The organism is Moorena sp. SIO3B2 (genome assembly GCF_010692525.1).
In the GTDB taxonomy this organism is placed as follows: domain Bacteria; phylum Cyanobacteriota; class Cyanobacteriia; order Cyanobacteriales; family Coleofasciculaceae; genus Moorena; species Moorena producens.
Genome location: NZ_JAAHHE010000018.1, coordinates 1 through 41548, shown reverse-complemented (window position 1 = coordinate 41548; position 41548 = coordinate 1). Strand labels below are relative to the sequence as shown.

Below are 41548 nucleotides of genomic sequence, written 5' to 3'. Positions count from 1 at the left end.
CGTCAAGGTTTCAGGAGTTAAAATCACGAATTGTGTACCACTACCCTTGGCTTTTACCCATGAGGGGGCTATAGATCAGGTAAAAATATTAGGCTAATGTGACATGCTCCCCCTATTACCAATTACCTATTACCTATTACCCATTACCTATTACCCATTACCTATTACCCATTACCTATTACCCATTACCTATTACCTATTACCCATTACCTATTACCTATTACCTATTACCTATTACCCATTACCTATTACCCATTACCTATTACCCATTACCTATTACCAATTACCTATTACCCATTAGATTTAGTACAAATGTTCTGCATAAGTGACATGCTCCCGATTCCCTGTCTTGATGCAGCGCATCCCTATTACCTATTACCCATTACCCATTACTTATCACCTATTACCTATTACCTATTACCCATTACCTATTACCCATTACCTATTACCCATTACCTATCACCCATCACCCATTACCTATCACCCATCACCCATTACCTATTACCCATCACCCATTACCTATTACCTATTACCTATTACCCATTACCCATTACCTATTACCTATTACTTATCTTCAATCACAATTGACAAACTAGACGACTCTTGTAACTGAATCTCAGCGCGTTGTGCGATCGCAATCGGAATATCTTGCTGATAGGAGCTACCCTTGGCTGTGAGTTCTAGCCCATCAATCCTGTAGTTAGAATCTCCGAGAAAGCTTCGGAGTGCTTCCATAAACTTCTCCTGATTTTGCTCTGAAGCTTGGCTATCGGCAGGAATAAAACCCTTCAGGGTTTCCTGGGCCAGATTGCGTACCTTAGTCCTAATCTCTAGCAACAGGAAAGTTTTCAATTGGTTATAATCCAGATTTTCTCCCACTGCTAGTTTGGGTAACTGCTGCAACAGAGCAGCAGTCAAAATACTCTTAACTGCGGCTTCCATAGCACTCTCGAGTTTTGCTGGGTCAACAGTTTCGGGAACTGCAACCGCCGGAGTTAGCCTTAAGTTTAAAGTAGCGATCGCAACATCAACAACCTGGATATCGCTGGTAATGATAAACTTATTATCAGCATCAGCTAACTGAGTAGGTTGAAGGTTGAAGGTTGAAGGTTGAAGGTTGAAGGTTGAAGGTTGAAGGTTGAAGGTTGAAGGTTGAAGGTTGAAGGTTGAAGGTTGAAGGTTGAAGGTTGAAGGTTGAAGGTTGAAGGTTGAATAAAAAATATGCCAGTTAACTGTTGCTTGACTTATAGCATTTTTGGCGTTGCTAATTGATTTTTGATTTAGCGATCACTAACTTGAAGTTATACCTGAATTCAGCAACGCCCATCGCTTTTGCTATCAATTAAGTTTCACATCTCAAATTCGAATTATATATTATAGCTAGTCAACGGATAGCTAGTCAACGGGGTGCAACTTGTTTTCCTTCCTGAATTTGCTCAGTGGGATGCAAGATGACTATTTCTCCTTCTCGAAGTCCTTGTTGAATCACTGCTTCAAGATTACTGCGCTGACTAATTATAATCTGACGTTTCTTCGCTTGGTTGTTTTCCACCACAAACGTACACCAAGTCTGGAAGTTGGAGCGCTGGATACTCCCTTGATGATCTGAAAATTGGTTACTTCCCTGTGTTCCCCCTGTTGCAGACACGGACAAATCATCCCTATTTTGTGCAATCGGGTCCAAGGAGCTATTTTGTTGTGAGTCGCAGCGGAAAATGGCACTTAAGGGAACGACTAGCACATCTGAGCTTTCCCAAACTACAATCCGTGTTTCTACTCGGTAGCGATCACCTAAAGGAATTGGGGAATCTACAAAATTAGCGATCGCATTCACTCGCTGTTCTTCTACCCCAAGAGCTGAAATTTTGGTAAAACCTGAGGGTTCGACGTACTTCACCTGAGCGTTTAGGGTGCGCTCTCCCCCCCAATGTTCAATGAACATTTTTGCTCCTGGCTTGACTTTGACCGCATCAGTAGAAAGCAAATCAACGACAATCTCTAGGTCGGCAGGATTTCCTAGTTCCAACAGGGGAGTTCCGGCTTCTACATATCGAGCACTTTCTTCTAGGACTCGTAGGACATAACCATCAATTGGGGAATGAATTTCGGCACGGGCTGCTTCATCGGCTAGCTTGGCAAGTTCAGCTTGAACACTGGCAATGCGAGCATTGTAGACATCAAGTAAATAGTCAGGGTCTCTCTGTTCGGCTTGGAGAATGGCACGGGCTTCTTTGGCTGCTACTACTTCAGCGGCCACACTGTCCACTTCCCGTCGTGCTGCTTCTAATTCCCTCTGGCAGGTAGTTTCTAACAATTGAGCTGTTTCGAGGTCTTTACGAGAGATTGCGCCATCAATGTATAACTGTTGGGAGCGTTGGCGATCGCGTTTTGCTTGCTCTAGTGCTGCTAATGCTTGCTGGACCCGAGCTTGAGCTTCTTGCTGTTGGGCTGCTGCTGACCGGATCCGGGCTTGAGCCTGGAATAAAGCTTCTGGTTTTGGTCGCTTGGTTGCTACCCCATCACGCTCTGCTTGCCATTGCCTTAGCCGTGCTTGAGCTTCTCGGACGTCTGCATCTAGAGGAAGGCGGTCAATTTGGGCAATTATTGCCCCTTGTTTAATTTTATCTCCTTCATCTAGTTTAATCCTCGCCAGCCGACCGGCAACAGGAGCTGAAACTACGAAGCGGGAGCGGATACGGGTCTTTCCCTCTCCATCCACTGTTACTTGCAAACTACTGCGTTTAACTTCGGCTAGATCAACCCGAATCGGTGCAGGACGAAATGCTAGGACAACTACTGTGATGATGCCAACTCCAACCATAAGGTAAGTTAGCCGTTGAGGAAGGTGCTTCATGAAGTGTCTAAAATCGCGGAATTGATTTTGCGATCGCAACAGTATTTAATTACTACTATTTAATTACTACTATTTAATTACTGCTATTACTTTTTTACTGTTCCATAGCTTGTGTTAGTTACGGGTGCATCTCCTAAAAGCTGTTTGACCTGATGGTGCGTTACGGGGCGGGCTGTTTCAACCAGGAACGAAGAGGCGGAAAATCAGGGCTAGCCCGCCCCTAACGCACCCTACGCAACATTTCTAAAAGTGAGATGCACCCTTAGTTACAACATGCAAACTAAGCTGAATACAAAGGAATCAGCAGGCTCCGCACTGATGTAACTATCACCATGTTGATGCTTATTCCCTGGTTTTCAAAACAGCGATTAAGTCCAGACGATTCAGCTTTCTGCGGATAATTAACCCAGAACATAATGCTGCTACTATTACGATAACAAATGTAAAAGCATAGGTATCTTTAGTAATAATTAAGGGAAAACGGTAAAGTTCAGAATTATAGGCAACAGACATTAAAGCAGCTAAACCGTATCCGAGTCCAAAACCAATTGGAAGGGCGAGTAGGGTAAGAATAACTTGTTCACCTAGGAGAATAAAGGCAATTTCAGCACGAGTGAATCCCATAATCCTGAGACTGGCTAATTCTCGTCCTCTTTCTGATAGGGCAATCCGTGCTGAGTTATAGACTACGCTGAAGGTAATAATGCAGGCAAAAATTACTAGTACTGCTGTGAAGACTCGCAGAAGTTTAGCACTAATTTCCTCAAAGCTTTCTAGGTTGGCTTCACGGGTGGCAATACCGGTAATGGCCGGTAGACGTTTGAGGCGATAGTAAAGCTGACTAGCAAGGTGAGGATCAACGGAGAGGTAAGCACCAGAAATAGTTTGTCCTTCTCGCATCAGTCGGTTGAGGGCATGGATATCCATATATGCTGAGACACCGAAGAGTTCATCCACCAAGCCGACTACAGGAACTTGACGCACGGGACGGCTTCCTTCCAGGACTTCCACGGTTAGGGTATCTCCAGGAGTAACACCTAGGATTTCGGCTAGTTTGGTAGTCATGACAACTCCGTCTGGGGGTAGATGCACGGTGTACCAATTCTTGTCTAGCAGACGGCGGAATTCTCCGGCTGGGTCGATTCCAGTTAAAGCACTGCGATAGGTATGATGGTCAAAGCGTAAACGTACTGGTACGATGCGGAATGGTTCGGAACGAATCACTCCTGGTAAGTGAGTGATTTCGTAACGGGTACGTGCGGGACGGGGTTGATTAAAGATAATGGTGAGATCTTCCCGTTGTACTTGGCGGAATTGAAAATCCATCAGGTATGTCAGTGCATCTCCGATGTACAACCCAGTCAGGAGAATTGCTACAGCAACAGCTATTCCCATAATGGATAGGAAGGCTTGGATGGGCTTGCGTTCCAAATTACGGAGGATAATACCACCGGCAGGGGATAAAAACTGCTGTAGACCTAGCCGTTCAATAATGATAGGTTTGAATTGAGCTGGGGGTTCGGGACGCATGGCTTGGGCTGGAGGAAGGGAAATTGCCCGACGTACCGCCATTAGTCCACCAATTGCTGCTGCGGTAAAGCTGACTAAGATGGCGGTGGCGACTAAGTCTGAGCTGACGTCATAGCGTAGTAGGGGAAAGCGAAAAAATTCAGCATAAAGTTGGGTTAGTCCATTGCCGAGCCAAAGACCAACTAGGGTGCCAAGGATACCTCCTACACTGACAATGGCAAGGACAAATTTAAGATAATGGATACCGATGGTTAGGTTACTGTAACCAAAGGCTTTGAGCACAGCAATTTGCTCCCGTTGGGTTCCGATTAGGCGAGAGAGGACAACATGCAGTAGGAAAGATGCGATCGCTAAAAAAATCGAAGGCATAAAAGTAGCAGAGACTTCCAAACTGCTGAGTTCATCTGCTAGAATTTGATGGGATAGCTGATCTTCCCTTCCATAAGCACCTAACCCACCGTAGCGTTCCAGTAATCGATCCAAACGGCTAATAATTTCCCTTTCTTGAGCCCCTGGAATTAAGGAAAGGCTGACATCGTTAAAGGCACCATCAAGGTCGAAGGCTTTACCCAAGGCTTCCCGACCTATCCAAACCACTCCAAATCGCCGATTATCTGGGAAGATTTCTCCAGCACCTCGCACTTCATAAACGTATTCTGGTGATAGGGCAATTCCTACTATTCGCAATTTTTCCCAACGTCCATTAATAATGGCACCCATGGTATCACCCAAGTTGAGTTGATTGGCTTGGGCGAAGGCTTCACTGACAAGTACTTCATCTCCTCGTCCTGGTTCAATATAGCGACCTTGACGAATAAATAAGTCGTTGAGTTTGGACTTACGACGCTCAGGAATTGAGATTAGTCTTCCTGTGGCTGGTTCTGTTAAACCAGGCACATCAAGGGTGACATCAACCACAATCCGAGTTTGGGTTTGGGCAATACCGGGAATAGCACCAATTTGGGATTTGAGGCTTTCTGGGGCGCGTTTGAGGGAAGCGAAAACTTGGGCAAAATGGTAGCGGTTGTAATATGTGTCTTGGATTAGTCGCAAAGAGCTATAGGCACTCCTGGCTAGGACGAAGCTAGCAATGCCACAGGCTACTACTAATGCGATCGCAATCACCTGACCTCGTAATTGCCATAGGTCACGTAAGAGTTTACGGTCTAGGGAATTCATGGAAGTCTAAGACCAACCGAAAATGTCAGGAACAGGCAAGATGCCCATTCTACAGGTGCGACCCGTGGCGAATTTAATTCTTAATACGGAAAGCGCACCTAAAAACTCTTAAAATCATTCCATTATTAAGCAACGCTCGATTTTTTATAACTGCTCTTCTTCTGTATAAAACAAAGCTTCACAAACTAATGTCAAGCCGAACAGACAGCAAACTAAGAAAGTTGTTAATAATATTGCTATCATAGCTCAACTCCTTGGGAAGTCTTTTACTTTGTGACTCCCTCTAGTTCTTTTATACCTCCGGTTTTCTATCGAGCTAGGTAATTTGATTCAATTCTTAATATACTCAATCGTTGACTTACCACTCTAAATCCTCAGGAGCAATCTTAGTCTGATTACCATGTACACTAATAATCTCACCACTACGCATGGTAATCACCCGATCTGCCATAGCCGCAATTCCAGCATTGTGAGTAATTACAGCAGTAGTTGTTCCCAATTCCTGATTGACTCGCTCCAATACATTCAATACTAGCTTACCGGTCTGAAAGTCTAACGCTCCGGTTGGTTCATCACATAGGAGCACTTGAGGACGTTTGGCAATAGCACGAGCGATCGCAACCCGTTGTTGTTCACCCCCAGATAATTGAGCCGGAAAATGGTTAAGGCGATGGTCGAGTCCCACTAGTCCCAAAGCTTCCCGAGGACGCATCGGACGAGGAGCAATTTCCGTCACCAGAGCAACATTTTCCTGAGCCGTCAAGCTGGGAATCAAATTGTAGAATTGGAACACAAAACCCACGCACTCCCGACGGAAGCGGGTAAGAGCACGATCATCAGCACTTGATAAATCACGATTATAGAATTTGACTTGTCCGAAGGAGGGAACATCAAGTCCTCCGAGAATATTCAGCAGAGTGGACTTGCCACTTCCAGACGGACCAAGCAATACTACAAATTCTCCTCCATAGAGGTCAATAGTAACTGATTTTAGTGCCTGAACATTCACCTCCCCCATCTGATAGGTTTTAGTCACGTCACGCACTTTGAAAATAGGTTCATTGTTCATATAGCGGTTGGCGACTTTACTAAGTAAATATTTCTAAGTTTTTAGGGAACAGGGAACAGGGAACAGGGAACAGGGAACAGGGAATAGGGAACAGGGAACAGGGAACAGGGAACAGGGAAAAACTATTTAGCATTCAATATAAGTGATTTATTATTGCCAATTGAAAAATTTAATCAATATTTTTTGTTCAATTTTGATAATCAAAATATCTGCAAATTGCTATAATTCATGATTGATTATTTCAAGAGTAATGACTAGATATAAATCCTAAATAAATTGTGACAATTATTGTCTACTATTCCCGATTCCCGATTCCCGATTCCCGATTCCCGATTCCCGATTCCCGATTCCCGATTCCCGATTCCCGATTCCCGATTCCCGATTCCGCTGTTCCCTGTTCCCTTTACTAGAGCAATTAAATCAATTAAATTGCTGAGCATAAAACCGAGCATAACGACCACCTTTTTCTAACAGTACTTCATGGTTTCCCGATTCAACAATTCGTCCTTGTTCTACTACCAGAATCCGATCAGCACGGCGCACTGTTGCTAATCGGTGAGCAATAATAAAAACAGTGCGGTCTTTCATAATCCGTTCTAAGGCTTCTTGTACTAAGGCTTCTGATTCTGAGTCTAAAGCGGAGGTAGCTTCATCGAGAATCAAGATTCTAGGATCGAGCAGTACCGCTCGTGCGATCGCAATCCGTTGTCGTTGCCCTCCCGATAAATTAATTCCCCTCTCCCCTACCCAAGTGTGATATCCTTGGGATAGTTTAATAATGAATTGGTGAGCATTGGCAATCTTAGCCGCTTCCTGAACAGCTTTAAAGTCAGGTTTTAATTGACCAAAGGCAATATTCTGAGCAATAGTACCTGAAAAGAGAGTGGTATCCTGGGGAACAATGCCAATCTGACGCCGTAGACTATTGAGGGTAATATCTTGAATATTGATCCCATCAATCAGGATTTCCCCAGATTGTGGATCATAGAAGCGGGGCAGGAGATTAACCAAAGTAGTTTTACCAGCACCCGAAGCGCCGACTAATGCGATCGCATCTCCCGGAGCAATTTCTAAATTCAAATTTCTCAGTACAGGCTCACCAGGTTGATAAGCAAAGCTGACATTACAGTATTCCACCCTACCCGTCGCTGGGGGTAAAACTATAGCGCTTGGCTTTTCCATTACCGTTGGCTCAAGGGCAAATAGTTCAAAGATGCGGTCTATGGATGCTTCTCCCTGTTTGAACTCATTATAGTTTTGGGTTAAGATGTTGATCGGATCAATCAACATGGCAACACCGATACCGTAGCTTACAAACTTGGAAGCCGTGAGGTTACCCTCAGCAATTTGCCATGCTCCCAACAATAATAGTAATAAGAAGCACAACGCTTCTAGAAAACCAACTATGGGAAACTGAATTGCTCTGAGGCGTTCAGCAGCATACTTGGCTTTGCGGTTGTTTTCCGCTTCTTGGCTAAATTTTTCGAGGGTATGGTCTTCTGCGGCAAAAGCTTGGATTAATCGAATCCCGCTAAACACTTCCGTCAGCATTGCGGACAAATCCGATATCCGATTTTGGCTGCGATGGGAGAATTTCCGGATCTGTTCCCCAAACCAACCAATCAACAAGCCCATCAATGGTGCAATAATTACTATGGCTAAGGTCAGTTCTGGATTAATATAGATGACAGCAGTTAGTACTACAATCAGTTGCAAGACACAAGGAATAAAATCACGAACAATTTTGTAAATCACCTCCCCAATCCGATCGAGATCTTCGGTGAGTCGGTAGGTAAGGTCACCAGTTCTAGCAGCTTCAAAGTAACCAATACTGAGGCGCTGCAAATGGTTAAAAACGTTTTGGCGTAAATGGAGGGCAATCTGTAGTGAAGCTTTTGCTGATAGGGTATATAAACAGTACTGCGCTATTTTCTGGGTCAGAAATACAACAGCAGCTAACCCAGCTAGCTGAAGACTCCTGACCAGTTTTCCCTGTCCGACCACAGCAAAAAAGGGCTCAGATAGCCAAAGGAGTAGGGGCCAGCAGACGGTGAATACTAATGTACAAACCAATGTCTGAGCCAGAGTTAAGCGTTGGGAACGAAGGTAAGGTCGCAGTTGCCAGTAACTAGAGTGAGGTTTCAAGTGTCAATCGGGAGAATGATGGCTTCTGTTTTAACCTATCACTTACGGTTAGCTGATGGTGACAAGCACCCCATTGGCCTGAGATGGTTCAAACCATGGCTCAAACAGTTGGGAATGAAAAACCTTAGTTGGTGGGCATTGGTGGCTAGGCTTCGTTGGAAGTGGTTTGGGATTTGCCCAGCAATGCCCACCCTACAGACTTCCCAAAATGCGATTGACCGTTCGCGCAGCGTCGGGCAAAGCCCGTGCATGTCACGCTTCGCGATTGGCCGTAGGCCACGCTTCGCGAACGCACTACGTTCTCTGTGACCATGACCATTATTGTGATATGCTGATCATTGGTTGGTATTCAAAGTCAGAACTACTGTGGCCTTAAAAATAATAATTTTATCTGTCTTCGAGCTTCAAGCCCCAAAAAGCATTTCACTCTCAGGTAACTCAGGATGTGATTAAACCACTGCACAAGACCATAGAAGCATTTAACACCAGATAATATGGATTTCCCAGGTTTAATAAATTTGGGCGTTATCAATCATTTTTATTGCCCCAGTTCAAGACCAGTCCCATTCAAGGCAATCCGATTACGCAAAAGTTGATTGGGCTAGTTAACATAACTTGGAATAGCTCTATTCCCTTTGGTTTCAAAATAAAGCGATGCAGAGGTGCGACCCGTGGCGAATTTCATTCTTAATGCGGAAAACGCACCATTACGGTCTTGGGGGTTCCCCCCACTCGCTATTGCCGTGGTTTCCCCCACTCGCTATTGCATCAAGACAGGAAATCAGAGTTGTGTCTAGGTTCAGGGCACCAAAGAGGATATCAAATGCATGTGATCAGCTATCGACGTTTGCGGGAATTTAGTGAAAAACACGCTGATTGCCATGATGCTCTCGATAACTGGTATAAGATTGCCAATCAGGCTACTTGGTCTAACTTAGTTGAGGTACAATCAGTTTTTAGAAAAGCTGAAGCAGTAGGAAATTTTACAGTTTTTAATATTAAGGGGAATAAGTACCGCTTAATTGTAAGTATAGATTATGAAAAGCATTTAATTTACATCAAGTATATTCTGAATCACGCAGAATACGACTATAATAACTGGAAGAATGACCCTTACTTTTAATCAAAAGCCATACAAAAAACTGTTAATTAAATATCAACCTAAAATGATTAAAACAGAAGAAGAGAATGAAAAAGCTTTAGCTTTTGTAGAAGAGTTGATGCACCGACCTAAACGAACACCAGAAGAAGATGAAATTTATGAATTGCTGATTACATTAATTGAAAAATTTGAACAAGACTATTACTCACCAGGGATTAGATCTGAGCCTCAGTCTATGTTACTTTTTTTAATGGATCAAAAAGACATAAAACCAGCGGATTTAGTGGGAATTATTGGCTCTAAAAAAACCGTTGATGACATCGTTAATGGAAAGCGAGAAATTAGCAAATATCAAGCCAAAACCTTGGGAGTTTTTTTTCAAGTTGATTCCAGTTTGTTTATGTGAAAAGCGCTCACCAATTGCTAAAACTTCATTTCGATTCGATGTATAGAGTTTTCCATACTTATCAGGTACACAGGAGTTTTTAACTATTACCTATTCCCTGTTCCATAAAATCATAAAATTATCTAGCTCAGCCAATGGCTTTCCTTAAAAACCCATAGCTAGTAATGCTGGGCGGAAGTTAAAATTCAAAATTATTGCATACTTATTATATAAGTGTTTCGCTCTTTTTGAAAGGTATCTTTATTTCCGCCGTGCCTTACTAGGGGGTTGCTAAACTAAGGAATGATCTTAAGTAATGATATTAAGTATAGTTGGGTCAGTTACCGATTACTTATTACCCATTCCCCATTACCTATTACCTTAAGTCTCACTCAATACCCAATTCACTAAAGTACGAACTGGAAAGCCAGTCGCACCAGAATTATTACAACCATTTTCTTTATCAGTCCAAACTGTTCCAGCAATATCGATATGTACCCAAGGCGTTTCCTTAACAAATTGCTTCAAGAACAAGGCTGCCGTAATCGAACCAGCTGCACGGGGTCCAGTATTTTTGAAATCAGCAATTTGAGACTTTAATCCCTCAAAGTACTTCTCTTCCATGGGCATCTGCCATAATTTTTCACCAGCCGCTTCTGCCGCATCTTTAAACTGTTGCGCTATTGTTTCATCAGTGGTCCATAAACCAGCAATATCATTTCCCAATGCTACAACACAGGCACCAGTCAAGGTAGCTAAATCTGCGATCGCATCCACCTCTAATTTTTCCGCAAACACTAAAGCATCTGCTAGGGTTAGTCTTCCTTCGGCATCCGTATTATTGACCTCAATCGTCTTACCATTAGAAGCAGTAAGAATATCCCCTGGGTGCATGGCATGACCACTAATCATATTTTCCGTGGCCGCACTGATAAAGTGAACCTCGACATCCGGCTTCAACTGGCCAATTGCCTTAGCAGTCCCCAAGGTAGCCGCCGCCCCCCCCATATCCATTTTCATAGTCTCGATGCCACTACCAGCACCTTTAAGATTCAAGCCACCGGAGTCAAAGGTTAAGCCCTTACCCACAATCGCTAATTTGCGTTTTGGAGTACCATCAGGTTTATAGGTCATATGAATAAACTTGGGAGGCAGATCTGAGGCTTTGGCAACCCCAAGAAAAGCACCCATTCCCAGTTCTTCACAGGCTTCCCTGTCCAAGATTTCCAGGGAAAAACCATACTCTGAGGCCAGCTCCTCTGCTGTCTGAGCCAAACTAATTGGTGTCACCTCATTAGCTGGTGCTGCTACCAACTCTCGTGCCAAAATTACACCTTCACAGATTTTCTGAGCCTTATCAATCCCTGCTTCTTGCCCAGCCAATGCCAGTAAATCAATCTGTTCCAGCTTTGCGCCCTTATCCTCGGATTCCGACTTAAAGCGATTGTCTTGGTGTAGAGCCAGGATTATCCCCTCAGTGATCCCTTGTGCCGTTGCTATGGGGTCATCATTAACCACCGGTAAGCTAATTCCAAGAGTTGTAATCTTTTGCTGTTTCGCAGTCCGGGCAATTGTGGCACTTCCACGGCGCAGTGTATCTAAGCTCAGGTCATCAGCTTTACCCAATCCTACCAGGATAATTTTACGGATTGGGCTACCGGATCCGACACGGGTGACAGCAGAACTACTAGTGCTACCCTTAAATTCTGTTTCCTCGATCAATTCTGTAATCGTACCAGTCAGTTTCTGATCCAACTCGGCTAAATCACCAGTCAGGTCTACAGCATCCTCAAATAACCCAATGGCTAAAGCATCACCAGTCCAGTCTAACCTTAGTGTATCGGTTCCGCGAATTTCCATATTTTTTTCTGTCTAGGTAATTACAATGAATAGTTTTTGAACCAATACCATAACAAATATTGACTGGTAATGGGGTGAGGGGGTGTGGCGGTTAGTTAGTGTAAAGATTGTTGAAATTTTATCTGACGATTAACGAAAAAAACATTCTATCTGTGTTATATTTAGAATTGATAATCATAAACTATCAATAAACTTGTTCCGGATCGAGACGTTTATGGCTCAAAATATCGAGTCAGTTAACACACAAAAAGTAAATCCTCGACAACGCTATACGAAACTAAACATTTTTGTCGAGGTCTTACTGGCTTGACGAGGTAAGCCAAACTAGAAAGAAGTGTTCTATTGACTTAAGCGATGCTTGATTGTAGAGCCACTTGAGGAATATTTCCCCTTAATTGCTGATTTCTGGTTTCCATCCTATGCCTCTGCTCGACCCCAACCGTTCTTATAGCTTCAGTGAAATAGCCAAACTCAAAACTCCGACGGATGAAATCTTGGCAGAATATGGCTATTCACTAGAACGTACCTTATTGGATTTGCGGCAATATCAGGGTGAGTTAGATCGATTGCAGGAGCGCCAATCACGCCTCGAAGAAATCTTACCTTACCTGGATCTGAGCAACGAACAATCCCGGCGGGAGATGTTAATTGCACCTGTGATGGCAGATTTAATTCACTACACAAGGGCGCAATTGCGAATTGAGTATTCAATCAAGGTCAGCAATCAGCTTCAAGGCGCGTTGGACTATTTGCTGAGGACAACGACTAATCTGTTAGTAGTTGAGGCAAAGCAAGAGGATCTTACCAATGGTTTCACTCAGATGGCAGTCGAACTGATCGCTCTCGATCAGTGGGAGAAATGCGCATCGGTTGAGCAACAGCCACAACTATTTGGAGCCGTTTCAACTGGAACAATCTGGCAGTTTGGTATTCTGCACCGTCAAGATAAATTAATCACCCAACAATTGACTCTCTACCGGGTACCAACGGATTTAGAACCCTTAACCAGAATTCTGATCGCAGCGCTCTCTAGCAGTAATTGAGTAAGAGAGTCACTGCTCTATTGTTGAGCAACTTGAGGAATATTTCCCCTTAAACCAGTCATCAACTTCAAAGCATAAATCTTGACTGGACGAATCCGGCGCAGCATCCATAACCCGAGACGGCGTATCGCCACTATTGGTAACCAGTTGTTGGAAAACATCCGATCTAGGGTATCGGTAAACCCTAAGATGACAAGATTCTCTTGCTTGCGCCAGTTTTCATAGCGCTTAAGAACCTCTATGGCTCCAATATCTTCCCCTGCTTGGTGTGCTTCAGTCAAGACTTGGGCAAGGGCAGCAGCATCGCGAATCCCAAGGTTTAGTCCTTGACCACCGACAGGATGGCAGCAATGGGCAGCATCACCAATTAGTGCTAATCTTGACTGAATATAGCGATCGCTCTGCATCAACTGCACTGGAAACAAATAGCGATCGCATTCCAACTCCAAGCGACCCAACAGACCACCAGTGTAGTATTCCAGCTTAGCGAGAAACTGATCTTCGTCTAGTTCTTTTAAAGCTTTGGCTTCAGCATGGGGTGCTGTCCACACCACCTGGCAGCGATTCTCTGATAAGGGCAGCACCCCCATCGGACCACTAGGCCAGAAGCGTTCAAAAGCCGTATTATTATGGGGCTTTTCAGTTTTAATCCGGGCAGTCACACAAGATTGCCAGTATTTCCAGCCACGAGTCGTAATCCTAGCCCTAGTCCGAATTTGCGATCGCGCTCCATCAGCCGCCACCAAGAGCCTTGTCCTGATTCGATGCTGAGTATCACCCTCCTTGACAGTAATCTCCACCCCAGACTCCTGATAGTCTACATCCACTACTTCTGCTGGACACAGCCAGTCAACATTGGGGCAATCTGTCAAAAATTCTTGCAACGACGTTAGCACCGGACGGTGTTCTCCCACATACCCTAGGGCGTTGGTACCTAAATCTGAAGGGGAAAAATTTACCACACCGGAATGGTTAGCATCGGAAAGCTTGATCTGCCGAAATGTGCTAATCTGCGGCAGGATTTTATCCCAAACCCCAATACCTGCAAAAATACGCCCTGAGAGGATAGACAAAGCATAGGCTTGTATCCTGGCAGCTGCCACTGACTTCGGTTTTGCTTCTATGAGTAATACGCTCAACCCAGAATGTTTCAACGCACAGGCCAGGGTAGAACCAGTAATGCCACCACCCACAATGGCTAGGTCGTAATCAAAACTTTGATGGGTTGCTGAGGTAGTTTGAATCAGCAGTTCCAGCGCCATAACTATAGTAGTAAGTGTCTCGGTAAATAGTAATATATACTCTTTTTCATTGTGACGCTTTTAGATCAACCCATCAACTGATCCAATTTTGCTCAACCTGGAAACACACGACTTAACTCTAGGCACAAATCTCCAAGACCAGGAATGGTAACCGTTTCATTGGGCAACACCACCCGTTTGACCCGATAGCCGAAATTTCTTTGAGTATCTTGATAGGGCTGAGTATAGCACTCTAGTTGACCAGCCACCAGGTTAACAATCCAGTAATCCTGAACTTGGTTTTCTGAATATAAAGATAGCTTTACGGTCTGGTCATACTCCAGGGTTGAATCTGACACCTCAATAACCAGCAATATATCCTTTGGATAAGGGTGATTTGGCAAGTAGTCATCTGCCTGACCCCATGCGATCGCAACATCCGGTTCCGGTTCACTGTCGTTGGATAGGATGATTGGTTCCTGTCCCCTTACTACCCCACGGTCGCCTACTAGTCTGTCCAACTCTCGCCATAACTTAGTGTTGCAAACCGAGTGGGAGGTACCCTTCGCCACCATTTGTATTAACTCTCCCCGAATCAACTCCACCCGGTCATCTTCTGTTAGAAAACCATTATCAATCAAGCGATGATAGTCAGCTAGGCTAAAGCGCTTAGTTTTGATCAGGGTCATGATAACTTAACTTTAAAAACACAGCTTAATTGTATGAGGAGTTATTCTTTTCCAATTTATCAACCCATGCCTCTAGTGCCTTGATTTTTTCAGTCCAAGTTATGGTTTAACTCACCCCAATATCAATTAATTCAATATTCCCTATTTTATCATAAAATAGGCTTTAATTTTCAGCTTCTGGTAACCAATCCTGATCTAAGGCCAATCCAAGAGAATAGGGGCAAGCCTCTGGGAAAACCGAAACAGGCATTCCGGTTTGCTGGGCTGCCTTACGGCGAGCCCGCTGATAGCTTTGTTCCAGCTGCTGGGCTGGATAGCTCCTGAGACTGGGACTATCTTCAATAGCTAGCTCAATCTGAGTCCGAGCGTCAGTAATCGAATCCAGCCAGCTATCCGAGCGACGCTGATGCTGGTATTGCCACTTGAGCAAATGTAACAGCAGGCGAATCAATTGGCTAGTAATTCCCCGCCTTTCACTCTTGCCCAAGTCTTCAACCTCCTCAATCAGATTTTCTAAGTCAATCTCTTGCCAACGACCTTCTCGCAACAGCTGTGCTGTTTGTTGTGTCCAGGAATGAAAGTCTTTTGTGTATGATTTTTCCACAACTGTCTCTCCCTTTATATACCCAATTTATCTCTTAATTTATTAACTCTTGCCTCTTGCCTCTTGCCTCTTGCCTCTTGCCTCTTGCCTCTTACCTCTTGCCTCTTACCTCTTACCTCTTGCCTCTTGCCTCTTACCTCTTGCTAGCTTGCCTATTGCTAGCTTGCCTATTGCTAGCTTGCCTCTTGCCTCTTGCCTCTTGCCTCTTGCCTTTCCTTAATCCAATCTATTTTGATTTGGGTTTAATGCCATGACAAATAGTGCGATCGCTTTCATCGATTTCAGCATTGTGCTTGAGATAATCCCCTACCCAATTACAAGCCCGACCCAGAAGGTCATTGAAATCTAAACTTATATCCATATCCCACATAATCACATTGCCATTGGAGTCAGATGAAGCCAGGATTTTGCCATCGGGACTGAAACTGAGGCTAAAAACCCCATCATTATGTCCAATCAGAGTTTCAATTTCTTGCCCCTTCAAATTCCAGAGTTTAACCGTTTTGTCACCACTAGCCGAAGCAATCATCTTGCCATCTGGGCTGAAACTAACGCTAAACACCTTACCCTGATGCCCTTTGAGAGTTCGGATTTCTTTACCGTCTCTACTCCAAAGTTTAACCGTTTCGTCCTCACTACCAGAGACAAGCATCTGACTGTCGGGACTAAAACTGACACTCCAGATCACATCATCATGACCTTTGAGGATAGTAGGAGTTAAGCAAAAAGGCAAAAAATTTATGTTATGGTCTGATCCAACTGCTGGTTTTAAGTTTGCTGGTTTTAAGTTTGCTGGTTTTAATTCACCATTACATAAATTTTCGCGACTCCAAAGCTTAATAGTATTATCATCACTACCAGCAGCAATCATCAGACCATCGGGACTAAAATTAACACTTCTAATCGCAGCCCTAAGCTTTTTAAACCTTTGGGGTTCTGTTCCTTTAAAACTCCAAAGCTTAACAGCTTGATCCCAACTGCCAGATACAATCGTCTGACTGTCAGGGCTGAAACTAACGCTAAAGACTCCAGCCTTATGCCCCTGGAGTGTTTGGATTTTTTTACCATCCTTACTCCAAAGTCTAACCTTACTATCCCGGCTAGCCGTAGCAATAGTTTTGCCATCCGGGCTAAAACTCACACTAAACACTACATCTCTGTGGTTTTCTAGAACGTTTGGAGTCAAACAAAAATCCAGTAGATTGATAGTTTTACTAGACCTTATTTCCCCTAATCCTTGCTTGCTACAGGTATAATCTAAATGCCATAGTTTAGCAGTTTTATCTTCACTAGCACTAGCCAAAGTTTTGCCATCTGGGCTGAAACTAACACTCCAGACTAAACTCTTATGACCCTTGAAGGTGCGAGGTGTTTTGGCATCTAAGCGCCAGAGTTTAATGGTTTTATCTTCACTAGCACTAGCCAGAGTCTTGCCATCTGGACTAAAGCTAAGGTCATAAGCCCCAGCCTGATGCCCTCGGAAGGTTTGGAGTTCCGAGCCATCAAGGCTCCAGAGTTTAACGGTTTTATCCCGACTAGCAGAGGCGAGGGTTTTGCCATCCGGGCTGAACCTGACGCTTCTGACTCCAGCTAATTTCTTTGGAAAAGTCTTCAGTTTCCGACCATCAAGGCTCCAGAGTTTGATAGTCTTATCCTCACTAGCAGAAGCAATCATCTTGCCTTGGGGTGAGAAACTGACGCTATAAACCTCAGCCTTATGCCCCTTGAACGTTGCCATACTTCTGCCGTCCAGGTGCCAGAGTTTGATAGTATTGTTACTTCCAGCAGAAGCCAGAATTTTGCCATCCGGACTAAAGCTGATGCTGCGATATCCAGCCGCAATCCCCTCAAAAGTTTGGAGTTGCTTGCCATTGAGGCTCCACAGCTTGACAGTATTATCGTTACTAGCCGTAGCCAGCATCCTGCCGTCCGGACTAAAACTCACGCTCCGCACTCCACGCTGATGTCCTTTAAAGGTTTGGAGGTTTTTCCCGTCTAAGCTCCACAGTTTGACCGTCTTATCCTGACTAGCTGTAGCAATAGTCTTGCCATCTGGGCTGAAACTCACATTCCAAACGGTACCGTCATGTCCCTTCAAGGTTTGGAGTGCCTGACCGTTGCGGCTCCACAGTTTGACAGTATGGTCTTTACTAGCAGAAGCAATCAGATTACCGTCAGGGCTAAAACTAACACTAGTAACCCAACTGTTATGGCCTACCAAACGGTTGTATTCTCTAACCCAAGACACTGCTCCGTGCAATGCTGTCCTAACCAGACTCTCAGTTTCAGGTTTTACACTGCGTCTCTGTTTTTGCAGTTGCCGTGCAGCCCTGATTGCTTCGATCAGGGCATCAAATTCCTGATGTGATTTTCTCAGAGCCAGTGAATATCGACTCAGAGCATTAATGTGACCTTCGCTAACTGTTTCTGCTCGTTTCCATTGCATGAAAGCAACCAAGCCAAAGCCAACAGCTGCTGCAAATGCTGTACTCATCAAAGTAAGGGACAACCGTAAGATGACTAATCGACGCTTTTCCCGTTTTCTCAAAATCGATATGGCATCCCGACTTTTAGCAATATATTCCTTGTGTAAAGGTGTCGCAGTCGGCTGTTTATCATTGGTCTCGGCATCAAGCAACCATTGTTGGGCAATAGAAAATTCGCTGCCACGCAACAGCAAATCTGTATCTTGGTTAGACTGCTGCCATTCCCTAGCTCGCTGCAACCATTTGGTGTGACTGCGCACATGCTCTCGGTCAGTATCAAGGGTTCTGACCAATTCACTTAAATTGGGATAAAAATCTCCACCATGCCTGTTGAAATCAATCCACTGGATGCTAGCTAATCCAGGATGTAGCATTTTTGCTGGTACCTGTATAGAAAGCACAGTCACAAACCGTTTATTTAATGTCTGAGCATAGTCTACCTCCCCAGCACAGTAGGGTGAATTTACCGAAGCAGGGGAAATAATAAATAAGAAATTATCAGACTGTTCAATTCCACGATAGATTTCCTCCTGAAAATCACTGCTCGGAGGAATACTTTCTTGGTCAAACCAAGTCGTTTTACCCTGTAACTGCAATGCCTCATTTAACTTCCTAGCCAAATCTGAATCAGTACGAGAATAAGAAATAAAAACGTCTAGATAAGATTCCGTTGGTTGATTCGTGCTAGCAGCAAGGAATTCTTCATGTAACTCTAGGGGTGGATGTTCCAGGCGTTGCCAATTTACGTTCAGCCAGTTTTCGTAATAGTTTAAATTGTGACCCCGCAATAAAATGCTATAATTGCGGTTTTGGGTCAGCCATTTTAGCGCTTTGACTAACAAAAGCTTATGCTCTTCGTAATAGAGAGCATCTTGATTTAATTCTTTTAATAATTGAGCAGCCATGAAGCGGTAGTTTGCTTCATGGTTAGACTTAGTAAAATCCAGGAATTGTAATGAGCGAATTTTCGGTGGTATTTGGTCAATTTCCGTGTCTTCAATCAGTAGGGATATAATCCGTTTATTGTGAGCAAAGGCGTGTTCAAGCTCTTGCTGACAGTATTTTGATTGAATCGAATTGGGTGAAATTAAGTAAATGACATTATCAGCTTCCTCAATTCCTTGGTTGATTGCCGCTTGGAAGTCTATACCGGTTTTAATATCCGTTTCAGGTTTCCAGATTGTGATTCCTTCCCGCATCAGGGTTTTGCCAAGTTTATCCTTTATATCTTGATCTTTATCAGAATAAGATATAAACACTTGGGTCATTAAATTATTGGCATTTTTGATGCTTTCACAAATAAACTCACAATGTAAATCCGTTGGCACACAAGGAGCCTGATCTTTTTGAAACCGTACCTTTAACCAAGATTCAGCTTGAATCCGTTCTGACTGGATTAACAGGTGGTTAGTTTGTTGTTGATTTCTGTCCCACTCCAGAGCTTTAACTAAAAACCGAGTATGCTGTTCTACATAATCAGCATGCTTACGGATAGAATTCATTAATTGTTTAAAGGACGCTTCAAAATCGTTGATTTTATCTTGGAAATAGATCCAGTTCAGTTTACGGATAATCGTAGGAATTTTCTCCCGAGGGGATTTAACATGCACTAAAGGAATAATGCGTTTATTGTATTTAATAGCCAGTTCAATTTCTTTGAGGCAGTATTTTGAATTAACGGCATGGGGGGAAATGATAAAAATGAAGTTATGATTTCTCTCAATGCCATTATCAATCTGATGCTGCCAATCGACAGCAGGCGGAATGTCCTTCTGGTCAAACCAGACAGTTAAGCCCAATTGTGTTAGTCTAGCTTCAAGTTTAGTAGCAAAGGCTTTGCTGTCAGCACGTCCGTAGGAGATAAAGGCATCGAAAAATGTAGTCATTTGCCCAGGGGTCTAAGTGAGGAGATCTACTTAACACTACACTTGTAACACCCTGGATTTCGTAAATCGAGCAAGCTTGAAGAGTTGTGAGAAGGAAATAGGGGTGACGGATGGGTAACGGATGGGTAACGGATATAACGAATGGGGAGCAGGTGAACAATGGTCAGGATTTAGGTGTCACCTCTGGTGCTCTGCCCATAGGCTAAATGATTACCACAAGAAAGCCAGTCTGTCAAGCACGTATATGATATTATAAAAGATCTCATTTAGTATCCACTGTCTTAGACGGAGACGGGTTTTTTCCCTGATCCTCCGACTCCTGGGTTTCACCATAAAGTTCTGCTAGTGCATCATTCATCTCTTGCACCCAGCCTACATTTTCGCTTTGGATGGTTTTCTCTGTACTGATCACCAATAACTCAAATTTCTCCAATTTTTCCTCGTCTGACAGACCATGCCACCAAGTGCTTATATCGTACAAATCATCAGCTGCTTGGTTGTAGGCAATCAGCGTTGTCTCAACCCGTTTCAATTCCAGGAAACTGGAAAATGCCGCAGCAAAGGCTGTACTGACCGCCACCCAGATGTCTTCACCCAGCGCCACCAGAAATGAACCCACACCGCCCAAGATATATACTCCCCACTGGTAGCCATGCAATTGTATATCAAGTTTCCTAGTTCGCTTTCGGTACCACTTAAACTGGTCTTCCACTCGCCAGACTAGGTAGTTTTCAGGGGTTAGGTCAGAAAACTTATCATCTTGATTATGCTGTTGAGCTTCCTGACGTTTCTTGTCCTTGCTTAAGGATGAGCGTTTTCTCCGGGAAACTTCCCCTTCGTAGGGGCTAAAACTAGTGTGGTGAACTGTAGTTCCCTTTAGCCTTTGACTAATCACCTTGACCTTACGTGCCAGCTTAGCATCCCGGGACGTGTTATCACTGTATTCCCCAACTTGCGCACGGTAACAGTAAATTTCCCTTTTAATTGCCTCGGCACTACCCCGTAACAGAATCCAATTGCCACCTTTGTCGAACTTAACTGCACCTGCTAGTAGTACACTTAGAGCAATTGGCACTAGTAGAAGAACGTAGTGAATCACTTTGACCGTGTGGTGTGACTCAGTGAGGCGTTCTACCAACATTGAGTGGACCACAGCTAGCAAAGTAGCCAACACACTCAATACCAGAATTCCTATCCGCAGCAGAAAGAAACGTTTCTGAGCCGCTGTGGCATTTTTGCTATAGGTACGCTGACGTTCCCAAGCACGTTTGAGGGTTGGGCTTGGCCCAGGGGAGTATGTAGCTTCTACTTCTGAGGTCATGGCAGTCTAAGCTGTTGTGCATTTAAACTGTATAAGCGCGTGAAATCAAATAAAAAAGATAGATCTCAGTCCCCTTTTGCCTTTTGCCTTTTGCCAATAGCCATGCATGCCTAAAGCCATTGCTAAAACGGATTTAAAATGCGTTTTAGCTTATGTACTTTTGACTGTATACCTTGACTGTCTGGTCAGTCCCTCCATGATGATTTTAGTCAATTCACTGAATGGTTGTGAGAGGTCATAACAGGTCAAGTGATTTTGTTGTAAGTGATTTGGTTGTAATAGTTCCGTAACAGATTCTCGTGCTTCTTGTTCTGGATAGCTTACTGCCATAGTAATTTCATCTGCCAACCGACCACTGCCGCCAAGAACTACCAATGGTCGTCCAGCTTTCTTGTTTTCAAATAAGTCTAGCAAGGTAATCGCCCCACCGTTAGCCATTACTGTGACTGATGGCTTTCCGTCTGCCAGGGTAGTAGCTATACGAGCCAACCAGGGGGATTCATCACCCCAGGTAGACCCAGGAATCAGCACAAAATGAGTATGATGTGGCTCCAGTGATGTTTCACCAGAATACGAGGGGGGTGCATCAGGAAGCGCAATCTTGCCCACTGGGGCAATACCTACTAAGGGAAAGGTGCCAGCAATCTCAGCACGAGCTTGCCCCATCATCTGCATTACCCCAGTATCGGTACCACCATCCACCACACATGCTCCGAGGGTTTCAGCAATGGGAGCTAGTACATTGACAAACAACAAGCGCAAACGAGCCATACTCTGATCACTCATCTTACTTGCCCCCCCGACTACCACTAAAACCGGACGGGAGCCGTGAAGACCGATTTGGTTCAGGGCAGCAGACAAGTCCACAGGATGATCCACTTGAATCGCACAAGCCGTTTGCCCATTCTTGAACGTGAGTTTGAGAGGCTGGTTATTTAAGAACTGCTTGAAGATGAGATGGTTTGGCTTGTATCCATCCTGGGACAAAGCACCGGACTTAGCTAAAACCCTCCTCTTGCGCAATCGGGGGGGAGCGATGCCTGCGCATCTAGCCATTAAGACCTTTTGGTGATCTGTTCGCTTTTGCTTTGTCTTGGCAGATAGAAACATTTAAAATCACCTATAGTGGTTTATAATATTCTATCTGCTAGATCATGCTGAGGGACATCAGCTGATCAGACATCTCGAAATTGGCGGTAACATTTTGTACATCCTCCAAGTCTTCCAGAGCATCCATTAATTTTAAAAGCGTCCGCGCCAGATCTGGGTCAGTCACTTCCACCGTATTACTAGGAATCCAGCGCAACTGCGCCTCACTGACCTCAAAGCCCTGATTTTTCAAGATTTGACTCAGGTTTTCCAGGTTGCTAACTTCTGTAAATACCTCAGCCGTTACACCTTCAGAATCTTCGTTCAACTCATAAGTTTGAGCTCCCCCTTCAAGGGATGCTTCAAACAAATGGTCCTCTGTGATATCACCCGTAAGCGTAACGACACCCTTTTGCTCAAACATCCAGCTAACGCAGCCTGTTTCACCCAGATTACCACCATTCTTAGTGAATACTGAACGCAGGTCAGCTGCTGTCCGATTCCGATTATCAGTAAAAGCTTCTATCAAGATAGCAACGCCTCCTGGACCATAACCCTCATAGCGAATCTCTTCAAGATTGTCACTCTCATTGCCTAGGGTACCGGCTCCTTTTGCGATCGCTCTTTCAATGTTCTCATTGGGAATCCCTGCTGCCTTAGCCTTTTCCACCGCTTGCCGCAGCTGAAAATTACCCTCCGGATCCGGGATGCCATTGCGAGCAGCTACTATAATCTCCCGAGATATTTTAGCAAAGGTCTTACCTTTAACTGCGTCCACCCTCGCTTTCTGACGCTTAATATTTGCCCATTTACTATGTCCTGCCATAACGGTTAAGTTAATTACTACCCAAGTTACAAAATACCTCCACTTCTTGGTTTAAGCATATAACCTACCCAAGTCATCTCCTAAAATAGACTATTCTCTCTCCTAGGATAGCTACCAACTGAAGGAAAGAAAGTCCATGGTAAATGCTATATCCTAAATGGTTTTTGGTCAAGGGATTAGCCCTTTGGAGATTAGGGGTAGCATTACTTGCACTGTAGTTTGTTCTCCTAGTGTACTATCTATTCTTAATTTACCACCGTGTAACTCAGCTAGACGTTTAGCAATCAGCAGCCCCAACCCTGAGCCTTGTTGTTCGTAAAAGTTACCTTTACATTGTAAGTCAGCTTTCAATTCGGCCATTTCAGCTTCAGATATCCCTTGCCCCTTGTCGTGGACTGACAAGATCAAGGTATTATTTTCTGAATAGCTATTTCCCCAAACAGGTGTTCCCTCTTGTGATAATTTAAAGGCATTATTAATTAACTCTTCCAACATTTTATTAAGTCGGTTTGGCGACCTAGCAATAGTAGCCTCTTCCCAATCTAATTGCAAATCCGCAACCCGTCCTGTTTTTTGAGCAATATTCTGAATCAAATTAGCCAGAACCGGATTAGGTAATTTACTGGTAGTCTTTCGCAGATTTTATTATTTTTTGGAATCTGTAGCGTTCATTTCAAGCTCTGCATAAAGTCAAAAGTTCTGAATTAACCTTAATAACCGTTCAGCAGACTGATGGATATCTTCTGCCATAGTCTTAATTTGATATCGTTCCAAACTCTACCATTTCTCCATGATTAGTTTGGAAATATCCAGAATCCGATTTAGGGGTTTATCCATTTCATAGAGCAAAGACAGTTTAATATGGCTGCGCAAATCATCCAGTTTTTTATCTTTTTGCAACTCAAGGGCAGCTTGCTTTTACAATCGAGTAGTAATTGCTCCTAGTAGTTCTACTCTAGTAAATGGCTTGGTCAGATAATCATCTGCTCCTAATTCCATTCCTTGGCGCTGATCAGTTTTTTCAGCTCTAGCTGTGAGAAACATAAAAGGAATGGTTGCCGTAGCAGGATGTTTGCGCAACGCATGCAATACCTTATAGCCATCAATTTTTGGCATTATAACATCTTAAATAATAAATTTAGCGTTTATAATGGTCTAACTCGATACTAATCCGACCATTCCTACCAGCAATCTCCTCAAAATATTTAGCTTCCAGTAACTCCAGTATATTTTCTCGTACTGAAGGTTCATCTTCAATTAACATAATTTTTGTTCTTACCATTTTTTTGCGCTTTGTGAAACTAATCTAATTGACTTGAGGTAGTGGGAAGCCAATACCGCTATTGAGTAAACGTTTAAATTCCGACGCTGGTAAAGCCCTACTAATCAAATGACCCTGAACTCGATCACATTTATGAGAATAAATAAAATCCAATTCTTCTTGAGTTTCTACTCCTTCAGCAATCAGTTGTAGATTTAAACTTTTTGCCATTTGTATAATAGCCTTAGTAATAGCAGCCTGGTTAGGTTTCTGCACAATATTACGGACAAAGCACTGATCAATTTTGAGAACGTCAAAGGGAAATTGTTGTAAATAGCTTAATGAAGAATATCCGGTACCAAAATCATCAATTGCAATTTCTAAGCCTAGGTTTTTTAGATCATTTAACTGACGAATAGCCGTCTCAGTGTTTTTTACTAGTATACTTTCAGTTAGTTCTAGTTCTAGAGTTCGATAGGTTAACTCAGTTGACTGCAAAATCTTGACTAAATTATGGTAAAATTCCGGTTTATTAAATTGACGACCTGATATATTTACTGCTATACGAAAAGAGGTATATCCATCATTTTGCCAGACTTTAGCTTGCTGACAAGCCTGCTGTAATATCCATTCTCCAATGGATAGAATTAGACCCGTTTCTTCCGCAATCGGAATAAATTTTGCTGGTGGAATCAAACCAAGTTCTGGATGATGCCAACGTAATAGAGCTTCAGCACCAACAATTTTTCCTGTCTCGAGACTGATTTGGGGTTGATAGTAAACCTGGAATTCTTCCCGTTCCAAAGCATAGCGTAAGCTACTCTGCAAGGTAAGATGATTTGAAGAATTGACATTCAAGGCACTGGTGTAAAACTGATATTGATCACCACCGTGACGCTTTGCCTGAAGCATCGCCTGGTTGGCATGATTGAGTAATTGTTCAACGTCTTCACCATCACGGGGATAAATTGCAATACCAATACTGGCGGTTATAAAAACTTCTTGATCATCCAGAACGATGGTTTGATAGAGGCTCTCAAGAATGCTTTTGACAACATTTATGACATCTTTTTTGTGTTGAGCTGTGGCTATAATAACGGCAAATTTATCGCCATTTAAACGAGCAACTGTACCCTGAATATCCACACAATTAGTGAGGCTTTCAGCCACAAATTTTAGTAAGTAATCTCCCCAAAAATGACCCAGATTATTGTTAACTTGATTAAACCGATCTAAACCCAAACACAGAAAGGTAACCAGTTTTTGATTATCGTCGATGTGTTGTTTTACTTGCTTAAACCGTTCTCGCAACGACAGGCGATTAGGTAGGTTTGTCAAGCTGTCATGGTGGATCAAGTAATTGAGTTTATTTTTAGCTTCCTGAAGTTCAGTATTGTAATGCTTATGAACAGCAGCTTTTTTTTTGAGTCTACTGGCAATTGACCCTAGGAGCTCTGCTCTGGTAAAGGGTTTGGTAATATAGTCGTCTGCCCCTAGTTCCATACCCTGACGAAAATCATTTTTAGCCGCCTTTGCGGTTAAAAAAATAAAGGGAACTGTTGCCATCATTGAGTCTTGACGCAGGGATGTTAAGACACTGTAACCGTCCATTTCCGGCATCATGACATCACAGATAATTAAATCTGGGATAGTTCCTTTAGCTAAATTAACACCAACACGACCATTTTCTGCTCCAATGACATCAAACCCTTCAGCGTCCAGGAGTTCTATAATGTTTTCCCGGACAAACTCTTCATCTTCAATAACTAATATTTTTCTCATCATTAATTTGATAGCACGTAATATATTGGCAGGGTTACAGTAAACGTTGTACCGACAGTTACCTCACTTTCTAGATCAATTTGACCTTGGTAGATATCGAGACACTTTTTGACAATTGCCAGTCCTAAGCCAGTGCCGGTAATTGTACCGACATTCGTACCTCGATAGAAGGTCTCAAAGAGTAGTCCTTGGTCTTCTTCAGGAATACCAATACCTTGATCGCTGATTTTAAAGATAGCCTGATTGGCAGAGCAAGTGAGTTTAATCTCAACCGTGCTACCTTTGGGAGAATACTTCAGTGCATTACTCAGCAAATTCTCCAAAATTTGCCTAAGCAATTTTTCATCCATATACGGTCGGGCGGATGAGAACGAACTAGCCGCATTATTTCTTCCATGATTACTACCTAATTTATTTTCAAACTTTTCTAAGCTATAAGTAAATTTTATTGTGTGATAATTTCGGTCATTAAGCTGGATTTGATAAATTAAATCGGTGCAAAAACTTTCCAAGTCTATCGGGGTTAATTTTAACTCTATTTTACCAGATTCTACCTTGCCAATCAGCAATATATCATTCAAAAGTCTGGTCATATGTTGAACCATGTTTTGAATGCGATGTAGGTGATTATTTATTTTATATTCTGACCATTTTGTTCCGTAATGTTCCAGTAACTCTGCTGATGAATAAATCGTGGTTAGAGGGGTACGAAATTCGTGAGATGTCATGGTAATAAACCGGGATTTTAGCTCCCCAAGTTGTTTCTCTTTAGCCAGTGCATTTATAATTTCTACTTCCGTTTCTTTCCGTTTAGTGATATCTCTATCAACCCCTCGATAACCACAAAACTTGCCAATACGATCAAAAATTGGTACACCACTGGTTTCCAGAACCACTAACTGACGATTTTTGTGAATTCTGGTATTTTCCAAGTTGCTAAAGGGGTGTTTTAAAACGGTAAAGGAAGCCAAAATTTCCATCACACGTTTTGCCTCTTCCTGTGACATTAAGTCAAAGGGAGTTTTGCCAACTACTTCTGATGGTTCATAACCGAGTAAGTCCCAGACTTTGGGACTAGCGTAGGTATAGACAGCATTTTCATCCATCTCCCACATCCAATTGCTACTAATTTCTACAACATTACGAAACCGCTCTTCACTCTGCCGCAACTGCTCTTCTGCCTTCTGGCGCTCAATAATCTCCCCCTTGAGTGCTTGGTTCGCTTTCCTCAGAGCAGCGGTACGTTGTTGAACTCTGACTTCCAAAGCATCATTGACTTGTGCTAGGGTGAGTCGTGCTTCAATACGCTCAGTGATATCCTGGACAATAACAGCAACTTCATCTAACCCACTTTTAACAATACGAGCCTCAAAGTAGCGGAGTTTACCATCTTGTCTGATTGGGGACTCAATAACTTGGATCTCATCACTTTCTAGGGCTATTTCCACATGCTCCCAAATTAATCCTGCTACCTCAGTGGGTAAACAGTTATGTAAATGTTTCCCAATACAGTTATTGGTGAGAAACAGCACAGGGTTTTCAATGGCCGCTTTCCAATCCAAGTAAAAGCCATCCCGATTGACACGAAAGATTACATCTGGTATCGCTTCTAAGAGGGCTCGGTTTCTAGCCTCGCTTACTTTTAGTGCAGACTCTTTTTGTTTAAGTTCTTGGCTTTGTTTTTGATAGAGTTGCTCAAGTTCTTGGTGGGTTAGGGCAATGGCAAAATGATCGGCGATCCCTCGGATAAAGGCAATTTCTTGGACTGTCCATTCTCGTTCGTGATCGCACTGATACAAGGTGATACTACCTAGACAAGACTGCCCATGCAGCAGTGGCACCATCATGATGGTACGGAGGTCACATGGATAGGTTAATTCCTTCAGTTCTGGTGGGAGTTTTCCCTGGGATTCAGGAATAATCAACGGTTTGCCCTGAGCTAGCCAGGAGTGATAACTCTGAAAGAGGTGGCGAAATACCTCGATCAGACATGGCTCGCCTGTACTCTCCACTGATTGGGTAATGGGAAAGCTAACTTGATGAGTTGCCATAGCTGGAGGGTGGTGAGTGGGAAACATTAAACAGCCACTCACTTGCAAGATTTGATGTAATTGATTAGCTATGGTGGGTAGCAATTCATTGAGGACTAACGTCCCCCTTGTAACCTGGGCAATCTGGTTAATCATTTCCGCTTGGACTTTCAAGAGGTGATAGTCCACTCTTTGATGTCCAGTGCTCGATTCCATGGGTGTATGCTCAGGTAACATAACCAATAAAATTAGCTAAGATCGGAACTGTCTAGCCTAGACTGGACATAGATTCAACCGCCATCAACTCCACGCTGTACGATAATTTTCAGCCCATCCCCACCAATCCCGGGGATTTGAGGTCAGTTGTCCATTGTCAGTTGTTTTGCACCTACTAGCTTTTAGCTATGGGCTAAGTGCTAATTACATGCATGCAACTGACCATTGACCACTGACCATTGCAAGGCGTCGATTCATGCCCATACCAAGAAAATAGGGGCAACACTCGCCGCCCAACCTTAGGTGATGGTAAGATGTTATACCACCACTAGATGCCTAAATTGTTGCACAGTCTTAATTTCTAGCCCTCGTGGAAACTACGGTGTCTTAGCTAGTTTGTCTATCTTGACACCTGTAAATTCACGAACAGTTAGTGTATCATTGGTCTTTGGTGATTAGTTATGGGTCATTAGCGTCCCTCAGCTAAATTAGCCCTAGGTCTTACCCGTTCGCGCCACTGTCGCCCCTTGGGCGAAGGGAAGTGTGAGATGATGAGTCAAGTGCGATTCGTTGGTTATAAACCTTGCCCCGTAAGGGTTTTGGGGGATTAACCGCTAGGACAAATTACTGAACCTAGACAACTTGGTAACCATGGTGGTGAAAATCCACCCCTCGTGAAATCCGAGTNTATATGTAACAATTACTCCTCATCGTGAATTTCTGCCTGCGGATACCCCAGACCAGAAACTATTTGTGATGTTGAAACTGCGACCGACCAAAGAAGTAGCAGTCGAGCTACCCTCAACTAGTTTTGCCTTTGTGATCGATACCAGTGGTTCCATGGATGAAGTGGTGGAACGGCGCAGAAAACCTATAGGCAGAGTGTACACACAGGATGGAAACAACTATGAGGAAGTGAGAGGTGGTAAAACCAAGATCGATATTGTGATTGAGTCACTGTTAAATTTAGTGAGGTCTAACCAGTTAGGTGGAAGCGATCGCATTGCCATTATCCAATTTGACGACCAAGCCTCTACTATTGTTAGACTAACACCAGCAACTCAAACTATCGAGTTAGAAGCAGGGATTGAGAAACTCCGTAACTACAGTGGTGGCACCTGCATGGGAGAAGGAATGGAGCAGACCCTGACTATGCTCTCCGGTCAAACCATGACCAGTCGTCGTGCTTTAATTTTTACTGATGGTCAAGCCTTTGATGAAGAAGAATGTCGGGAACTCGCGAAACAATTTGCCGAAAACGGTATCCCGATTACAGCCTTGGGAGTTGGTGACTACAATGAAGATTTACTGATCAACCTCAGCGATACTACTGCTGGTCACCTTCACCATATCGTTTCAGGAGATGCCACAGGTACTGATGTTGCTATTAGGGACTTACCCCAAATCCTGTTTAGAGAATTTAGCCAAGCCCAACAGGAAGTTGTTAATAACCTTACCCTTACTGCCAAGACAGTTAAGGGGGTAAAACTCACCCGTGTTGTCCGGGCTTACCCTGATCAAGCGGAATTTCCCCTGATTCAATACCCCTATCTGATTGGCACCGCTATCGCCAATGATGAAACGGTCTTTATTCTGGAATTCACCATCGACAGTCACAGCAGCTCCCGTGTACGTATTGCCCAACTTGGTTTAACCTACGATATTCCAGGACAAAATCGCCGGGGTGAGCTGCCACCTCAAAATGTGGTAGTTCAATTTGTTGCTGGTCAGAGCGGAGCGGCACAAGTAGACCCGGAAGTAATGGGTTATGTACAACAGTGCAATATTTCTCAGCTAGTCACTCAAGCTACCAGACTGGCTGATAGTAATCCCGAAGAAGCAGGAAAACTATTAGATACTGCCCGTCGGATGACAGTCAGGATTGGCAACCAAGCCATGCTTGAATCTCTCAATCAAGCTCAAGACGAGTTACGCAAAACTCGCAAGATTTCTTCTGGAACTCGTAAAACCATCAAAATGGGTTCCAGAGGTAAGACTATCAAAATGAGTGGAGATATTAATACTGAACTTTCAGAAGAACAGATTCGTAAGGTCTCGGGAACTTAGACCGTCAGCGGTCAGCGGTCAGCGGTCAGCGGTGAGCTAAAAGCTCACGCTACGCGAACAGCCGTTCAGCCGTCAGCGGGCATCTTGGTGGAACAGGCATCTTGCCTGTTTCAATTCCCAGGCGGGCTGTCCCAACCAGGCGCAAAGAGCTTGAACATCAGGACTCACCCGCCCCTAACACACCCTACGCATTCCCGATTCCCGATTCCCGATTCCCGATTCCCGATTCCCGATTCCCGATTCCCGATTCCCGATTCCCTATTCCCTGTTGCCTATTCCCTTTTTATATATTTACTCACCAAGGATTTATCAATGATTACCTGCTCAACTTGTGGCTATGATAAAAACCCAGAAGGAACCGAATTCTGTGAGGCTTGTGGTGCTGAATTACCATTGCAAACCCAAGTAGCACCTGAATCTCAACCACCAACCCTAATCCAACCTCTTCAGCCGGATCCCTGGAAAACTACACCAGCACAACCTCTTGATGAGCCTCTACCAATCACCCCAGAGCAACCCCAACCCCAGCCCTTTATACCTCCAACTCCTCCTATTACTAATACTGCTTTAATAGCGAAACTGATTGCTAAGCAAGCTGATGCTCCTATCCCAGAATTCTGGCTAGATCATAGCAATCTTATCGGCATCTTTGATCCAGATATGGGACCTGTTGATATTGACTTAGAGCCATTTATCGGTAACGAGACAGTCTCCCGCCACCACGCAGAAATTTATCGAGAGGGAGGGCAATGGAAAATCAAAGACCTTGGTTCTACCAATGGTGTTTTTATCAAGCCTGCTGGTAAAACTCGCTTCAATGCCAAAATCACCCGACCGGAAACCATCAATCCCGGAGATGAAATTGCGATCGCTAAAATTCGTTTCCTCTTCCAAAGCCCCTAAATTTAAATCAATACCAGCTTATGACAAATGGTTTAGTAATTGAACAAGATGCAGAATTCCGGATAGACAACTATCAGGTCAAACTCCGGTCATACCTAGGTCAATTGACAGTAGGTATTCACTACTTTGAAGTCAACTTTGAAGTCAACATCGAGTCTACTGACCCCAGTCCCACTACAGGCAACTTGGCCTTGCTGCGTGTGGGGTCTAGTGAGGGTGGGCTAAGTCGAGAATTACAGCTACGGGAAAAGCTAGGTAACTATGCCATGATTGCCGAATTACTAGCTAGTACCATCCAAGACTCTGTGGTTATTAACCCTAGGGCGTGTTTTCAAAGTTTTCCGCAAGATTTAGATCCCCCCCAGCCCCCCTTAATAAGGGGGGAGCCATACTCAAAGTCCCCCGAGCGAGGGATTGCTCGCTCGGGGGATTTAGGGGGATCTCCGAGTTTGAAGACACGCCCTAGCCCATCCTCCCTGGAGCCAGAACCGGAGACACAGCAGCCAGAAGAAATAGAATCTTCTGAGCAACAGTTTCCAGTTACCACTGACCAAGAGGAATCAGAAGCAACAACTGAAGAAGAAACCACTGAACAACAGCTAAACCCTGAAACTACAGAAGATTCCTCGGAAACCCCTAAGGACCCTGAGCCTGAATCTGAATATCTAGAGGAAGAATACTATCCAGAAAATGAAATCAGTCCTGACTCCTCTGGTCAAATGCTGATGCTATTAACGTCGCTGCCAGAAAGTCAATCAACCTTAGAGACTTGGCTGCAAGAAGAGCATTCTTATCAAGAGTGCCTATCAGTGATTATCCCCATCTGTCAATGTTTTTACTATTTGTATCAGCGTCAGTGGTGCTTCGTTGATGTGATTCCGAAACTGATTGAAATCGGAAAACCGATCAAATTTTTCGATTTAACCAGTGCCTATCCTATTGATCAAAAGCTCGACCATGGCTTGTTAGGAAACTACTGCGCTCTTGAACTATCCTCCGGTAATCCCGTCCAGGAGTCAATGAGTAGTTACACCGTGGGAGCGCTGCTTTACCAAGCTATTCATCAACAGCTTCCTCCACAAGACCATACTCTTGACATCAAGATTCAGCCCATTCCTCAGATTTATCAACTGCTCAAGATTTGCCTTTCTTCTGTGCCAGAAGAACGCTTCTCCCTGTCCCAGTTACTGAGTCTTTTAATTGAAACTCGTAAATCATTTCAGACCACTCAAGTCCAATGGCAAGTGGCCAGTAAATCAACAGTAGGACTCTCAACTAGTCGTTTACACAACGAAGATAGCTATGGAGTACGACAGCAGCAGTTGAGTAATGGTGATACTATGATTTTAGCCGCTGTTGCTGACGGTATGGGTGGTATGTCTCAGGGAGACTTAGCCAGTCAATTAGCCATCAAAACCGTGCTTGAGCAACCGATTCCCTCTGAGTTAAAAACTATCAACCAGTATACAGAGTGGTTGGTATCATTATTCCAAAATGCTAACCAATCTGTAACTAAGGAAGTGCGAGAAGGCGGAACCACACTAAGTGTAATTTTAGGGATTAGTAACAACTTACTAGTGGCTCATGTGGGAGACAGTCGTATTTACTTAATTAGGAAAGAACAGATATGTCAATTAACTGAAGACCACTCACTAGTAGCGATGTTACTTGCCAGTGGTGAAATCACCTATCAAGAAAGTCTTGACCATCCAGATAGTAATATTCTTACTAAATCCCTGGGTTCAAAACCAAGACTGAGTGATGGTTATGTCCAAGATTTGAGCCGCTTTAGTCAAGACTTATACCTAGCTCTAGAAGATAGGGATATCTTGGTGCTCTGTTCAGATGGGGTCTGGAGTTTAGTGTCAGATACTGAACTAGCGCAAACTTTTATAAAAACTCAGCCTTTACAAGCAGCTGTTGACGAAATTATCCAAAAAGTTATAGATAAGGGAGCATCTGATAATGCTACAATTTTAGCATTGGAGTGTTGTATTAAAAATGCTAGTTGAGGCATCTGCACTTAAATAAAGTATAGCATTTATAAATGAGATGTAAACCGAGGATGTCTTTTTTTATTGTCTAATAAAAATACGGATATCTTTACCCTCTTGCCTCTTGCCTTCCCCTCCTGGGAGGGGTTAGGGGTGGGTTCCTCTTGCCTTCCCCTCCTGGGAGGGGTTAGGGGTGGGTTCCTCTTGCCTTCCCCTCCTGGGAGGGGTTAGGGGTGGGTTCCTCTTGCCTCTTGCCTAAAAGACTATGTTCACAACTCAAATCCAAACGCTATAACTTATGTACACCAATCAACAGAGAACCAATATAGCCTCTCGTCTTACGGAAATTCTCGAAAAGCGCAAACCCCATTGTTAGTCGTTTTTTGTTGATCACAAAAAAAGCAAGTCCTTCAAAAGCACCAGGGGGGCTGCCTTAGATCAAGTCCGGTTGAATACCCATCATCAAGAAGATTGATGGAGAGATGGGGCAGATTTTGATTAAGGGTAATTATCAGGACATTATCTGACTACATATATAAAAATGCCTGCTCAGGATATATACCAATAAATAACTAAAAAAAAATCGGTCAAGTTCTGGTTAACCCCAATTCTTGACCGATTTATATTATGTAAGCTTCCACAAGTACAGCTGAGCTGCACTCAAATCTAAATCACTGTCTTGATGCAGTCGCTCATGGGGGGAACCCCCAAGACCGCGCTGCATCGCTACTGATAAACTAGTACATTCTTATCGAATTAGTCAGCAACTACTCGAAAGCAATCACATTCCAACTCATCCTTCATCCTGATTTATACCCCTCCACAAAACAATTTTCACCATTGATGGTCGCCAGGGCGACGCCCTGGCAATTTACTATCCTAGTCTAGGTATAAGTATCGAATCAAAAAAGTCGTAACCTGACCAGATTTTCCGGTAGGCTCGAAAGCGCTCCACTCGTCGGGATAGGCGTATTTAAGGGAATAGATAGCATTAATTGTTTTGCGAACTTGTTTAGGAGAACCGACCAAGATGTGCTTGACTTTCTTCGGTTTACGACCTGGGTTTTCAGGGTTGGTATTTTCATCGGAGTTAGGCGGAAGGTTGTTATTCATCAGTAGTAATTCCTTAAAACTGCTTACCTTATTAATATATTAATTAATTAATTTAATGTCAAGGGGTTTAGGAAATTTTTTTTTTATTAATAAATTGAAAATGGCTATAATAATAAATAGGTAATAAATAATAGTAAATAACCAGAATTATAGTGTTGATAGCAGTTATGATGATAGTCTTATTTGACGTTGATTACCTGTCTTGAAGCAGCGCATCCCGATTCCCTATTTCCGATTCCCGATTCCCGATTCCCGATTCCCGATTCCCGATTCCCGATTCCCGATTCCCGATTCCCGATTCCCGATTCCCGATTCCCGATTCCCGATTCCCGATTCCCGATTCCCTATTTCCGATTCCCGATTCCCTATTTCCGATTCCCGATTCCCTATTTCCGATTCCCGATTCCCGATTCCCGATTCCCGATTCCCGATTCCCTAAAACCCATTACTCTGTACCTCATCTAATTTAAAATCGCTATAAATAAACCTAGTAAAGGTATAAAACCATGAGATTTATCAGTCCCAAAACTGACTTTGCTTTCAAGAAAATCTTTGGCTCAGATCAGAGTAAGGATATTCTGATTTCCTTACTCAATGCTATGATATACTCTGGTAATTCCGTCATCCAGGATTTAGAAATTATTGATCCCTATAGCGCGGGTGATGTAGTGAATTTAAAAGACACTTATCTAGATGTTAAGGCAGTATTAGAGGATGGAACGACTGTCATCATCGAGATGCAACTCTGGAATGTGGAAGCTTTCAAGAAGCGAGTGGTTTATAACTTGTGCAAAACCTATGGGAATCAACTGCAATTGGGACAGGGATATTTCGATCTAAATCCAGTCATTGCTTTAACCATCACGGATTTTAAGTTATTCCCCTCAACCGAGAAAGTAATTAGCTGTTTTTACTTTCAAGAGGAAGAAGACCACTTGCCTTATCAGGAGAACGAGTTAAAGCTGGTGTTTGTGGAACTTCCAAAATTTACTAAGCAACTGGAAGAGTTAGAAAGTGTGATCGATAAGTGGATATATTTTATTAAAGAAGCGCCCAACTTAGAAATTATTCCTGACAACTTCAGGGAAATCCCACAGCTGGAAAAAGCGTTAACCATAGCGAATCAAGCGGGGTTGAGTGTGTCAGAAGTGGAAAAACTCCGCAAACAGGAGATGGTCTTGGAAGACTCGCGAGGTGCATTGAGTTTCGCGAAAAGGCAAGGACGAGAAGAAGGGGAAAGAAATTTACTCTTGCGACTGCTTGAGAGCCGCTTTGGCAAACTAACGATTAATGCCATCGCATTAATCGAAGCCTTGACCAACGAAGATCTAAACCGTTTATCAGAAGCCATCTGGGATTTTCAGACCAGTGAGGACTTACTCAACTGGCTGCAAGAGCACTCTAATTAAAAGTCTCAATTTTTAATAAAATTAATCCTATGGTGGGCAGTGGTTGATAGCAATTGAAAAACTGATCATCTCGAAGCTAAGCACTGCCCACCCTACATCTACATCTACTGGGCTGGTGGGCAGTGCTCAATACCAATTCAAAACCTGATCTACGCTAAGCTCAGCACTGCCCACCCTACATCTACATCTACTGGGCTGGTGGGCAGTGCTCAATACCAATTCAAAACCTGATCTAGGCTAAGCTCAGCACTGCCCACCCTACATCAACTACATTTATAACTTATTTAATCATTCTTGGAATGGTCAAATTCATAAACGTAAAACAGCCGACTTAACCTTTTAAATGAGTAGCCTATGGTTACTAAAAGAATTGCTCCCGCGATTCCTAGCCATAATCCAATTGAAGGTATCACTTTAAAAGGAGATATAGTCACGGCATCTGCAGTCATTGCCATCTTAAATGCTACAGCTCGGGCATCCATAACTATTCCAATCAATAAACATAGCGCCGCCGCTCCATAACTGATTAGCGTAGCACGATTGATGTTGGTCAGAGCCTTTTGACAAACAACACAATCTTTAGTATGAGTTGACCACACATCGAAAAGCTGCTTTTTATCTAACTCAGCATTGGGAAGTTGGTCATTTATACCTGAATCCCAAGGGATTGTGCCTCCTGCTCTCTTTTTAAACCACTGACGAAAGGTGATTACCATTTTGTCTTGAGGATTCGGAGTATAAACTGCATCGAGCCAGTCTTGCTGTTGTCGTCGAGCCAAGATTTTTTCTTGGTAGTGAAGGAATACTAAGTCTTGATGCAAAAATACTGAAGCCAAGACATGACCCAACCAAATTGGCATTGGTAAGGCAAAAAATCCTAATCCTTCTGGTGTTTTTCCGGCTTCATTCTTGACCAAGACTTGACAACCAATATGACGACACCAGCCAGGACGAGTCGGAATGGCATATAAGGCTAAGATTAATTTTCCCCCATCGTTATAGCTGGTAACAATTCTCATATGACAGGGAGGTTGAAAGTCATGAACTGCTTCGGCTACTGTCTCAACGGTGGGGTTAATAGCAAAGGAAAATCCTTCTTGAGTGGATATCTCCCTAAGACAAGGCATATCATAATACTTGGCATCTTCATAACGACTACCCATAATACCGTGATGGGAAACCGGTACGTGAGCGGGATCAGCAACATTTTCCATGAAAAAGTCCCAGCCATAGGGCAAGTCGCGAATATTCCAAAATAGCTTAACTACTCGATCGGAATCTGATTCTAGCTCGGGAATTAAACGGGGTTTTCTCAACTGACTTTCCTGTTGAGCTTTGCTTCCCGATTCTGGCCATACCCACAGTAAACCTTGGTTTTGCTGAGTTGGATAGGCAACAGCACAGGATTTAGGATTCGAGCAGTTTTTAACTTCAGTCTCCTGGTCTTGGGATTGAGGAATACTGACACAATTTCCTTCAGCATCAAAACGCCAAGCGTGATAAGCACACAATAACGTTCCATCAGGCTCGACACGTCCTTCAGAAAGAGGAGCTAATCGATGGGGACAAAAATCTTCAAAACAACGCCATTGATCAGACCCATCCCGCCATAACACTAGCTCTTTACCGAGTAACTGTATTTTGTGAGGACGAGATGGCGCGAGGAATTCAACAACGGCTACTGGATACCACTGCTTTGTCCATTGGAATGTTTCTTCTTGTTTGAGGTGAACTTTTTTATTTGACTTATCAAGACTGTTGTTCAATTTAGTTGAATTGGCTTTAATAGTCATAAGCAAAGGGAACAGGGAATAGGGAATAGGGAATAGGGAATAGGGATGCGCTGCATCAAGACAGGGAATCAACCTCAAAGAAGACTGTACCTCATAAATGCGAGAAACACTACATACCAATTAAAAAGCTGACAATCTCGAAGGTAAGCACTGCCCACCCTACATCAAATGCTGCTATTGACTATTTTAGCTAAAATGGCTATATTAGACTTAATATCTAGTATTGTTACCTAAAAAGTCATGAAAACCCTTGGAGCATCTGAGGCAAAAAACCGTTTTGGTGAACTGTTGGATTTAGCTCGAAGAGAGCCAGTAAAAATTACTAAAAAAGGGCGTAATGTTGCTGTTGTTATTTCTATAGAAGAATTTGAAAGGTTCTTAGAGTTAGAAGAGGAACTTATAGCTATTAAAGCTAAACAAGCACAACAAGAAGGATTTATTGGGCTGTCAGAAAGTGAGGAGCTGTTGGAGGATATTATGAATGCTTAGGCTTAAAGGGAGCAGGGAGCAGGGAGCAGGGAGCAGGGAGAAGAAAATTGAAATTTAAGGTACTTCATCACGTATGATAAACGCGCTAAGTTACCAAGTTCAAGAATAAATTATAGAAATATTACTGATTGCTACCCCACCGCAGCACTCAAACGCGATCGCACTCAATTTTCAAGAACATAAATCCTAGGGTTGCCAGTGCTCGAAACCGATCGGATTAGCTTGTCATCGGGGTAAAACACGCGATCGCACTAAATTTTCAAGAAGATTAAGCGTAGGGTGGGCAGTGCTCGAAACCGATCAGATTAGCTTGTCATCGGGGGAAAACACTGCCCACCAAAAGTAAATTATTAGGAAAGAATAGTAGGGTGGGCAGTGCTCGAAACCGATTAGATTAGCTTGTCATCGGGGGAAAACACTGCCCACCAAAAGTAAATTATTAGGAAAGAGTCAAAAGCGATCGCACTGGTGGGCAGTGCTTGATCCCAATTAAAAAGCTGACCATCTCGACGCTAAGCACTGCCCACCCTACATCTACATCAACTCTCCCGACTCCCGACTCCCGACTCCCCACTCCCGGAATATATTACAATCTGTAAAGAAACTGAAAGGATAGGGGAGAATGCGCTTAGCAATCGTTGGTGCGGGGCTCGCGGGCATGGCCACAGCAATAGAGTTAGTGGATGCTGGTCATGAGGTGGAAATTTTTGAATCCCGTCCCTTTGTGGGGGGAAAGGTAGGCAGCTGGGTAGATAAGGATGGCAATCACATCGAAATGGGGTTGCATGTCTTCTTTGGCTGCTATTACAACCTGTTTGAGCTGATGAAGAAGGTGGGAGCGTTCCAGTTTCTGCGCCTGAAGGAGCATACTCACACCTTTATTAATAATGATGGACGCAAGGGTGAGCTAGACTTTCGCTTCATTACTGGTGCTCCCTTTAATGGCCTAAAAGCTTTTTTTACCACCTCCCAACTCTCCCTCCAGGATAAGCTGCAAAACTCCATTGCTCTGGGGATTAGCCCTCTGGTGCGTGGCTTGATAGATTTCGATGGCGCAATGAAAACGATTCGTGACCTAGATGCGGTCAGTTTCGCTGATTGGTTTCGCGGTCATGGTGGTTCCGACGGTAGTTTAAAGCGGATGTGGAATCCCATTGCCTATGCTCTGGGTTTCATCGATACCGAGAATATTTCTGCCCGTTGTATGCTAACCATCTTCCAGTTATTTGCGGCTAGAACCGAGGCATCGGTACTACGAATGCTGGAAGGCTCTCCTCATGAGTACCTCCATAAACCAATTATTCAGTATTTAGAGGAAAGAGGAGCAAAAATCCACACTCGCCGCCAAGTCAGGGAAATTCTGTTTACCGAAACCCCAGAGGAAACCCGAGTGACTGGTTTAGTGATTGCCAAAGGGGAAACCGAAGAAACCATTACCGCTGATGCCTATGTCTGTGCCGTTGATGTGCCTGGTGTTAAACGACTGTTACCGAAATCATGGCGCAAGTGGTCCGATTTCGATAATATCTACAAGCTGGATACGGTACCAGTGGCCACGGTCCAACTACGATTTGATGGCTGGGTGACAGAGCTTCATGATGCTGAGAAACGCCAGCAACTCCAAGAAGCAGCAGGGATGGATAATCTACTGTATACTCCCGATGCTGACTTTTCCTGCTTTGCAGATTTAGCTCTCACTAGTCCTGGTGACTATTACAAAGCCGGTGAAGGGTCACTGATGCAGTTGGTACTAACCCCAGGAGACCCATTTATCCGACAAAGTAATGATGCGATCGCAAAACATGTGCTTCACCAAGTCCATAACTTGTTTCCCTCCTCACGAGACTTGACCATGACCTGGTATAGTGTCGTAAAACTCGCTCAGTCTCTATACCGGGAAGCCCCTGGCATGGACCCCTATCGCCCTAACCAAAAGACACCAATCCCTAATTTCTTCCTAGCCGGTAGCTATACCCAACAAGACTATATCGATAGTATGGAAGGAGCTACCCTATCCGGGCGTCGTGCTGCTAAGGCGATTGAGTCTTTTGTTAGTTGAAGAAGGGAATCGGGAATCGGGAATCGGGAATCGGAACCCACCCCTAACCCCTCCCAGGAGGGGAACGGGAATCGGGAATCGGGAATCAGAGGGGAGTTTGGCGAGATGGGCAGATGGGGAGACCCATGAGCAAGGGTTCTGGTTTCCAAGGGGCTTACAAGGTGGTGACACCGGTGACCCACACAGCTCTTCCTGATCAGGGATAACATCAAGACAATCATAAAAACTGTCTTTAACTATACCAACTTCATCTAAAACTACTTCTTCCCGATCTCCCCATCTCCCACACTCCCCGCGCCCCGCCTCACCCTCCCGATATAATCACTAAAACTTTACGAACCTAAAACATAGAAATAACAAGCGAGAGTTAGCCACTCAATAAATTAAGTGGGCGTGGAGCGTGCCGGGATTTATCCCGGCGAACGTGTTACAATGGAAGTGCGAGTAAGAACAAGGTTGGTTACGTTGATTTTTTGCGCTTTACGGTGAGATTCCGGCCAGGAAGAGACGGGGTGAATCCTACTCCTCAAGGAACAGGCAAGTAATGCAGCAAAAAGTAGTGATTTATTGCCCTGATTTGTTTGGTACAACCACTCCGAAAGCTGTTTAAATTAGAAGTAAATCCACAGGTTAACTTTTTTGGTTAATCCGTTCGCGTAGCGTGGCCAAAGGCCAGGGAGGTAGGGCAGTTTTGAGTCTGCCACAACGGTACAGACTAGACTCAATCTCTAGTCAGTATTGTAAGTATCGTGGAGCGCGGTTTTAACCCGCGTAACGACATCAACTTAGAATCCACGCGGTTTCAACCCGTGGAGAACTCAACCCATGTCTGATTGGCTCGAACATAGTGTACAAGTTGAAGTAGAAGTTCCCATTGAGTTAGCGTGGGAGCTTTGGTCTGATTTAGAGCAAATGCCGCGCTGGATGAAGTGGATTGACTCAGTGGAAGTCCTAAAAGAGGATCCTGATTTATCCCGGTGGAAACTTGCCAGTACAGGTTTTGAGTTTAGCTGGCTCTCTCGAATTCTGAAATTAGTCCCACACCAGATTATTCAGTGGGAATCAGTAGATGGTTTGCCCAATCGAGGTGCAGTGCGCTTCTACGACCGTAAGGATAGCAGTA

The 41548-nt window shown here is 43.7% G+C and carries 40 protein-coding genes; 17 read left to right on the top strand and 23 right to left on the bottom strand.

What is annotated here, in order from left to right:
• Positions 1-103: 103 nt before the first annotated feature.
• Positions 104-301, top strand: coding sequence for a hypothetical protein (locus F6K38_RS06595; protein WP_287356319.1), 198 nt, complete (start codon positions 104-106; stop codon positions 299-301).
• Between the two features lie 11 nt (positions 302-312).
• Positions 313-588, top strand: coding sequence for a hypothetical protein (locus tag F6K38_RS06590; protein WP_287356318.1), 276 nt, complete (start codon positions 313-315; stop codon positions 586-588).
• Here the strand turns inward: F6K38_RS06590 and F6K38_RS06585 are convergent.
• From F6K38_RS06585 to F6K38_RS06570, 4 genes are all read right to left on the bottom strand, one after another.
• Positions 565-942 carry a hypothetical protein gene (locus tag F6K38_RS06585; RefSeq protein WP_287356317.1) on the bottom strand — a complete coding sequence of 126 codons (378 nt, stop codon included), beginning with the start codon at positions 940-942 and terminating at the stop codon, positions 565-567. The genes F6K38_RS06590 and F6K38_RS06585 overlap by 24 nt on opposite strands.
• A gap of 457 nt (positions 943-1399) precedes the next feature.
• Positions 1400-2854: an efflux RND transporter periplasmic adaptor subunit gene (locus tag F6K38_RS06580; protein WP_008189577.1), complete on the bottom strand. Its 1455-nt coding sequence runs from the start codon at positions 2852-2854 to the stop codon at positions 1400-1402.
• 342 nt (positions 2855-3196) lie between these two features.
• Positions 3197-5563, bottom strand: coding sequence for an ABC transporter permease (locus tag F6K38_RS06575; RefSeq protein ID WP_008189576.1), 2367 nt, complete (start codon positions 5561-5563; stop codon positions 3197-3199).
• A gap of 358 nt (positions 5564-5921) precedes the next feature.
• Entirely contained in the window at positions 5922-6632 is a 711-nt protein-coding gene (locus F6K38_RS06570; RefSeq protein ID WP_008189573.1) for an ABC transporter ATP-binding protein, read from the bottom strand.
• Between the two features lie 278 nt (positions 6633-6910).
• Here F6K38_RS06570 and F6K38_RS06565 point away from each other — a divergent pair, with 278 nt between their 5' ends.
• Positions 6911-7042 (top strand): hypothetical protein, encoded by a 132-nt coding sequence (locus tag F6K38_RS06565; RefSeq protein WP_267872109.1) that lies wholly within the window; start codon positions 6911-6913, stop codon positions 7040-7042.
• Between the two features lie 10 nt (positions 7043-7052).
• On the opposite strand, the gene F6K38_RS06560 is transcribed toward F6K38_RS06565, so the two are convergent.
• Positions 7053-8777: an ABC transporter ATP-binding protein gene (locus F6K38_RS06560; protein ID WP_008189569.1), complete on the bottom strand. Its 1725-nt coding sequence runs from the start codon at positions 8775-8777 to the stop codon at positions 7053-7055.
• Between F6K38_RS06560 and F6K38_RS06555 the strand changes: the two genes are divergently transcribed.
• From F6K38_RS06555 to F6K38_RS06540, 4 genes are all read left to right on the top strand, one after another.
• Positions 8778-9086 (top strand): hypothetical protein, encoded by a 309-nt coding sequence (locus F6K38_RS06555; RefSeq protein WP_131827208.1) that lies wholly within the window; start codon positions 8778-8780, stop codon positions 9084-9086.
• Between the two features lie 362 nt (positions 9087-9448).
• A complete protein-coding gene (locus F6K38_RS06550; protein WP_267872108.1) occupies positions 9449-9574 on the top strand; it encodes a hypothetical protein in 126 nt (41 codons plus the stop codon).
• Between the two features lie 26 nt (positions 9575-9600).
• Positions 9601-9900 (top strand): type II toxin-antitoxin system HigB family toxin, encoded by a 300-nt coding sequence (locus tag F6K38_RS06545; protein WP_008189566.1) that lies wholly within the window; start codon positions 9601-9603, stop codon positions 9898-9900.
• Positions 9884-10285, top strand: a complete 402-nt coding sequence (locus F6K38_RS06540) for a helix-turn-helix domain-containing protein (RefSeq protein ID WP_008189565.1) — start codon at positions 9884-9886, stop codon at positions 10283-10285. Before F6K38_RS06545 ends, F6K38_RS06540 begins: the two co-directional genes overlap by 17 nt.
• 360 nt (positions 10286-10645) lie before the next feature.
• Here F6K38_RS06540 and F6K38_RS06535 read toward each other — a convergent pair whose 3' ends face one another.
• On the bottom strand, positions 10646-12124 hold the full coding sequence (locus F6K38_RS06535) for a leucyl aminopeptidase (protein WP_008189563.1): 1479 nt from the start codon (positions 12122-12124) through the stop codon (positions 10646-10648).
• A gap of 419 nt (positions 12125-12543) precedes the next feature.
• Between F6K38_RS06535 and F6K38_RS06530 the strand changes: the two genes are divergently transcribed.
• Positions 12544-13167, top strand: coding sequence for a hypothetical protein (locus F6K38_RS06530; protein ID WP_008189561.1), 624 nt, complete (start codon positions 12544-12546; stop codon positions 13165-13167).
• 17 nt (positions 13168-13184) lie between these two features.
• Here the strand turns inward: F6K38_RS06530 and F6K38_RS06525 are convergent, their stop codons facing one another.
• From F6K38_RS06525 to F6K38_RS06515, 3 genes are all read right to left on the bottom strand, one after another.
• Positions 13185-14429: an FAD-dependent hydroxylase gene (locus tag F6K38_RS06525; RefSeq protein ID WP_008189560.1), complete on the bottom strand. Its 1245-nt coding sequence runs from the start codon at positions 14427-14429 to the stop codon at positions 13185-13187.
• Positions 14430-14521: 92 nt separating this feature from the next.
• Positions 14522-15097, bottom strand: coding sequence for a Uma2 family endonuclease (locus F6K38_RS06520; RefSeq protein WP_008189558.1), 576 nt, complete (start codon positions 15095-15097; stop codon positions 14522-14524).
• A 163-nt stretch (positions 15098-15260) separates the two neighbouring features.
• Positions 15261-15701 carry a DUF29 domain-containing protein gene (locus F6K38_RS06515; protein ID WP_287251026.1) on the bottom strand — a complete coding sequence of 147 codons (441 nt, stop codon included), beginning with the start codon at positions 15699-15701 and terminating at the stop codon, positions 15261-15263.
• Between the two features lie 49 nt (positions 15702-15750).
• On the opposite strand from F6K38_RS06515, the gene F6K38_RS06510 reads away from it, so the two are divergent.
• Entirely contained in the window at positions 15751-15921 is a 171-nt protein-coding gene (locus F6K38_RS06510) for a hypothetical protein (RefSeq protein ID WP_287251024.1), read from the top strand.
• Positions 15922-15927: 6 nt separating this feature from the next.
• Here F6K38_RS06510 and F6K38_RS06505 read toward each other — a convergent pair whose 3' ends face one another.
• The 10 genes from F6K38_RS06505 to F6K38_RS06460 form a co-directional block, all read right to left on the bottom strand.
• Positions 15928-20073: a TIR domain-containing protein gene (locus F6K38_RS06505; RefSeq protein ID WP_287356315.1), complete on the bottom strand. Its 4146-nt coding sequence runs from the start codon at positions 20071-20073 to the stop codon at positions 15928-15930.
• 262 nt (positions 20074-20335) lie between these two features.
• On the bottom strand, positions 20336-21394 hold the full coding sequence (locus tag F6K38_RS06500; RefSeq protein ID WP_287252344.1) for a DUF4231 domain-containing protein: 1059 nt from the start codon (positions 21392-21394) through the stop codon (positions 20336-20338).
• Positions 21395-21544: 150 nt separating this feature from the next.
• On the bottom strand, positions 21545-22450 hold the full coding sequence (locus F6K38_RS06495; RefSeq protein WP_287252342.1) for a TRP family putative cation channel: 906 nt from the start codon (positions 22448-22450) through the stop codon (positions 21545-21547).
• A gap of 91 nt (positions 22451-22541) precedes the next feature.
• Positions 22542-23309, bottom strand: coding sequence for a YebC/PmpR family DNA-binding transcriptional regulator (locus F6K38_RS06490; protein WP_287252340.1), 768 nt, complete (start codon positions 23307-23309; stop codon positions 22542-22544).
• A gap of 168 nt (positions 23310-23477) precedes the next feature.
• Positions 23478-23903: a sensor histidine kinase gene (locus F6K38_RS06485; RefSeq protein WP_287252338.1), complete on the bottom strand. Its 426-nt coding sequence runs from the start codon at positions 23901-23903 to the stop codon at positions 23478-23480.
• Positions 23904-24086: 183 nt separating this feature from the next.
• On the bottom strand, positions 24087-24209 hold the full coding sequence (locus tag F6K38_RS06480; RefSeq protein ID WP_008189534.1) for a hypothetical protein: 123 nt from the start codon (positions 24207-24209) through the stop codon (positions 24087-24089).
• Between the two features lie 18 nt (positions 24210-24227).
• Positions 24228-24425, bottom strand: a complete 198-nt coding sequence (locus F6K38_RS06475; RefSeq protein ID WP_008189532.1) for a response regulator — start codon at positions 24423-24425, stop codon at positions 24228-24230.
• 22 nt (positions 24426-24447) lie between these two features.
• Positions 24448-24573, bottom strand: a complete 126-nt coding sequence (locus F6K38_RS06470) for a hypothetical protein (protein WP_008189529.1) — start codon at positions 24571-24573, stop codon at positions 24448-24450.
• Between the two features lie 42 nt (positions 24574-24615).
• On the bottom strand, positions 24616-26355 hold the full coding sequence (locus F6K38_RS06465) for an EAL domain-containing response regulator (RefSeq protein WP_353736731.1): 1740 nt from the start codon (positions 26353-26355) through the stop codon (positions 24616-24618).
• Positions 26355-28598, bottom strand: coding sequence for a sensor histidine kinase (locus F6K38_RS06460; protein WP_161603199.1), 2244 nt, complete (start codon positions 28596-28598; stop codon positions 26355-26357). Before F6K38_RS06460 ends, F6K38_RS06465 begins: the two co-directional genes overlap by 1 nt.
• A gap of 756 nt (positions 28599-29354) precedes the next feature.
• Between F6K38_RS06460 and F6K38_RS06455 the strand changes: the two genes are divergently transcribed.
• From F6K38_RS06455 to F6K38_RS06445, 3 genes are all read left to right on the top strand, one after another.
• A complete protein-coding gene (locus tag F6K38_RS06455) occupies positions 29355-30665 on the top strand; it encodes a vWA domain-containing protein (RefSeq protein ID WP_287356321.1) in 1311 nt (436 codons plus the stop codon).
• 312 nt (positions 30666-30977) lie between these two features.
• Entirely contained in the window at positions 30978-31568 is a 591-nt protein-coding gene (locus F6K38_RS06450; protein WP_502709567.1) for an FHA domain-containing protein, read from the top strand.
• A 20-nt stretch (positions 31569-31588) separates the two neighbouring features.
• Complete coding sequence (locus tag F6K38_RS06445; protein WP_287356312.1) at positions 31589-33580, top strand: PP2C family protein-serine/threonine phosphatase; 1992 nt, start codon at positions 31589-31591, stop codon at positions 33578-33580.
• Between the two features lie 861 nt (positions 33581-34441).
• On the opposite strand, the gene F6K38_RS06440 is transcribed toward F6K38_RS06445, so the two are convergent.
• Positions 34442-34675: a hypothetical protein gene (locus F6K38_RS06440; protein WP_287255354.1), complete on the bottom strand. Its 234-nt coding sequence runs from the start codon at positions 34673-34675 to the stop codon at positions 34442-34444.
• Positions 34676-34868: 193 nt separating this feature from the next.
• Positions 34869-35093 (bottom strand): hypothetical protein, encoded by a 225-nt coding sequence (locus tag F6K38_RS44080; RefSeq protein ID WP_075873670.1) that lies wholly within the window; start codon positions 35091-35093, stop codon positions 34869-34871.
• Between the two features lie 88 nt (positions 35094-35181).
• Between F6K38_RS44080 and F6K38_RS06430 the strand changes: the two genes are divergently transcribed.
• The gene (locus tag F6K38_RS06430) at positions 35182-36084 is read left to right on the top strand and encodes an Rpn family recombination-promoting nuclease/putative transposase (protein ID WP_008181730.1); all 903 of its coding nucleotides are present in this window, start codon (positions 35182-35184) and stop codon (positions 36082-36084) included.
• A 284-nt stretch (positions 36085-36368) separates the two neighbouring features.
• Here F6K38_RS06430 and F6K38_RS06425 read toward each other — a convergent pair whose 3' ends face one another.
• Positions 36369-37877, bottom strand: coding sequence for an aromatic ring-hydroxylating dioxygenase subunit alpha (locus F6K38_RS06425; RefSeq protein WP_502709566.1), 1509 nt, complete (start codon positions 37875-37877; stop codon positions 36369-36371).
• 240 nt (positions 37878-38117) lie between these two features.
• Between F6K38_RS06425 and F6K38_RS06420 the strand changes: the two genes are divergently transcribed.
• Positions 38118-38366 carry a type II toxin-antitoxin system Phd/YefM family antitoxin gene (locus tag F6K38_RS06420; RefSeq protein ID WP_008181728.1) on the top strand — a complete coding sequence of 83 codons (249 nt, stop codon included), beginning with the start codon at positions 38118-38120 and terminating at the stop codon, positions 38364-38366.
• Positions 38367-38805: 439 nt separating this feature from the next.
• Here the strand turns inward: F6K38_RS06420 and F6K38_RS06415 are convergent, their stop codons facing one another.
• The gene (locus F6K38_RS06415; RefSeq protein WP_267872004.1) at positions 38806-38940 is read right to left on the bottom strand and encodes a hypothetical protein; all 135 of its coding nucleotides are present in this window, start codon (positions 38938-38940) and stop codon (positions 38806-38808) included.
• 48 nt (positions 38941-38988) lie between these two features.
• Here F6K38_RS06415 and zds point away from each other — a divergent pair, with 48 nt between their 5' ends.
• From zds to F6K38_RS06400, 3 genes are all read left to right on the top strand, one after another.
• Positions 38989-40425 carry a 9,9'-di-cis-zeta-carotene desaturase gene (gene zds, locus F6K38_RS06410; RefSeq protein WP_008181727.1) on the top strand — a complete coding sequence of 479 codons (1437 nt, stop codon included), beginning with the start codon at positions 38989-38991 and terminating at the stop codon, positions 40423-40425.
• On the top strand, positions 40406-40621 hold the full coding sequence (locus tag F6K38_RS06405; protein WP_287356309.1) for a hypothetical protein: 216 nt from the start codon (positions 40406-40408) through the stop codon (positions 40619-40621). Before zds ends, F6K38_RS06405 begins: the two co-directional genes overlap by 20 nt.
• Positions 40622-41250: 629 nt before the next feature.
• The coding region (locus F6K38_RS06400; protein ID WP_287356307.1) for an SRPBCC family protein at positions 41251-41548 on the top strand (298 nt) is incomplete at its 3' end.

Coding starts and splice junctions, on each gene's coding strand:
- F6K38_RS06590 (WP_287356318.1), top strand. CDS start 313: ATGTTCTGCATAAGTGACATGCTCCCGATTCCCTGTCTTGATGCAGCG.
- F6K38_RS06585 (WP_287356317.1), bottom strand. CDS start 942: ATGGAAGCCGCAGTTAAGAGTATTTTGACTGCTGCTCTGTTGCAGCAG.
- F6K38_RS06500 (WP_287252344.1), bottom strand. CDS start 21,394: ATGACCTCAGAAGTAGAAGCTACATACTCCCCTGGGCCAAGCCCAACC.
- F6K38_RS06445 (WP_287356312.1), top strand. CDS start 31,589: ATGACAAATGGTTTAGTAATTGAACAAGATGCAGAATTCCGGATAGAC.
- F6K38_RS06575 (WP_008189576.1), bottom strand. CDS start 5,563: ATGAATTCCCTAGACCGTAAACTCTTACGTGACCTATGGCAATTACGA.
- F6K38_RS06490 (WP_287252340.1), bottom strand. CDS start 23,309: ATGGCAGGACATAGTAAATGGGCAAATATTAAGCGTCAGAAAGCGAGG.
- F6K38_RS06475 (WP_008189532.1), bottom strand. CDS start 24,425: ATGCCAAAAATTGATGGCTATAAGGTATTGCATGCGTTGCGCAAACAT.
- F6K38_RS06545 (WP_008189566.1), top strand. CDS start 9,601: ATGCATGTGATCAGCTATCGACGTTTGCGGGAATTTAGTGAAAAACAC.
- F6K38_RS06540 (WP_008189565.1), top strand. CDS start 9,884: ATGACCCTTACTTTTAATCAAAAGCCATACAAAAAACTGTTAATTAAA.
- F6K38_RS06465 (WP_353736731.1), bottom strand. CDS start 26,355: ATGATGAGAAAAATATTAGTTATTGAAGATGAAGAGTTTGTCCGGGAA.
- F6K38_RS06440 (WP_287255354.1), bottom strand. CDS start 34,675: ATGAATAACAACCTTCCGCCTAACTCCGATGAAAATACCAACCCTGAA.
- F6K38_RS06535 (WP_008189563.1), bottom strand. CDS start 12,124: ATGGAAATTCGCGGAACCGATACACTAAGGTTAGACTGGACTGGTGAT.
- zds (WP_008181727.1), top strand. CDS start 38,989: ATGCGCTTAGCAATCGTTGGTGCGGGGCTCGCGGGCATGGCCACAGCA.
- F6K38_RS06470 (WP_008189529.1), bottom strand. CDS start 24,573: ATGTTAATTGAAGATGAACCTTCAGTACGAGAAAATATACTGGAGTTA.
- F6K38_RS06520 (WP_008189558.1), bottom strand. CDS start 15,097: ATGACCCTGATCAAAACTAAGCGCTTTAGCCTAGCTGACTATCATCGC.
- F6K38_RS06580 (WP_008189577.1), bottom strand. CDS start 2,854: ATGAAGCACCTTCCTCAACGGCTAACTTACCTTATGGTTGGAGTTGGC.
- F6K38_RS06495 (WP_287252342.1), bottom strand. CDS start 22,450: ATGGCTAGATGCGCAGGCATCGCTCCCCCCCGATTGCGCAAGAGGAGG.
- F6K38_RS06450 (WP_502709567.1), top strand. CDS start 30,978: ATGATTACCTGCTCAACTTGTGGCTATGATAAAAACCCAGAAGGAACC.
- F6K38_RS06455 (WP_287356321.1), top strand. CDS start 29,355: ATGTTGAAACTGCGACCGACCAAAGAAGTAGCAGTCGAGCTACCCTCA.
- F6K38_RS06425 (WP_502709566.1), bottom strand. CDS start 37,877: ATGACTATTAAAGCCAATTCAACTAAATTGAACAACAGTCTTGATAAG.
- F6K38_RS06420 (WP_008181728.1), top strand. CDS start 38,118: ATGAAAACCCTTGGAGCATCTGAGGCAAAAAACCGTTTTGGTGAACTG.
- F6K38_RS06430 (WP_008181730.1), top strand. CDS start 35,182: ATGAGATTTATCAGTCCCAAAACTGACTTTGCTTTCAAGAAAATCTTT.
- F6K38_RS06570 (WP_008189573.1), bottom strand. CDS start 6,632: ATGAACAATGAACCTATTTTCAAAGTGCGTGACGTGACTAAAACCTAT.
- F6K38_RS06460 (WP_161603199.1), bottom strand. CDS start 28,598: ATGGAATCGAGCACTGGACATCAAAGAGTGGACTATCACCTCTTGAAA.
- F6K38_RS06595 (WP_287356319.1), top strand. CDS start 104: ATGCTCCCCCTATTACCAATTACCTATTACCTATTACCCATTACCTAT.
- F6K38_RS06505 (WP_287356315.1), bottom strand. CDS start 20,073: ATGACTACATTTTTCGATGCCTTTATCTCCTACGGACGTGCTGACAGC.
- F6K38_RS06525 (WP_008189560.1), bottom strand. CDS start 14,429: ATGGCGCTGGAACTGCTGATTCAAACTACCTCAGCAACCCATCAAAGT.
- F6K38_RS06530 (WP_008189561.1), top strand. CDS start 12,544: ATGCCTCTGCTCGACCCCAACCGTTCTTATAGCTTCAGTGAAATAGCC.